This is a genomic window from Serratia fonticola (assembly GCF_001006005.1).
Lineage (GTDB): Bacteria > Pseudomonadota > Gammaproteobacteria > Enterobacterales > Enterobacteriaceae > Chania > Chania fonticola.
In genome coordinates this window covers 5,240,706-5,296,950 of sequence record NZ_CP011254.1, presented here as the reverse complement: position 1 = coordinate 5,296,950, position 56,245 = coordinate 5,240,706, and the positions used below count along the sequence as shown (strand labels likewise).

Here is a 56,245-nt window from a genome sequence, read left to right as displayed (position 1 = left end):
GCCCCGGGTTGTCACCTTCGTGCCGGTTAAAGCGGGATCGTTTTGACCTTCGCCATCAGGCGACCTGCCAGACGGACAATCTCTGCCGGATCGTCAGGAATAAACCCCATGGTGATCGCCATCCCCAACAGGACGTTATCCTGGCTGAAAATCGGGCAGGCTATCGCACGTGCCCCGGGGATGCCTTCGGTAACATTGTAACGTACCGCATAGCCCTGCAGACGGATCTTTTCGAGCTCTTTAGCCTCGAGCAGTGGCGTAATAGAGCTATCAAACGCCTGATAGGCATAGCCTGCCGCACTGGCATTCATGGGGATGAGGGTGTTTTCGAGGTAATCGATATCGATATTTTTATGGCTGCGATTGTAGCGCGTCAGCAAGATATTACCCCCTTGGCGCACCGCCCAGCCGGTGGAGTAGTTCAACTCATCGCGCAGCTCACAGAGCGCATTATTGATGATTGTCGCCAACGTCTGCTGTTTGCCTGCCGCCGCGGCCAGCGCCAACAGCTTGCTGCCAAGCGAGTAGCGGCTGGTCTCCTGCTCCTGATACAGCATCTGGCTTCGGCACAGCGAAACCAGGTATTTATGCAGCCGGCTTTTCGAAAGCCCACTGTGTTTGGCGATATCCGAAGCGCGGGCGTTTCCCCCAAGAGCGGTGACACTCTCTAATACCGACACGGCAATTTCGACCGAATTTACGCCTTGAACTTCCGACATTCTCTTACCTTACTTGCTATTACCTCGATCCGATCACTTTACCAGTTTAAGGCGGTGAATGCCCCCGCTAACCTGAACCTGGCATCGGCAGCAGGAGAATTTTTAGCGTGCAATGACTAACTATTTTGAGGTGGATTGATCTGCTTCAATATACCATTGGTTAACTAGGTTTATTTATGGTGAACACCAGGAAGTGATCTAACCGAGAATAAAACTATGAACGACATTGCTTCACTCAGACTAAAACGGCGCACGTTGCTAAAAGGGCTGGGCGTTATTGGCCTGGCTTCACTTTCACCTTGCGCTTTTTCCTTATCAACGGGTCAACAAGAACCCTTACGCCGCATCCACCTAAAACTGACGGATTATCAAACCTTTCGCTCAACCTGTGCGATGGAGTGCCTGCACTGTAACCTGACCGCTTATGTCTATCAGAAGAAGCTGATGAAGATTGAAGCGACGGAAGGCTTTAATGTGAAATGTTGCCTGCGGGGCATCAGCCGTACTAAATGGGTTTATCACCAGCAGCGCGTCACGATGCCTCTGCTACGGGTTGGCAAGAAAGGTGAGGGCAAATTCGAGCCTATTACCTGGCAACAGGCACTGGATTTAATCGAAAAAAACATCCGTACCACCATCAAGGAACAGGGCAACGAAGGGCTGCTGTTGTCCACTCATGCTGGCAACATGGACTCGATAAAGAACGATATGGGCAAGGCGTTCTTCGACTATCTGGGCGGTTCGGTGAAACAGGCGGGGTCGCTCTGTTGCTCGGCAGTGACGGCGGCGATGATGCCAATGGTGGGGCTACGCTATGCCGATACCCGCGACACCATTGCCGACAGCCGTTTGATTATCTGTTGGGGTAACAACCCAGCGGTAACCATGCAGGCCTATTTTAAAAACTATCTGCGTGCGCAAGAGCAGGGCGCACGCATCGTGGTTATCGACCCACGTTTCAACGAAACGGCCGCCAAAGCGGACGAATGGATCCCGATTGTGCCGGGCACCGATACGGCGTTAGCGCTTGGGATGATGAAGATCATTATCGAAGAGCAGCATATTGACGCGGATTTCCTGCGCCGGCATACCGGCGCGGTGTATCTGGTGGATGCCAAAGATCAATTAGTGCGGGCCGATGCCAACGACAGTGAAAGCTATCTGGTTTATGACTGCACCAGCCAAAGCCTGGTACGGCATGATCAGGCGGATATCACCCCAGCGCTGTTCCAGCATCAACTGCCAGCCGACAGCGGCTACCGTACTGTGTTCGAAACCGTTTACCAACAGGCTGCACCATGGACGCTTGACCGGGTCGCGGCTGAAACCGACATTCCTGCCCACACCATTTTGCGTTTGGCCCGCGACTATGCCACCACCGCTCCGGCGATGATTGTGCAAAACATGTCTGGTGCCCAGCGCACCGAATTTGGTACCTACGTGGCCGCCAGCCAATTCTACCTGGCCTTGCTCACCGGCAACATCGGCAAACGGGGAGCAGGGATCTGTGATGCGGGCGGAGCACGCCAAATGGCGAAGTTCGGTCCGATCATTCCACCCGCGCCTGCGGTGAAGAAAATCACTCCGATACCGGTTTCCAAGGTGGGCGAGTGGGTGGTCAATGACCGACCTTATCCGATCAAATTCTGGTGGATTATGACCATGGGGGTCATGACTCAGTTGCCTAACACCAACATGGTCAGAAAGGCGTTGGAAAAGGTCCCCTTCGTGGTGGTGGCCGATAACCTGATGAGTTCTACCGCGCTGTATGCCGACCTGGTGCTGCCGGTGACGACCATTTTTGAAGATGTCAGCCTGATGGCGGGCGTGCGTAGCCACTATGTACAACTGATGGAACAAGCGGTCGAGCCACCGGGTGAAGCCAAGCCAGATTATTGGATCTTTGCGCGTCTGGCTGAGCGTTTTGGCTTTGGCGACGTGTTTAACCAGCCAATTGAGCATTACATCAATGCGTGCCTGCAAGGTTCCGGTATCACCCTGGAACAGCTGAAAAAAGGGCCGGTGCTACCGGTGAGCGGCGACTGGATCCCATTTGAAAATGGGGTGTTCCGCACGCCGACCCGTAAAGCCCACTTCTTTATTGAAGAGTGGCAGAAGAAGGCGTTCTCGCCGGTCGTTACTTATCTGCGAGTGAATGAATCGCCACAAGGCTCGCCGGAATTGGCCGCCAAGTACCCGCTGATGGCGGTACAACGCAAGCTGGCCCGCAGCATTCACTCAAGCCACGGTATGAACGAATGGATCCTTGAGGTGCAGCGCAATAAGCCTAACGTGATGATCCATCCGCAGGATGCACAACAGCGCCGGATCAAACACGGCGACTGGGCCATCGTATTTAACCAGCGGGGAGAGCATCGGGCGATTGCCGTGGTGACGACGCATATCAAACGAGGCGTGGTTTCCCTGGATAACGGCTGGTGGGAACAGCAGGGAGGTAGCAGCAGCCACGTCACCAATGACGCCGTAGAGGCGTTGGGTACCGGGCATTGCTGTAACAGTACGCTGGTTGATGTACGGGCGGAGGGATAACCCATGACCAAACAATATGGCTTTCTGATTGATATTAAACGTTGTTACGGCTGTAAAACCTGTTCCATGGCCTGTAAGTCAGAGAATCAGACGCCACCCGGCGTGCTTTGGCGGCGGGTGCGGGAGTATGAAACCGATGGCCCGAATTCTGAAGGGTTTATTTCGATGTCCTGCAACCATTGTGACGACCCGCAGTGCATGAAGGTATGCCCGGCGGATACTTACCATAAGCGCCCGGACGGCATTGTGGTGCAGGATCATGAGAAATGCATCGGTTGCCGCATGTGCATTATGGCTTGTCCGTACAACGCCCCAGTCTTCGATCCGCAGGAAGGTAAAACCAGCAAGTGCAATATGTGTGCCGAGCGTCTGGATGAAGGATTGCCGCCGCGTTGCGTGGCGTCTTGCCCGGCGGGCGTATTGAAGTTTGGGGATATCGAGGAATTAAGGAAGATCCACTCAACGGATTGGGCGGTACTGGAGGCTCGGTATCACATGCCTGACCATCGCATCAGCGGCCCGAACGTGGTCATTATTCCGGCGGATAAATAATAGGGTGCTACCATGAACGAATATGAACTGCCGTTGGTGTTTTTTACCGTGCTCTGCCAATGGGGCATTGGCGGTATTATCGCCTTGACGCTCTATCGGTTGCGACCAAACTCCCAGATGTCCGTTGGGCAACTGAAATATCTGGTTCTGGGATTGTGGCTGGTGGAGGTCGTTGGCTCCAGCTTGTCACTGCTGCACCTGGGGAGCCCGTTTGGGGCTTACCGCGCGGTGCTGGGCCTGCCGCACTCCTGGTTAAGCCGTGAGGTGATCGCCTTTATTCTGGTGAATATCAGCCTGTTCCTGATGTTGGCAGTTTGCTGGCTGCGGCCGCAGAAGTCGGCCTTGATCACCACATTGGGAATGGTGACCTCGCTATTGGGGATTGCCGCCATTCTGGTCTCGGCACAAATCTACTACCAAATGGCCAGCCATCCGCTGTGGCATACGCCACTGACCCAATTGGCGTTTCTGAGTACCGCGTTACTCTTGGGGTTCGCTACCTTGGGGATCTATTTGAACTGCTGCGGCCTGGCCGCTCCGCGTACGGTTCGCTACGGTTTGCTGGTGGGCTGCCTGTTACTGCTGGCCACGCTGGTGGGGCGTTACCAGATTGCCGGGGCCAGCGCTCAAGGGATCATGCTTTGGTGGCAGCTGGTTGGCAGCATGCTGGTGGGTGGTGTGCTGTTCGCGGTGCTTAGCCAGCGCACACGTTTGGTCCCATCGATGGCCGTGATAGCCGGGGTGGCACTGGTGTCGGGGGAAATTGTCGGACGTATGCTGTTTTATCATAACGTCATGGGCCAATTCCCCTGGTTCTGATGCAATAAACAGAGGTCGGTCCAGCCCGTGCAACCGCCGAGCGGCGGGCCGACCCAACATCCTGCAGAAAAAAGCCTCAATACAGGGCTTGCCAGCATTCGGAAAAACCAGCTAATCTGAACTTGCCCGCTACCGCAAATGCCAAGTAGTCCAGGCCAGCAATGTAATTAACCAAAACAGAGAGTCAGCCGTAACAACGCCACGTTGATGGGGTGATCGCATGTTAATGACAGTGATTATTACTCTTTTTGTGATCGTGGGCGTCGCCGCTTTTCTGGCAATGCCAGTGATGATGGTCAATAACACGCAAGGCGTGGGAGGTGAAGAACCGTGAAACTGGCTAGCAACCGGAACCTGCAATGTTAACTCGAAATTCACTCGCAACCTGTTGACCGGCTCAGATATGGGCCGAGTCATCAACACTTTGTCAGCACCGCAATTCCCGCACGTTCCACAACAAATCAGCCCGAAACGCTAAATCACCGCGTGAAGTGATGCGCATACTGCACTAAATGCTTGATGGCGCTACAATGAGCCTATCTCCTCAACTTGCTCACGCATCAACGCGCTATCCACTTTTCCGGCCACAGTAAAGAGACCATAGCATTATGGAAATCAAGGATTACTACGCCATTCTAGAGGTTAAACCCTCAGATGATATCAAGGCTATCAAAACCGCCTACCGCCGCCTGGCACGCAAATATCACCCCGATGTCAGTACCGAGCCCGATGCCGAAACGCGCTTTAAAGAAGTCGCAGAAGCCTATGAAGTGCTGAAAGACAGCGAACGCCGGGCTGAATATGACCAAATGCGGCTGCATCGAAACGAACCCAACTTCGGCCGCCAGACCCGGCGTGAAGAGTATGGTGGTGCCGAGGATTTCTCCGACATCTTCTCCTCTATGTTTGGCCAACGTGCGCGTGGCCGCCAGCAGGGCCAACCGCGTGCTGCCCGTGGGCAGGATGTTGAGATCGGCGTGGCGCTGTTCCTGGAGGAAACCCTCACTGAACAAACCCGCACCCTGAGCTATAAGGTGCCGGTGTACAACGCATTTGGTCAGACAGAGAAAGAGATCGCTAAAACCCTGAACGTGAAAATCCCGGCGGGCGTGGCAGACGGGGAGCGTATCCGCGTGAAAGGCCAAGGTGTGCCGGGTATGGCAGGCGGAGCCAATGGCGATTTGTACCTGATCATTCAGCTGGCACCGCATCCGTTGTTTGAGGTGATCGGGCACGATCTGGAAATCGTTCTGCCGTTGGCACCTTGGGAGGCTGCGTTAGGCACCAAGGTTTCTGTCCCCACGCTGGCGGACAATATCCTGTTGACCATCCCTGCGGGGAGCCAGACCGGGCAGCGGTTACGCGTTAAAGGGAAAGGGCTGGTCAGCAAAAAAGAGACCGGCAACTTGTATGCAGTGATCAAGATTGTCATGCCTGCCAAACCCGATGCAGACAGCGCCGCACTCTGGCAACGACTGGCCGAGGCGAATCAGGCCTTCGATCCTCGTACGCAATGGAGTAAAGCATAATGGCCAAGCTACAGATAACCCTCACCATTACCGAGTTTTGCCTGCATACCGGCGTAACGGAAAGTGAACTGGCCGAGGTGGTCGGGTTGGGAGTGATCCAGCCCCGCGATCTGACGGTGGATGATTGGCTGTTTGATGATGGGGCGGTGGCGGCGTTTAATCGCGCCCAGCGTCTGCAACGTGAACTGGCTCTGGATTGGCCCGGCATTGCGGTGGCACTGACGCTGCTCGATGAGATTGAACAGTTGCGCAGGGAGAACGCTCAGCTACGTCATCGTCTTGAGCGCTTTATCGCCGAGTGAAAGTGTAGTTATTCATCACACGGCATTGAATCAGCGCTTTTTATGGAGTGAAACGGATCGAACACGGTACCTGACTACATCGCTGTACTAACTCCCTCTCCCTGTGGGAGAGGGTTGGGGTGAGGGGCCTCAGACGTTTTTACGCTCGATGGTTTCTTCGCCCCAGTACAGTTGGTCGGCTTCGGTTTTACTGAACGCCAGCGGTAACACCTCGTCGCTGCCTTCTTCCCAAATTTTTTGCGCCAAAACCTCGTCATTACCGGCCAACTCAAAGATCGCTTCGGCAATTTCTACCGAGGTTTCACGCACTGTTGCCCAAGATTTCACATTATGATTTGCCATGATTGCTCTCCTGTTGAGTGTGGGGCACAGCCTAGTATAGGCCACAATTCTGCCGCTGGTTTTTGCAAGGCATGCGTATTATTGCTGAAAATTCAGGGCGGAACGCCTGCGGCAAAATGCAAAACGGCGTGGTATTCTTTGCCGCGTTTAAATCAACAGAGGAAAAATTATGTCTAGCGCACTGAGCAACGATCAAGAACTGGTTTCCGATCTGGTTGCCTGCCAACTGGTTATCAAGCAAATCCTGGATGTGATCGACGTGATCGCGCCGACCGAAGTACGGGACAAGATGGCCAGCCAGCTCAAGAGTATCGATTTTAGCAGCCACCCGGCCGGGGCCGATCCAATCACCAAGCGGGCGATTGAAAAAGCGATTGCGCTGATTGAGATGAAGTTTAACCGCGAGTAACCGGGTTATCTTCTACCCCTGATGGGCAGGGAAATCTAAACGGCCGGTTAAACTTCGTTTAAGTTGCCTATGCTAGCATTGATGATTAGGTTAACAACATAATCATAAGGCTGCTAAGGTTTGGGGCGTAAAAAACTGCTGGTGCTAGCGGCAACGCTGGTTGCCTGTTTGCTTTTCTATCTGCTGGCTCTGGATAGCTATTGCGATCAAGGTGGGAAGTTTGCACTGGGCATTTGCTCTATCACGCGTATTGTTCCCTGGTAACATGGCGAAATAACAATTTTTCGCAAACTTGTCCCTAGCCTTGGTGAGAATGTTACTATATCGGCTTGGTTGAGGCAGTAGAGTAGATAGGGTTGTCCATGTTTGATTTAGCTTCTGGCCCGTCCGGCCTGATTTCCATCGCCGTTATGGTGTTGGCTGTATTGCTTGGCCTGTGGGTCTGGTTCATCGTGAATCGCGCCAGCGTACGTGCCAACGAACAGATCCAGCTGTTGCAGGAAATCGCCGAGCAGCAGCGCCAGCAAACTGCACTGTTAAAAACGTTGGTGCAAACCGCCCGAGGGGACAAGGCATCGGTTGACGATTATGATGATGACCTTAGCCCGGCACTGAGTTATAAAGGGTTTATCCCAGAGCGTTAATCGCGCACCTCATTTGGTGAGAAGGTTAAGGACACGTCGGTTATCTCAGTTTCAGTTTTAACCGGATCGCCTTCTCACCATTCCGTTTCAGTAAAACACCATCCCCTGATAGGGTTTCTCCCGGCAGGCTGCCAACCGGCTTGCCAGATCGCCACAGTGAATTTCCAGCGCGTGCCGATCGGGATCGAGAAAGTAGCAAGATTCGCCCTCACTGTGATTACTCTTCCACTCCTGTACACCTGATTTGCGCAAACGCTCCACAATGAGGGCAAAACTCACCGGCGCCACGCTAAACGCGTAATGTGTATAGTCACTCGACGTCCGATCTCTTCGGGCATCATCCAGTGACAGGCATAGCCACAGCTCACCCAATGTAAGATAGGCACCTTGATGCCAGCGGGCTTTGGGGGTAAACCCCAGCACCTCCACATAAAAGCGAAAGCTGCGTTCTACCTCACTTACCGCAAGCGTCAGGTGGTTAAGACCCAGCAACATAATCAATTCATCCGTTAGTAAAAATAATGTTTACGGCACGCGAGCTGTCATAAATCTGTCGTACTGGCGTCGTAATGTAGCGCCAACTCTACGAAAGATGGATATCAGCAATGATTAGATGGTACGAAGAAAGCGACGCCGAAGTAAACCGCAGTATTGCGTTAATCACCGGGGAAAATCCGGACAAATGGTACCCTTACGGCGGCGTGAAAGGGAAAGATTACTGCAAGAACCCCTCCGATGCCTGGCCGATTATCTGCGCCAACAAAATAAGCCTCAATGCCCCCGAACAAAGTGACCAGCCACAGTGGCAAGCCAGTATGATCACCCAGCAAGGGGAGTGGCAGGCTGGCAGTCATAGTCCGTTGCGTGCCGCAATGATCTGTTTTTTATTGAGTCAGCAAGCGCAATAAATCAAATGTTAGTCGATAATGTAGATGACCCGTAATGATGAGACACCGCCTTATTCTGACAATGGACCTGTCGCTGACGGAGACTGTTTTATGAAGCGCATTATCAAAGGTGACACCACTCTCTCTCATTTAGTGATTGCCCATGCGGCGATCGATTGTCATGCCAAAAGCTATGGGCTGCACCGACAGGGCTGGCCCTCAACCTACCTGATAAAGTATCAAAACGATCGCGTGGCGGTGGAGGTCATCACCCGCCGTCAATCCTATGTGGCGACGCTGATGATCGGCGCACGTAACCTCAGCAAACTGTGCGGTATGCCAAGCTAGCTGGCGTAGCAAACCTCCTGAAACCCTCTGGCCCGGTTAACGATCGCCGGGCTCTAATCCTTGATGCCTGAAAGGTTAAGTGTTAAAACGCCCGCAGGTTTATTTATTGGTTGGCGATATCTTGCGCAATGCAGCCTGGATACTCAGCCGGACGAGGATAAGATGGGCGGTCAGCTTCAGGATACCCCGCTAAAACGCGGTTTAAAAAACAGACATATACAACTTATTGCCCTGGGAGGTGCCATCGGTACCGGCCTATTCCTGGGTATTGCACAAACCATTCAGATGGCCGGGCCTTCCGTGCTGCTGGGCTATGCGATTGGCGGTTTTATTGCCTTTTTGATCATGCGCCAGCTAGGGGAGATGGTAGTGGAAGAGCCGGTGGCCGGTTCCTTTAGCCATTTTGCCTATAAATATTGGGGGGACTTTGCCGGTTTCTTATCCGGTTGGAACTACTGGGCGATGTTTATTCTGGTCGGTATGGCGGAACTGACCGCGGTAGGGATTTATATTCAATACTGGTGGCCAGAAATCCCAACCTGGGCATCGGCGGCGGTTTTCTTCGTCGTGATTAACCTGGTCAATCTGGTGAACGTACGCCTGTATGGGGAAACCGAGTTCTGGTTTGCCATCATCAAGGTGGCGGCGATCCTGGGGATGATCGTATTTGGCGCCTACCTGTTGGCCAGCGGCAACGGTGGCCCGGAAGCCAGCATCAGCAACCTGTGGGATCAGGGCGGCTTTATGCCGCACGGCATCAGCGGCCTGGTGATGGCGATGGCGGTGATCATGTTCTCGTTTGGTGGGCTGGAAATGGTGGGCATCACCGCAGCAGAAGCCGCCGATCCACGCCGTAGCATTCCTAAAGCCACCAATCAGGTGGTGTATCGCATCCTGATTTTCTATATCGGCTCGTTGACGGTGCTGCTGTCGCTTTATCCGTGGGGCAAGGTTGTGGAAGGGGGCAGTCCGTTTGTGATGATCTTCCATGCGCTCAACAGCAACCTGGTGGCGACCATGCTCAACGTGGTGGTCCTGACGGCGGCGCTGTCGGTCTACAACAGCGGCGTGTATTGCAATAGCCGGATGCTGTTTGGCCTGGCGACACAGGGCAATGCACCCAAGGCGCTGACCAAGGTCAACAAACGTGGCGTACCGGTGCTGTCTATCGCGTTATCGGCGTTGGCCACCTCGGTAGGCGTATTGATTAACTACGTCATGCCCGGCGAGGCGTTTGGCTTGCTGATGGCGCTGGTGGTCTCTACGTTGGTGATTAACTGGGTGATGATTTGCCTGGCGCACCTGAAATTCCGCGCGGCCAAGGATCGCCAAGGGGTGATCACCAGCTTTAGGTCGCTATGGTATCCGTTTGGCAACTATCTGTGCTTGGTGTTCCTGTCGTTGATCCTGGTGATCATGTACTTCAGCCCGGGGATCCGCATCTCAGTACTGTTGATGCCGGTTTGGGTACTGTTGTTGTGGGTTGGATTTTTGCTGACCCGGCGTAAAAAGGCGGGTGGTAACAAGAGGTAGTTTTCACGTAGGAGGCGCCGCAGCGCCTCCAAACGGTTAGCGGGCGACGGCATTGCCCTGATGGTGGCGCCCCAGCCGCAGCAGCTTTCTGCACAGCAGGAACAGGGTGCTGATCACATCAATCACCACTACGCTAAGCATCAGCAGGCCCAGCATAAAAAAGCCTGCCAGGGTGCTTGCCAGTAACAGCAGCGGTGACGGTACGCGTAGCCGGCGCAGCTTCATTGCCAGATACATTTTCCAGTATTGCCCTCGCGTAGTCAGCGCTCGGCGATAGCGGCCCATACGAACGCGTGACTTGCCTGATGCAGTCCGGCTCATAACTCCTCCTTTTTCAGAATGTCCTAGTAAGTAAATCACAAGGTTCTTAAGAAAGGCTTAACAGGTTCTTGGCGACCTTGGCCTTCTTACTCTGGCTATGACAACAACATCCACAAAAAGGTCAGTTGTTTGTCATTGCGATACTATAAGCTATTGGGTAGGCAATCTTGTAACGATTGCGGCACCACTATGGTACTACAGGGAGAGAATGGGTTGAAAATAACCAACAAATATTACGACGCCAGCAAAGCGCATCATACGCCACAGGGATTCTGCAACCCGGAGCCGTCGCTACACCAGGCCGGGGATCTGAAGCGCTGGCAAGACGAACGCAAGAAGCTCGGCCTGCCCAAACCTCCTCAGGCAGGCTACGAGCAGTTTATCGCCAACTGGTGGCAAGCTGCCGATCTGAGCGGCGAACAGGACCGCGTCTGGTGGTTGGGCCATGCTTCTCTGCTGTTGCGCCTGGGGGGCCGCCATGTGCTGATCGATCCGGTACTGTCGCCAAGGGCATCACCTGTGAGTTTCTACGGCCCACATCGCAAGACACCGCCTCCGCTAACGGTAAAACAGCTGCCGGCGGTAGATGTGGTGCTGATTTCCCATAATCACTACGACCATCTGGATCGTCAAACCATCAGGGAACTGACCAAACGCTTTCGCAATGCCACCTTCGTTGTACCGCTGGGCCTCAAACGCTGGTTCAGCCATTACCCGGCCAAACGGGTGGTCGAACTGGATTGGTGGGAGAGCCTGACGCTGGACGAAATGACGGTCTACTCCACACCAGCACGCCATTGGAGCATGCGTACACCGTGGGATCGCAATCGTTCTCTATGGTGTGGCTGGGTGATCCATCACCCGGCGCTGCGTTTTTATTTCTCTGGTGACAGCGGTTACAGCGAGCGGTTGGTCGATATCGGCACCCGCCTTGGGCCGTTCGATATTGCGGCGCTGCCCATTGGTGCTTACGCCCCAAGATGGTTCATGCAAGAGCAGCATATGGACCCGCAGCAGTCGGTGAGGCTGTATCAGCAATTGAATGAACCCAGAGTGATCCCTATCCATTGGGGCGTGTTTGAATTGGCCGATGAATCGTTGGATGAACCACCTGCGCAACTCAGCCTGGCACTACGCGAGGCCGGGGTTGAACAGCACCGCTTTTATCCGCTGAAGATTGGTGAACATCTAGAGGTTAGCCCTAACTCCTAATGAGTATCATGGGGTTGCGGCGTACCCCGCATCGGATGGCGCTTGGCGTGGTGCGGCTTTGCGGGGTTTACGGCGGGTAATGGATAAAACAGTCACGCCAAGATGAGTGAAAAAAATGCCTTGGCGATTTCGTTAATCTTCGGCGGAAATAGCCGCAGAGTGGGTAGGTGGTATTTTTATTATTTGTTTTTATCCTTACTAACTTAGCTACGGATATAAACTTGCAGGATGGGGTGGCTATTTCGTCCGCTTGCACTTTCTTGGTGCAAAATTTGGCTCGCTGCATGATTATGCACTGGCCTACGTGAGCTTTTTGGCCTGAGTGAACGATTCTGTTGTGGCTGGCCAAAGCAGAACTATCCTGCTATGACAGGCTTTGCTAGCTAAAGGTCGGATCAGTTGGCCGTTTGGTCCCCGGTCATCGATATTCAATAGTTGCATATAAAATTCCATAAAGATTCAAATTTTTTTACGTTCTTTAGCCTGTCCGCGGCTTATATGTGGTGAAAATCGCTCGCTGCCGAGTTGAAAGAATTGTTAAAACTGAGGCGCCACGCGGAGTACAGCGCGGCTTCTTTACAAAGCAGAAAATAGCCAAGGCTTCAACCTCTTTTGCCCTATTTAAGCTATTCTTGCGGCTGACCGTTTCAAATATGTGCGACACGTCCATGAGTGATTAAAAATGGCTTGCCATCGATTCCAGAGTATGTGATAACGCACTTGGGTAAAACGAGGTACAGTTCTGTATATGTGTGGCATTTTCAGTAAAGAAGTTCTGAGTAAAGACGTTAGCGTTGAATACCGCTTCTCTGCCGATCCTTATCTTAGTGCCTCAAGCAGTAACGACTCTAGTTTGTCTATGTAACGCCTACGGGCGGTTTAAACAATCCAAAGGAAATACTCAAGATGGCAAAGATCAAAGGTCAAGTTAAGTGGTTCAACGAGTCTAAAGGTTTCGGTTTCATCACCCCAGCTGACGGCAGCAAAGACGTGTTCGTACACTTCTCTGCAATCCAGGGTAACGGTTTCAAAACCCTGGCTGAAGGCCAGAACGTTGAGTTCGAAATCCAAGATGGCCAGAAAGGCCCATCTGCAGTAAACGTTACTGCAATCTAATCAGCGTCAGCTGAACAAAAAACCCGCCTTAGTGCGGGTTTTTTCGTTTCTGGCGTCGGTGAATGTCACCCGGTGATGATGATGCCGGAATACTGATTACGGCCTTTAATCCCCGGATGATTGGGATCTTGCGCGCGGCGATGGCTGTTGCGGCGATAGCTGGTGTATTTAAAGCGCTGGGGCTGCCGTGGGTCGCTGTTGAGTGTGCAGATGGTGCAAGAGCCTGCGTGATCGACTGCGGCGAATCCCAGGGCATTGAGCTTGTTTACGGCGATGGCGGCCAGATCCAGATGGCGGTGGGTCGGGCTGATCAGCTCTGCTGGCAAGGGCAGCGCCTGCTGAAACTGTTCGACCAGCTCCTGGTTAACCTGATAGCAGCAAGCGCCCGCAGCGGGACCGATGGAGGCCACCCAATTGGCGGTATCGTCATCCTGGCCGATGCGTTTGGCCATTTGCTCCAGAATGCCATCCAGCAGGCCGCGCCAGCCTGCATGTACCGCAGCAATGGCGCTACCGTCTTTACGGCTGAAAATCACCGGCAGGCAGTCTGCGGTTAATACGCTAATCAGGATCCCTGGCTCGCGGGTAAAAAAGCCATCGGCTTCGCCGCATTGCTGGCCCGCCTGATGGATATCGACTATGCGAGTACCGTGTACCTGTTTTTTCTCAGGCAGCGTATTGCGAAAGGGCTGTAACGGCGTTGGCAGAAGGGCACCTTTATTGCCAAAGCCATGAGCGATGCCAGGAACGCCGCTGAGCAGCGGGGAATAGTCGGTCATAGAACGTCTTTGCCTGTGGCTGAGAAGAGACATTCAGTGTAGCCAGCTTTTGGATTACTTGGCTAGTGGCAGATGGGCATCCACCTTGCATCGTACACCAGCCTTCTTTAGACTACCCGCGCCATCTCTCTCTGGGATCTCTTCCATGTCTTATCAGTGCCCCCTGTGTTTCCAACCGCTTGATTTCGCAAACCAACAGTGGCGTTGCGAGAATAACCATCAATTCGACCGTGCTAAAGAAGGGTACGTCAACTTAATGCCGGTGCAACACAAGCGTTCTAAACAGCCGGGTGACAGTGCCGAGATGATGCAGGCCCGCCGCGCATTTCTTGACGGAGGCTACTACCAGCCGTTGCAACAGCGGGTGGCTGAACTGTTAGCCAGCACTTTGCCTATTGAGCCACAGGCACTGCTGGATATTGGCTGTGGTGAAGGCTATTACACGGCCGCCGTGGCGGCACGCTTGTCTCAGGAGCGGACCGTAGCGGTGTATGGCCTGGATGTCGCCAAGGTGGCTATCCGCTCGGCGGCCAAACGCTACCCGACGGTCTCTTTCTGCGTGGCTTCCAGCCATCGCCTACCGTTTGCCGACGCGTCGCTAGATGCTGTGTTACGTATCTATGCACCCTGTAAAGCCGAGGAATTGGCGCGGGTCGTCAAGCCGGGTGGGGTGGTTGTGACGGTGTCACCGGGGCCGCGGCACCTTTATCAGCTAAAACAGCAGGTTTATCAGGAGGTTCAATTGCATGCGGAGCATGATGAGCAGCTTGAGGGCTTCAGCTGTGAATTGGCCGAGTCATTGGTTTATCCGATGGCGCTGCCGGGTGAGCAGGCTGCCAATCTGTTGCAGATGACGCCGTTTGCCTGGCGCGCTTCGCCGGAAGTGCAGCAAGGTTTGCTCGACATGGCTACCTTTGCCTGCGAGACGGATTTCGCCATCCGCTTGTACCGCCGGGGCTGAGTGGCATCAATGTTAACTGGTTGCCCCTCACTCCAACCCTCTCCCACAGGGCGAGGGAGCTGATAGCCCCTGCTTTTTTGGAGGTAAAGAGATCACCTGAGCAACTCGAACACCCACCTTATCCAAGGTGAGGGAACTGCCCGGAGTGGGTAATTGGCCCGTGTAGCTTCGGAAAGTAGGGAGTAAAAGCAAGAAAGTTGAGGTATTACGCCGAAAAATCACGAACTCGATCGGTTCCCTCTTCTTGGGGGAGAGGGCGAGGGAGGTGCCCGGAGTAGGTAATTGGCCCGTGTAGCTTCGGAAAGTAGGGAATAGAAAGCAAGAAAGTTGAGGTATTACGCCGAAAGATCAACGAACTCGGTCGGTTCCCTCTCCTTGGGGAGAGGGTTAGGGTGAGGGAGTATTCTTTGCTGCCAAGGATTAAGCCAGGTAGCCCAAGTGCTCCAGCAGGATATTAAAGCCAATCCCGATCAGCACCACGCCGCCAAGAATTTCTGCGCGTTTGCCCAGCAGCGGGCCGATAAACCGGCCAACCATCATCCCCAGCGTAGCCATGATCATGGTCGCCATACCTATCGCCATCGCGGTATGCAGGATATTAACCTGCAGGAATGCCAGACCCACACCGATTGCCATCGCATCCAGACTGGTGGCAATGGCCGTAGCAACCAGCACCCAGAAACCATGACGATTGACTTTCTCTTCTTCCGGCTTGTTTTTCACCCCTTCAACGATCATGCGTGCGCCAAGGATAAACAGCAGGCTAAAGGCGACCCAGTGGTCCCATTCCATGATGTATTGGCTGGCAAACAGACCGATGCCCCAGCCGATAAGCGGGGTAATGGCTTCAATGATGCCAAAGATCAGACCAGTACGGATAGCTTCGCGAAAACGCGGTTGATGCAGAGTGGCGCCTTTGCCGATCGACGCGGCAAACGCGTCCATAGACATGCCAAAAGCCAGGATAAGAGTTGCGGAAAGGTTCATTGAAATAGTCTCGGCCGGGTGGCTCCATATACACGTAACCCACCCCCAACCATACGACGGAGTTACGTGCCTATGGTCTCGCCAACCTACCTGGCTGCCCGCACCACGTTTCGCTGACGAAACGAGTATGTTGATACGGGCGTTTCTGGTTATGACTCCCCAGAAACCGGCTACTCCCCAATGACGGCGCAACCATACCATAATATTTTTGCTGCGGACAACGTTTAATTTCACCGGGGTATTGGGTGAAATTGAGACTTATTTTCATTAACGCGTTTGTTGAGGGTAATAATGGCGATAGTTGCATCAATGGTGTGGAAATAATAAGCAGAAAAAACACCAGCCATGCTGATTAATTACCCATAAAAAATCATTGTTAATTAATCAGGATGGGGTGGCAGGGTTTTAACTCATTTATTTTCAAGGAAAAAATGATAGATTTTTTCCAGGTCATCCAGGTGTGTAACCTGGATTAATAACCGGCGCTTTTCTAAGTCGATAACAAGAATGCCGTCTTCGGATAAATTCATGGCTTTGATGCGTCGATAGTCAATAAACGCATTGGCATAGAAGAAACCGGTGGTTTTAAACAACATTTTGGGCTTGCGGATATAGGAGATATATACTGCAATTATGGCCAGGGAAATTAGCAGGTAGGTAGTTATCGGCGCTCCCTGCTCGACCAGGTTGCGGTAGATCAGGATAGCGATCAGACCGACGAAGATCAGGCAGTCCAACCGGTTACCCCGCTTGAGCTGCACCTTTAACAGCGTTTTTCCTTTCAGCAGGTTCATGCCGAACTCGTCATACAGCGCATACGTCAGCATCAGCAGAATAAAAATCAGTATTACGCCATCGGTCAGCGACATCTTACCACTCCATAAATAAAAAAACCGGGGGTTGCCCCCCGGCTATCAATTGCTATTACAGACCTAACAGACCAATCCAGTAACCGAAGATACCAATGGCGAAGAAGCCGATGATGATCCACAGCGCGTTGACCTTCCTGCGCAGCAGCCACATACAACCGAATGTCAGCAGTAGCGGTACCAAGCCAGGCATCAACTGGTCAAGGATGGTTTGTACCGTAGTGACGTGGGTTTGCCCGGTCTGGTCAGTGATTTTCGACACTACCAGCGGGATATTGACGTGCGTCCACTTGTTAACCAAGGCCCCCATGACAAACAGGCCGAGGATGGACGCCCCTTCCGTCAGTTTTTGCAGGAAACCACCGCCCATATCGCTAACGATATCGACCCCTTTTTGGTAGCCGTAGGCGACACCGTAGTAACGAACCAACAGGCGAACCAGGTTAAACAGGACGAAGAACAACAGCGGGCCGAGCAGGCTGCCACTCATGGCAATACCGGCACCCAATGCGGCAAACACCGGGCGAACGGTACCCCAGAATATCGGGTCACCTACGCCGGCCAGTGGCCCCATCAGACCTACTTTGATGCCGTTGATGGCCGCATCGTCGATCGGTGCGCCGTTGGCACGCTGTTCTTCCATCGCCATGGTGACGCCAAGGATTGGCGCTGCGACGAACGGTTGTGTATTGAAGAACTCAAGGTGGCGTTTAATGGCCTGTTTGCGTTCGTCGTTATTGTCCGGGTACAGGCGACGGATCACCGGCACCATCGAGAAGCAAAAACCTAGCGCCTGCATACGTTCGAAGTTCCATGAACCCTGGAACAGGTTGGAGCGTACGAATACGCCTCGAATATCGGCAGGTGTCAGTTTCTTTTGAGTCGTTGTATCAACCATTTCTTTCACCTATTCCTAGTCCAATTCGTTATCGAGGTCGTTGGCACCGGCAGGGTTGGCCTGAACCACCTGAGACTTGTTGTATTTAGGGCTGAGCTGGATGTAGAGCACCGCCATCACCACACCGATCACACCGAGTGCGACCAGGTTAAAGTTGGTGAAGGCTGCGGTAACGAAGCCCAGGTAGAAGAATGGCATCAGATAACCGGCACGCATCATGTTGATGACCATCGCGTAACCGACTACCACGATCATGCCACCGGCGATGTTCAGACCGCCTGTGACCACTTCCGGAATTGAGTTAAGCAGGGCGTGGACGCCAGCTGTCCCGACAGAGACCGCAACGATCACCGCAGGAATTGCGACACGCATTGCCTGTACCAGCAGGGCCGCGATGTGGATCACGGTAATGCCGTTCAGGTTACCCCGTTCTGCCGCTTTGTCCGCCGCATGCTGGAAGGCCACGGTGATGGTACGAACGATAATGGTCAGTACCTGGCCTGCTGCTGCCAGTGGGATCGCCAGGGCAATACCGGCACCGATGTTTTGCCCACCGGCGATAACCAGAATGGTGGAAATAATCGACGCTAACGCCGCATCGGGTGCAACCGCAGCCCCGATGTTCATCCAACCCAGTGCGATCATCTCCAGCGTACCGCCGATGATGATACCGGTTTTGATGTCACCGAGAACGAAGCCAATCAGCGTACAGGCCACTAACGGGCGGTGGAATTGAAACTCATCCAGGACGGAACCCATCCCGGCGATACAGGCAACGATAAATATCAGTACAATCTGAAGAGTGGTGATCTCCATTGCACTTCTCCTATATGACCAAACAGCTCTGAGTAAAAAATTAACGACGTTGCCGTTAATTGAGTTTGTTAATCAGGTCCATCATTTTTAGCTGACTGTCGGAAGAGACCTTACGGACTTCAAGTTCAATCCCGCGCTCGTTTAACTTCTTAAACGCCTCGATGTCTTTCTCATCGACGGACACCGCGTTATTCACCTGGGTTTTACCCTGGCGGAACGCCATACCACCGATATTCACCGAGGTGATATTCACCCCTTCCTCAACCAGACGCCAAACGTCGGTTGGGTTGGTGAACAGCAGCATCACGCGCTCACCTGCATATTTCGGGTTGTTCCAGACGCGGATCGCCTTCGCCACGTCAACAACGTGAGCGGTAACGCCTGGGGGGGCAACCTGAGTCAGCAAGGTTTTACGGACGTGGTCGGCGGCCACTTCATCACTGACTACGATGATGCGGCTGACGTTAGTCTCTTTGGTCCAGCGGGTAGCAACCTGGCCGTGGATCAGACGATCGTCGATACGCGCCAGGCAGATTTTCATATGGTCATTGGGGCCGAGAGGCGCTTGGGGCGCAGCGGCTTTTGGAGCTGGGGCACTTTGTGGCGCGACGGGCTTAACACTCTCTTCCACCGGTTTCTTCAGCGCTTTCACGCCTTCACGACCGGTTTCCAACGCCAGCGCGACCAGTTCGTCAAAGCTTGGGTTGTCATCACGGGCCATGAATGTTTCCACCAGCATGGGAATGTTAACCCCGGTGATAACCTCATAGTGTGGTTTGTCTACTGCGATGCGGCTGGCCGCGTTAAACGGGCTGCCGCCCCAGGTATCAACCAGAAACAGGACGCCATCGCTGGTATCGAGCTCACTGATTTTCCCATTGTATTTCTCAATTAACGTTTCAGCATTTTCACCGGGAACGAAATCTATGTAGGCGACGTTGGCTTGCTCACCCAATAGCATTTCTGCTGTTTTCAGCAATTGTTCCGCTGCAGTCCCGTGTGTGCCGATGATAATAGCTATTGCCACTCGCTACCTCCTCGTTGAACTTAAGGCACGGATCGTGTCTTGACTCATCACCATCCTGGCAGTCACTTCCGCGGTTCAGATACGTTGGTTCAAATACATTATGGTAGAAAAAAAGAAACTCACACTTAACATTTATCACGCAGTTTCAAAAACCTGTGGCCGTTAATTCCCGTTAACGCCATTTATTTTAGTGCGTGAAAAAATAAATTTTGTGACATTGCTCTGCTATTAGTGGATCGATTAAGCCGAATAGTTAGTTTGCGGAATTAAACAGCAAAGCTGTTACAAAATGAGACGTAAACTGAACAAAGCCACTTTTCTGACGAAAAATTTCCTGTTAGAGTGCATTCTTCTTTCATAACCAAGGAGTGAAGGGCCTCAGCCCTCCCTATGGACTGTCACCGAAGTTACTGTTTTACAAGGTTTCACCCGCCACCTGTTGGCGCAACAACGTTCGCTCGGCCTTATGGCTGCTTCCTGTTAGTGCCATCCTGTTTTCTCTCTGTCATCGCCAACGCCACGTCTGCGTTTGCCTCCCTACGTCTGAGCGCAGCTCTGCCAACCTGTCTTTCTTCTGGAGTCTGATATGGAAATATTAATGGACCCCTCGATTTGGGCCGGGTTATTGACCCTGGTGGTCTTGGAAATCGTGCTGGGTATCGACAACCTGGTATTCATCGCCATTCTGGCCGACAAACTACCGCCCAAGCAGCGTGATAAAGCGCGCATTATCGGCCTTTCATTAGCCTTGGTGATGCGTCTTGGGTTGCTGTCGGTGATTTCATGGATGGTGACGCTGACCAAACCGCTGTTCAGCGTGGGGGAATTCGCTTTCTCTGGCCGCGACCTGATCCTGCTGTTTGGTGGGGTATTCCTGTTGTTCAAAGCCACGATGGAGTTGCATGAACGGCTGGAGGGCAGCACCCATCAGGAAGGTGCTAACCGTGGCTACGCCAAATTCTGGGCGGTGGTGGTGCAGATTGTCATCCTTGATGCGGTGTTCTCGCTCGACGCGGTGATCACGGCAGTGGGGATGGTCAACGATCTGCCGGTCATGATGGCAGCGGTAGTGATTGCGATGGCGGTGATGTTGCTGGCCTCGAAACCTTTGACCAACTTCGTGAACGCCCATCCGACCATCGTGGTGCTCTGTTTGAGCTTCCTGCTGATGATCGGCCTGAGTCTGATTGCCGAAGGCCTTGGCGTGCACATTCCGAAAGGCTATCTGTATGCAGCGATTGGCTTCTCGATCCTGATCGAGATGTTTAACCAGATTGCACGGCGCAACTTCATCAAGCACGAGTCTCGCCGCCCGATGCGCGAACGCACGGCTGAAGCGATTATGCGCCTGATGGGGCAACAGCGTACCCAGCAACAGGTGGATGAAGACAGCCTGCGTAAGGTGAAAGAAACCTTTGCGCAGGAGGAACGCTACATGATCAGCGGCGTGCTGACATTGGCTTCCCGTACCTTGCGCAGCGTGATGACACCACGCACCGAGATTTCGTGGGTAGATTGCGAACGTTCCCGCGACGAGGTGCGCGAACAGTTGCTGGATACCCCGCATAGCCTGTTCCCGGTTTGCCGCTATGAGCTGGACGAGTTTATCGGCGTGGTGCGTGCCAAGGATCTGCTGGTCGCGTTGGATCAGGGCGTGGATATCGCCGAGTTTGCCGCGCGCACACCGCCGATCGTCGTACCGGAAACCATGGACGTGATCAAGCTGCTGGCGGTATTGCGCCGGGCCAAGGGCCGTCTGGTGATGGTGACCAATGAGTTTGGCGTGGTGCAGGGGTTGGTCACGCCGCTAGACGTGCTGGAAGCGATTGCCGGTGAGTTCCCGGACGAAGATGAAACGCCGGATATTATCGAGGATGGCGACCGCTGGCTGGTGAAAGGCGGTGCGGACCTCCACTCGTTGGAGCAGGCGTTGGACTGTGACGATTTGGTTAGCCCCACCGAGGATTACGCCTCGCTGGCGGGCTTCCTGCTCTCATATTCTGGCCAGATGCCAACGGTGGGCGACGTGGTCGAACTCCACGACCTGCGTTTTGAAATCCTTGAGATCTCGGATTATCGCATCGAACTGGTCAGCATCACCAAGGTGAAACCGCTGCACGAGCAAGACGAGTAATGCCCCTCACCCTAACCCTCTCCCACAGGGAGAGGGGACCGAATGTGCCACAACTAAACTACGGTTTTCGTCCTTTACATCACCCTGTTCCAGATTAACTCTTACACCTAATTACAGCTCCGGACTGCTCCCTCTCCCTGTGGGAGAGGGTTGGGGTGAGGGCCCTGGTTTTTTTTCTGCCTGTTTCTGCTGATGTAATACACGTTGGCGGGTTTCATACTGTTGCAGCCACAGTGGAAACACGTTGATCGGCATCGGCTTGGCAAAATAATACCCCTGTAAGGCATTTACCCCCTGCGAGCGTAGATACTCTGCCTGCTCCTCTGTCTCAACCCCTTCGGCCACCAGTTTTAATTTCAGGCGCTGTGCCAACGTAATGATGGTATCGGTCACGGTGGCATTGACCGCGTCGGTGCCAATGGCGGCGGTAAAACCACGATCGATCTTTAACACGTCCGGGCTGAGCTTTTTCAGATAGCTGAGCGAGCTGTGGCCGGTGCCAAAGTCGTCTATCGCCAGCATGATGCCCATCTCTTTGAGCGTTTTAATCTGTTCATGCTGAATCTCCGACAGGGCGGTTCGCTCCGTCAGCTCCAGCATCAGTGACGGCATCGGATGGGCGGGCAGCCAGATGCGGCGGATATCATCAATAATGCTGACGGTATTGAAATGCTCTGCTGCGACGTTGATGCTGATATAGAAAGAGGGGCGAGGGGGGAACAGGTTGAGGTTTTCTACCACCGTGGTCATCAGATAACGCGTTAGCGGAATGATCAGGGCGTGCTGTTCGGCCAGCGGGATAAACACGTCTGGCGAAATCCAGCCTTGTCGCTTGTTCTTCCAGCGCATCAAGGTTTCGACGCCGACACAGCGCCCATTATCGCTGTTGATAATCGGCTGGCAATAAACGCGAAATTCGCGATGCGCAATGGCGTGGCCAATATGGTAAGACAGGCTCATGCGGTTGGCGGTGATCAGATAGACCACGTAGGCCGCCAGCAGGCTCAGCATCAACGCCAGAGGAATATGGCGCGGTAGTGCGGCCAGCGCCAGAGTACGGGCATCGGGGCCAAACAGGGAGATGGAGAAAGGATACTTGGCGGATTTGGCGGTGTATTGCAGGCCTTCGGCTTTGCCATCGCTCAGGGTAATTTCCTGTTGACCATATTCCAGTCTGTAGGCACCCACGTTCAGGGCTACCCGATGAGCAAAAGGCTCTTGCGGTTCCAGCAGGAAATTGGACAACAGATCGATATTGAAAACGTGCAACACTCCGCTGGTACTTTGATCGGGCAACGGAGTCCACAGCACCAGCGTTGGCGTTCCTTTGGCTACCGTGATGGAAGGGCGCAGTGCCAGCTGCATGCCGCCTTTGGTCATGGTTGGGAAAATGGTGGTAAACACATAGTGGCGTTGGCCAAACAGGCTGGAGCAATAAATCGTACCGTCCTTGACCAGCAGCAACGAGCGCAGTGCCTGATTCTGTGCGGCACGAAAGCGTAACGTTGGTATCACCGAATCGCAGGGTTGCCCGACCAGCGACATGGTGCTGAGAGCCTGTTGCTCTGCGGGTAGCAGCAACGCATTGAGTTTGGTGATCACCCGGCTGGCCAGCATGCGCTGGTTCTGCTCGGTATTACGGACTTCCTGATAGTAGCGGGTATAGAGCGAAATCAACAAAATAGCCAACCCAACCGCGCCGGCGAGAAGCCAACGGTAATAGCGGTATTTCGATGCGGCAAGTTGGGTCATCAACATCCGGTAAGTCCTTGTTCAGTCTAGCTGCCTGACGCCACTTCCAGGCGCAATTTCAGTAATACTATGCTTGGCTAATTCTAGCCTGTTCGCATGGAAAATTGATGGTAACTCAACAAATTATTTCGGTTGGCGCGATCAAAGGGGAAATTTGGGGGTTAACCGGCGGATGGGCGAGGTGGTCAGATTAGCAGTATTGCTGAGTTTGTACGGGACAACGAGGTTAACCTATTGATTCTCTAAGCAGGTGCCGCATGAGGCACCCTACGTGTTGCGTAGCCAGTTCAGGTTTTTTCAGCCGTTCCCCCTCGCCGGTGACGACGAGGGGGACAGACTTAATCAGTCACACTGAACCTTGATCGCCAGACCGCCACGGGAGGTCTCACGATACTTGGCGTTCATGTCTTTACCGGTTTCGTACATGGTTTCGATCACCTTATCCAGCGACACACGCGGCTCGCTGGTGCGGCGCAATGCCATACGCGCCGAGTTGATCGCTTTCACCGAGGCAATGGCGTTGCGCTCGATGCAAGGGACCTGTACCTGGCCGGCAACGGGATCGCAGGTCAAGCCCAGGTTATGCTCCATGCCGATTTCGGCGGCGATGCAAACCTGCTCAGGGCTGCCGCCAAGCAACTCGGCCAGGCCCGCAGCGGCCATCGAACAGGCCACACCCACTTCGCCCTGGCAGCCCACTTCGGCACCGGAAATCGAGGCGTTCATTTTATACAGAGTGCCAATCGCGCCCGACGCCATAAAGTAGCGGACATAGGTTTCCGGGCTGACGGACTCGATGAAATGATCGTAGTAAGCCAGCACCGCAGGGACGATCCCGCAGGCTCCGTTGGTTGGGGCGGTCACCACGCGGCCACCGGCGGCGTTCTCTTCGTTTACCGCCAGCGCAAACATGTTGACCCAGTCGATCACGTTCATTGGGTCGCTGGACAGTTTGTCTGAGGAAACCAGCAAGCGGCGCAGGGCGGAGGCGCGGCGTGGAACCCGCAGCGGGCCAGGCAGTACGCCTTCGGTGTTCAGACCGCGATCGATACAGGCGCGCATGGTTTGCCAAACGTTGCCGAAATAGGCTTCGATCTCCTGCTTGCTATGCAGTGCCAGTTCGTTTTGCATGACCATCCCGGAGAGGGACAGACCGGTAGCGTGGCAGTGGGCCAACATTTCGCTTGCCGAGTGGAACGGATAGGGAACCGAGATTTCGTTACTTTCGGCTTTGCCGAAATGTTCTTCGTCAACGATAAACCCGCCACCGATGGAGTAATAGGTTTTGCTGTAAATCTGCTTGTCGCCTGCGAAGGCATGGATCTGCATGGCGTTTTCGTGCAGCGGCATATTGTCGCTACGGAAGACCATGCCGCCATCGCGGGGGAAATCGACTTCGTGCAGGCCGCTGGCCAGCATCAGGCGTTGACGTTGCTCAACATCGCGAATAAAGCCCGGGATGCCATCGATATCGACGGTATCAGGCATATTGCCCGCCAGGCCGAGAATGATGGCGATATCGGTATGGTGACCTTTACCGGTCAATGAGAGTGAGCCGTAAACATCGACGGCAACACGCGTGACGGAAGGCATCAAGCCTTCGTTTACCAGATCGTCGACAAACTGTTTGCCGGCTTTCATCGGTCCAACCGTATGAGAGCTGGACGGGCCGATGCCGATCTTAAACATGTCGAAAACGCTAATCACGCTAAAACTCCTTAAAGAGGCATATTGTTATGGCTGCTGCGGTTAAAAACCGCGCAGGGAACGGCGATAGTGTAAAAGGGCCGTACGGGTTTTGCGGCCCTTTTCGCATGAAATAAAGTAATCCTTGGTATTGCTGTTAACGCCTTAAAAAACTGCCGGGGTAATCCTTATAATATTAGTGGTTTATTCCGGTCGTGGCTATTTTACAGGTATTTCGTAAGGTTGAAGAGAGAGTTTACAGTTTTTTTAAAACATCGATAGCGGTAACGGTAGTTGATAAAACAGGCTGCTGGAGTGATAGCGATCGCTTTATACTCAAAACGACAGGTAATCCCGGCTTTAACGTGACGTATGTCACGAAAAATACCAAATTCAGATGCTGACTTGCTGTGCCAGGCGGCGAATAATCGCGGCCGTCAGACCCCAGACGAACTGGCTCTGATACCAGGAAAGATAGACTCGATGTGCGTGGCCACCACGATGAATGTCCAACGGATAATAGCGTGAGAGCCGCAGCGCTTCGTGCAGCGGGATTTCGAACACCTCGGCGACCTCATCTTCGTTGGCATGAAACGCCACATCTGCCGGGATCAGGCCCACCACCGGCGTCACCTGAAAACCGGTGCTGCTGTCGAGCGGGGCCAACTGGCCGAGGACATGCACCCGCTGCGGTGGGATCGCCACTTCTTCCTGCGCTTCACGCAGTGCGGTAATGATGGGAGAACCGTCTTCAGCATCGGTTTTACCACCGGGGAAGGCCACTTGACCCGCATGTTTACGCAATGAGTCGGCGCGGCGGGTGAGCAGCAGAGTCGGTTCTGGCCGACAAACGATGGGGATCAGCACGGCGGCTGGGCGCGAGTTGTGGGAGACCTGCGTCGCCTGCGGCTGTTGCAGCTGAAAGCGGCTGATAAAATCGGCCAATGAGGCCGGATAGTCCTGATGGCTCACGAAACGGTAAACTCCCCCAGCTGTGGCAAGATGCGGCCTACCTTATCAAAGGTTTCCTGATACTCCGCCTGTTCCTGACTATCTGCAACGATGCCACCACCGGCAGAACAGCTGATGCGCCCGTTTTCGGCAATCAGGGTGCGGATGGTGATATTGGTGTCCATGGTACCGCAAACGCTGAGATAGCCAATGCTGCCACAATAGGCATTACGGCGCTGCGGCTCCAGTTCTTCGATGATTTCCATTGCCCGCACTTTGGGCGCGCCGGTAATCGATCCGCCGGGAAAACAGGCGCGCAACAGCTCGCTAGCCGAGCGGTTGGCGGGCAGAGTGGCAGTAATGGTACTGACCAGATGATGTACCGCCGGGAACGGCTCAACCACGAACAGTTCCGGCACCTTCACGCTGCCAGGCTCTGCCACACGGCCAATGTCATTACGCAGCAGATCGACAATCATCAGATTTTCGGCCCGGTCCTTGGGCGAATTGGCCAATTTTTGCGCCTGTTTTGCATCCAGCGCGGCATCGGCAAGGCGGGGTAGCGTACCTTTGATTGGCCTGGTCTGGATTTGCCGATCGGCCAACCACAGGAAACGTTCTGGTGAAACGCTCAATACCGCGTTGGCGGGCAGGCGCAGGAAAGCGGAGAACGGCGCACGGTTGCTGGCGCTTAACTGCTGGAATGCCTGCCATTCGTCCCCTTGGTACGGGGCGGAAAAACGCTGAGCCAAATTGATCTGATAGCAATCGCCGCTGCGCAGATAGCCCTGGATACGCCGGAATTTTTCGCCATATTGTTGGCGCGTCATGTTGGCCTGCCAGTTGCCAGTCAGGGTAAAGGGAGGCTGTGGCACAACCCGCTGTTGGTTAAGCCATTGCCAGCGCTGTTCTACATCCCCATAGCTGAGCAGGGTCAGTTTTTGTTGATGATGATCGGCGATCAGAGCCCAGTCATAAATACCCACCGCCATATCCGGCAGCTTGATATCGGCCTGTGCCAACTGCGGCAACGCTTCGATACGTCGCCCCAAATCATAGCCAAATAGCCCCAGAGCTCCCCCTTGAAAGGGCAGTTCGCCGTTCAGTGGCGGATGCAGGTTGAGAGCATCTAGCTGTTGCTGCAACAGCACAAAGGGATCTTCAGGTGAGTTACTGCGAGTCTCTCCCTGCTGGATCTCGGTGCTGGCACTGTAAGTCGTCAGCGTGGTGCGCGGTTCTGCCACCAGAATGTCAAACCGGTTATGCGGGTGCTCGGCAAAGCCTGAATGCAGCAGCATAGCCCATGGCCGTTGTGCCAATGGAGCGAACAGCGTTAGTACGGCTTCGCGCGTATAGGGTAACGATTTAAGGTTTGGGGCGGTGACATTCATAGGATCAATCAACCTGACTCACGTAAACAGCGGTGTTGGCAGCCATTCTGCCACATTACGCTATAGGGTGCTGCTTACAGATTAGCCGGATGAAAAGTAAACCATGCGTAAATGGAGCATTTTTTGCAACGTCTGCCATATTATAAAATGTAAAATGCCATTATATATTCGCCGAAAGAAATTCCCTCAGTGAATATTTCAATAAGTAAAATAATAATAAATGTATCTTGCTTTACCCGACGATTATTCTAATTTACCCCGCAGGTGAGGGCAGCAATGTCATTAAAATTAAGCGTTATTGTTCCTTTGCATAATGTGGGGGAGCTATTTATTCCTTTCTTGAATTCATTGCTGGCGCAACATGAGCAGCAGTTGGAGGTGATCATCGTTAACGATGGCTCCACCGACGGCTCAGGAGAGATCGCGCACCGCTACGCCGCGCAGCATCCACATATCAAGGTCATCGATCAGCCCAACTCAGGGGTCTCCAATGCTCGCAATGCTGGGCTGGCCGTGGCCCGTGGTAAATATGTCGCCTTCCCTGACGCCGATGATTTATTGGATCCCAAAATGTATTCAACGCTGCTTACATTAGCCGAAGAACATCAATTAGACGTGATGCAATGTAACGGCGAACGCTATTTTGCAAGCAATGGTGATTTGCACCCCATTATTCCTGCTGCGCGCCTGAAAGATACGGCGGTTATTTCTGGTGCGCAGTGGTTGGAAAAAGCGTTGAAATCAAGACGCTTTATTCATGTGGTGTGGTTAGCCGTGTATCGTCTGGATTTTCTCAAGCAGCACCAACTTTATTTCGAACCTGGTTTACATCACCAGGATATCCCGTGGACCACCGAGGTGATGTTCAATGCTCAACGAGTTAAATACCTGAGCAAACCGCTATATCGCCAACGGGTACACGACCGCTCGATCAGCAACCGTCGGCGTACCGGGCAGGCGAACGTCGAGTATCAGCGCCACTATATGAAAATCGTGGAGATGCTGGTGGCACTGAATCAGCGTTACAGCAGCAAGATCTCGATTTGTGCGGCCTTCCACTGGCAAATCGCGCGTGAGGCGCTGGGGATTTGCCATAGTATTCGCCGTGAGCCCGAACTGCAGGCGCAACAACAGATTGCTGAAGATTTCTACCGGCGTGGCATTCAGCGGAAGATGATCGACAATATGCGGGGGATCAAGCAGACATGGCATGTGATGTTGTGGCTGCATCGCTTAAAACAGTGGCACATTGATAACGCGACTCCCTTGCAGGCCAGCGAATAACAGGTGTAGGGATCTGCGTCGTTAGCGCGTATAATTCACGCCTATTTTACCGGGGAGAAATACATGCTTGCAGGTATGCCGTCACTGAGTCACCAAGAACAGCAGGAAGCTGCTGAACGTATCCATTTGCTGATGGGGCAGGGCATGAGCAGCGGAGAGGCCATCGCGACTGTGGCACAGGAAATCCGCGAAAAACATCAGGGCGATCAGGTTAGCGTGATGTTCGACGATGAAGAAGAAGAACAGCAGCAGGAAGAACCGACCGAGTATCTGGACGAAGATAGCGAAGACGACGAAAACTACTGACGTTAGCGGGGGTCGGCATCCCGAACCCCCAACCGGTTTACCCTTGCACCGTCACCGCAGCAGCGGCCTGTTTGGCCAGCTCTACCGCTTGCTCTACTTCTGGCGCAACGGCCAGTGCAACGCCCATCCGGCGTTTGCCCTCAATGTTTGGTTTACCGAATAACCGCACCTGATTATAGCCACTTAGTGCCGTCTCCAACCCACTGAAACGCACGTTGTCGCTGCTTAGCTCCGGCAGGATCACCGCAGAGGCGGCCGGCCCGAACTGGCGTATCGCGTTAATCGGTAGCCCAAGGAAAGCGCGCACGTGCAGCGCAAACTCGGACAGATCCTGCGAAATCAGCGTGACCATGCCGGTGTCATGCGGGCGTGGGGAGACCTCGCTGAAAATCACTTCATCGCCGCAGACGAACAGCTCCACGCCGAACAGACCAAATCCACCCAGTGCATTAACCACCTTTGCGGCGATCGCCTGAGCACGGCTTAATGCCAGCTCTGACATCCGCTGCGGCTGCCAGGACTCGCGGTAATCCCCATCTTCCTGACGGTGGCCGATAGGCTCACAGAAATGTACGCCATCGACGGCGTTGATGGTCAGCAGAGTGATCTCGAAATCAAATTTGACCAGCCCTTCAACAATGACCCGGCCTCCACCAGCGCGCCCACCAAGCTGTGCGTAATCCCAGGCGGCGCCCAGTTGCTGCTCTTCACGGATCAGGCTTTGCCCTTTGCCGGATGAGCTCATCACCGGCTTGACGATGCACGGGTAACCAATTTCGGCCACCGCTTGGCAGAAGCTTTGCTCGTTATCGGCAAAGCGGTAGCTGGAGGTTGGCAGCTCCAGCGTTTCAGCGGCCAGACGGCGAATACCTTCGCGGTTCATGGTCAGACGTGTGGCTTCGGCGCAGGGGACGACGTTATGGCCCTGTTGCTCCAACTCAACCAGCATGCTGGTGGCGATAGCCTCTATTTCCGGCACGATAAAATCGGGGCGTTCCTGTTCGATCAACGCTTTGAGCGCCGCACCATCCAGCATATTGATGACGTGGCTGCGGTGTGCCACATGCATGGCTGGGGCATCGGCGTAACGGTCAACGGCAATGACTTCCAAGCCTAAACGCTGGCATTCGATGGCCACTTCTTTGCCCAGCTCGCCTGAGCCGAGTAGCATAACGCGGGTGGCGGCAGGACGCAGGGCGGTTCCAATAGTTAACATAGTCTGATACCTGGATCTGAATGAATTCACGGGTCTGACACTGAGTGCGCAGTATATACGAAAACGATTGCGTACGACCAGCAGTGCCTATTAACCGCTTTTTTTAACGCCGAAATCCGGAAACCCCACCAACTCTGTTATCATCTGCGCCTGATCCGGTGCCAGCCAAGCGCAGCGCCGCCTTTCCACTTGCTATATAAGAGTTATTGCCGTGAGCACAGTTTCTTTTTCTTCCCTGCCGCTGCCAGCTGAACAGTTGGCCAACCTCAACGAACTGGGGTATGCCGAAATGACGCCGGTACAGGCCGCAGCGCTGCCTGCCATCCTGAACGGGCAGGACGTACGTGCCAAAGCGAAAACCGGTAGCGGTAAAACGGCGGCATTTGGCATCGGCCTGCTGGATAAAATCAACGTTGCCAAAGTGGCAACCCAGGCGCTTATTCTGTGCCCGACGCGTGAGCTGGCCGACCAAGTGAGCAAAGAGCTGCGTCGCCTGGCCCGCTTTACCCAGAACATCAAGATACTGACCCTGTGCGGTGGCCAGCCGGTGGGGCCACAGCTTGACTCCCTGGTGCATGCACCGCACATTGTGGTGGGTACGCCGGGCCGGGTGCAGGAGCATCTGCGCAAGAAAACTTTGGTGCTGGACGAGATGACCGTGCTGGTGCTAGATGAGGCCGACCGCATGTTGGATATGGGCTTTGCCGATGATATCGATGATGTGATCAGCTATACGCCGCCGCAGCGCCAGACCTTGCTATTTTCTGCCACCTATCCGGCGGGCATCGAGCGCATTAGCGCCCGTGTGCAACGCCAGCCACTGAATGTGGAAGTCGAAGATGGCGATGAGCAAGCCTCTATCGAACAACGTTTCTATGAAACCACCCGCGATCAACGCCCTGCGGTGCTAGTGAGCGCCATCCGTCATTATCAGCCAGCGTCCTGCGTGGTGTTCTGTAACACCAAGCGTGATTGCCAGAGCGTGTATGAAGCGTTGGAGGCTCGTGGTATCAGCTGCATGGCCCTGCATGGCGATCTTGAACAACGCGATCGGGACCAGGTGCTGGTTCGCTTTGCCAACCGCAGCTGCCGTGTACTGGTGGCGACCGACGTGGCCGCGCGTGGCCTGGATATCAAAGAATTGGAACTGGTGGTCAACTACGAACTGTCGTTTGACCCTGAGGTTCACGTCCACCGCATTGGCCGTACTGGCCGTGCCGGTCTGAGTGGGTTGGCCATCAGCCTGTGTACGCCGCAGGAAATGGTGCGTGTTCATGCTCTCGAAGAGTATCTGTCCATGCGCGCAAAATGGTCACCCGTGTCTGAGCTGAGCGGGGCGCCTAACACGCCGCTGGAAGCAGAAATGGTCACCCTGTGCATTGACGGTGGCCGCAAGGCGAAAATCCGCCCTGGCGATATTCTTGGTGCGTTGACCGGTGACGCCGGGCTAACGGCGGCAGAAGTCGGCAAGATCGACATGTTCCCGGTGCATGCCTATGTGGCTATCCGTAAGGCCAGCGCCCGTAAGGCACTGCAACAGCTTCAGCAAGGTAAGATCAAAGGCAAGAGCTGCAAAGTGCGGCTGTTGAAATAATAAACGGCAGGGCGCTTGCAGCCCTGCCCGAAATCACTCTATACTGTATAAAAATACAGTATCATAACCTTTGAGGAAGATGCTCATGGCTGTTGAAGTGAAATATGTAGTAGTGAGAAACGGTGAGGAAAAAATGACTTTCGCAAATAAGAAAGAAGCCGATGCCTACGACAAAATGTTGGATCTGGCCGATAGCCTCGGTGAATGGTTGCAGCAAGCGCCAGTCATGCTGGAAGAAGAACAGCGTGAAGGGTTGAGTTTCTTCCTGGCGGAACACAAAGATGTGCTGGCGCAGATCCTGCGTGGTGGTGCTCCGCAAGAAGCGGCCAAAAAACCAGCCAAAACCAAAGGTGAGAAACCTGCCGCCGCCCCGGAAGAAGGCGCCGCGTCAGAAGAGCAGCAGGCCGCTTAAGCAGTGGTGCAGCAACATGACCATAACCAAGGATCCAGCATGTCCCGTGAGATAACCTTCTTCAGCCGTTTTGAGCAAGATATTCTGGCCGGGCGCAAAACCATCACCATTCGGGACGCCAGCGAAGCTGACTTCCAACCGAATGAGGTGCTGCGCGTCAGCCGCAACGAAGACGGCGTATTTTTCTGTTATATCGAGGTAAAGTCGGTAACGCCGGTGCGCCTGAATGAGCTAACGCATGAACATGCGCAGCAGGAGAATATGACCCTCAGCGAACTGAAGCAGGTGATCCAGGATATCTACCCGGGGCTGGATGAACTGTTTGTCATCGCGTTTACCAAGCGCTGATGCCGTATGCCATCTCACATTGCGATGAGATGCTGACAAAACCTAACCGGTTCACTGCGTAGGGGCGCTGCATGCTGCGCCCATTTACTTACGCGGCTTGTTAACGTTGTGAAATTCGTGTCATTCTTGCCTTAATCAAAGTAAGCGGATGATTTAGCAATGATGACACCTCCTAAGGCAGAAAAACGTCCTTATCCCATCACTATCCATGGCGACACGCGTGTGGATGACTACTACTGGCTGCGCGATGACGAACGTACCGATCCTCAGGTATTGGAGTATTTGCGGGCTGAAAATGCCTACACCGACGCTCAGCTAAAGCCGCAACAGGCGCTGCGTGAAACTCTGTATCAGGAGATGGTCGCGCGTATCCCACAGCAGGAACATTCCGTGCCTTACGTCAGGCGTGGTTTCCGCTATCAGACCCGCTATGAGCCGGGTAATGAATATGCGCTGTATGTGCGACAGCCAGCAGCGGCTACCGAGCTTTGGGACAACTTGCTCGATGGCAACCAGCGTGCGGAAGGGCATGAGTTCTATACGTTGGGCGGGTTGGACGTCAGCCCGGATAACCAGCGCCTGGCCGTGGCGGAAGACTTCCTGTCGCGCCGCCAATACGATATCCGTTTCAAGGATCTACACGACGATAGCTGGGCCGATGAGGTGCTGGAAAACACCTCTGGCAACTTCGAGTGGGCGAATGATTCCGCCACTGTTTACTACGTGCGTAAACATGCCAAGACATTGCTGCCGTATCAGGTCTATCGCCACGTGGTGGGTAGCGATCCGCAGCAGGACGTGCTGATCTACGAGGAACAGGATGACACTTTCTACGTCAGCCTGGAAAAAACCACCTCCGAGCGCTTTATCCTGATCCACCTCAGCAGCACCACCACCTCAGAGATCCTGTTGCTGGATGCGAATAGTACAGACAGTAAGCCGCAGATGTTTGCGCCGCGCCGTAAAGATCACGAATATGCCATCGATCACTACCGTGAGCATTTCTACATTCGCTCTAACAGAAACGGCAAGAACTTTGGCCTGTACCAGAGCGAGCAGGCTGACGAAAGCCAATGGCAGGAACTGATTGCCCCGCGCACCGATGTCATGCTCGAAGGGTTCAGCCTGTTCCGTGACTGGCTGGTAGTGGAGGAGCGCATCGCCGGGCTGACCCAGCTGCGCCAAATCCACTGGCAGAGCGGTGAAGACAAGAGCATCGCTTTTGACGATCCGACCTATGTCACCTGGCTGGCCTACAATCCAGACCCAGAAACCGAACTGCTGCGTTACGGCTATTCCTCCATGACCACGCCAACTACGCTGTATGAGCTGAATCTGGACAGCGGCGAGCGGGAGTTGCTCAAGCAGCAGGAAGTGAAAAACTTCACGGCGGAAGATTATCGTAGCGAGCGCGTGTGGGTGAAAGCCCGTGACGGCGTCGAGGTGCCGGTATCTTTGGTTTACCGTGCTGACCGCTTTGCGCATGGGGCGAACCCGCTGATGGTGTACGCCTACGGCTCCTACGGCAGCAGCATGGATCCGGCATTCAGTGCCAGCCGCCTCAGCCTGTTGGATCGCGGTTTTGTCTTCGCGCTGGCGCATATTCGCGGCGGTGCCGAGCTGGGGCAACTCTGGTATGAAGACGGCAAGCTGTTCAACAAACAAAATACCTTTAACGACTTTATCGACGTCACCAAAACGCTGGTAGAGCAGGGTTATGGCGATGCTGACCGAGTGTTCGCCATGGGCGGCAGTGCCGGTGGCTTACTGATGGGCGCGGTAGTCAACCAGGCTCCTGAGCTGTTCAATGGCGTAGTGGCCCAGGTGCCGTTTGTGGACGTGGTCACCACCATGCTAGATGAGTCCATCCCGCTCACCACCGGTGAATATGACGAGTGGGGCAACCCAAACGACAAGGCGTATTACGATTACATCTTGCAGTACAGCCCATACGATCAGGTGAAAGCGCAGGATTATCCGCATATGCTGGTCACCACCGGGCTGCATGATTCGCAGGTGCAATACTGGGAGCCTGCCAAGTGGGTAGCGAAACTGCGTGAGTTGAAAACCGACGATCGCCAACTGCTGCTGTATACCGATATGGATGCCGGCCACGGCGGCAAGTCTGGGCGCTTTAAGGCTTACGAAGATATTGCGCTGGAATATGCGTTTATTCTGGCGCTGGCAGAATAAATCATCGCGGGCAGGAGACTGCCCGCTTGATTAACCCAACAGATAGTATTTCAACGTGTGTTTCATATCTGGGCTGAGATCGTTGATGGATTTCAGCATCCAACGCAGATAGCCAGGATCTTCCAGCGCTACCTGCTCAATAGATTGCCCACGATATTTGCCGAACTTGAATTTTTTCAACAATACCGGCTGCTCGGTGATTTCCAGCATCTGTTCTGGCGTCCAACCGGAGTCCTGCACAATGCGTTGCAGCAGTGCGGCGGTGACGTAACAGTCGTACAGTGCGCGGTGTGGATAAAGCGCGGTATCCTGCGGCAGTTGCACATCCAGATTCAGTGCATAGCGCAGGTATTGATTACCATATTTAATGTCTGGATACAGCGTACGTGCCAGTTTGAGGGTACAAATCCAGGCACCGTTCATTTCCGGCAGCATGGCCCGATCAAAGGCAGCGTTATGCGCGACATAATATTGGCTGCCCTGATAACGCCCAATGGCGACGGCGATACGCGGCTTGCCCTCAACCATCTGCTCGGTGATGTGGTGAATGGCCATGGCGTCCAGGCCGATAGGCCGGTCTGGGCTGATCAGGTCGCTCATCGGATTAGTGATTTGCCCGTCGATCACGTCAACGGAAGCGACTTCCACTACGCCGCCGTCTAGCCCACAGGTTTCAGTATCGATTACACGTAACATCATGATGTTCCCAGCTAAAGTCTACTCCCTAGCTTAACGATATGGGGTTGCGATGCCAACCTGTCTTTTCGCAGGCAACAAAAAACCCGCCTCGGCGGGTTTAACTACGGTCAGAAACTGATTTACTCACCAGATGCAGACGCCTGTCCTTTTTTGGAACGTTTCTCCGCTTTTTTCTCGGCTGGGGTTTTCAACGGCTTCTTCTTCGCATTTTTCTTGCTGTCCATTCCCTTACTCATGATGGCCTCTTGGTTAACCTATGGTTGGGTGGCTTGCTGAACCATTAACCCCCTAGCGGCCATCATATGCAAGCAGCAAAGGGTATGGAAACGTCAACGCCTTGTTTATCCAATGATTATTTATTATTAACCTTTATGTGTTAAAAATGTTATAATGTAACAAACTTATGTACACGGAGTGTGCCATGACAGTCATGACATTATTAAGCGAGCAACAACTGCTGGCGATGCCAGAATCTGATTACATGAATACGGAGCAGCGGGCGTTTTTCCGCCAACGCCTTTTGGACGAGCAACAAAAACTCTGGCAGCACATCGACGTGTTGAAACGTGATATCGACAGCGGCGATATTAGCGGTGACGAAGCGGATAAAGCCGCGCGCGAAGAAGATCTGCGCCTACTGTTCCGCCAATTGGATCGGGAAACCCGCCTGTTACCCAAGATGGCCGCCGCCCTGCAGCGCCTGGAAACCGGTGATTTCGGATATTGTCTTGAAACGGGTGAGCCTATCGGCCTGCCACGCCTGTTATTGCGCCCCACGGCAGAGTTGAGTATTGAAGCCAAAACCGCACAAGAAATGCGCGAACCCCATATGCGTAAAAGCAAGTCGACTTCATTTTGAGCAAACGCACACTAACATGTTGGTATAGGTGGAGGTTTTAGCGTTTTACCGTTGACCTGATGAGCGGCTTCGGCTTTGATGAAGGTATCACTCACAGAGAGACGCACGCGCCATGGAACAATTACGAGGTTTGTACCCGCCATTATCCGCCTATGACAGCGGTTGGCTGGATACTGGAGATGGGCACCGGATCTACTGGGAGCTGAGCGGCAATCCAAACGGTAAGCCTGCGGTATTTATCCACGGCGGGCCTGGCGGTGGTAGCGCACCTTATCATCGCCAGCTGTTCGACCCGCAGCGCTATAAGGTTTTGCTGTTCGATCAACGCGGCTGTGGCCGTTCCAAACCGCATGCGAGCCTGGACAATAACACTACCTGGCACCTGGTCGACGATCTCGAAAGACTGCGTGTCATGGCGGGAGTGGACCAGTGGCTGGTCTTTGGTGGCTCCTGGGGTTCCACGCTGGCGCTGGCCTATGCACAGACCCATCCGCAACGCGTCAGCGAGATGGTGCTGCGGGGGATCTTCACGCTGCGTAAGCAGGAACTGAGTTGGTATTATCAAGACGGCGCTTCTCGCTTCTTCCCGGATAAATGGGAGCGGGTGCTGTCTATTCTTTCGGAGGAAGAACGCAAGGACGTGATTGCGGCCTACCGTCAACGCCTGACGTCACCGGATCTGCAAGTGCAGCTTGAGGCTGCCAAACTGTGGAGCGTGTGGGAAGGGGAAACGGTAACGCTGTTGCCAAGCGATGCTTCCGCCTCTTTTGGCGAAGATGATTTCGCGCTGGCCTTTGCCCGCATTGAGAACCACTACTTTAGCCATCAGGGCTTTCTCGACAGCGATGACCAACTGCTGAGCAACGTCCCGCTGATCCGCCATATTCCGGCGGTGATTGTCCATGGCCGTTACGATATGGCTTGCCAGGTACAAAACGCCTGGGATCTGGCCAAGGCCTGGCCAGAGGCTGAACTGCATATTGTTGAAGGGGCAGGGCACTCCACGGATGAACCGGGTATTTTGCACCAGCTGATGCTGGCTACCGACCGTTTCGCGGGCCCCTCACCCCAACCCTCTCCCACAGGGAGAGGGAGCTGTTAACCCCTGCTCATTTGGAAGTAAATCGGTAACTTTAGCAAAATCGATCGCCTCCTCATCCAAGGTGAGTCGCGAGAAATTTCAAACACACTCGATCGGTTCCCTCTCCCTGTGGGAGAGGGTTAGAGCGTGGGGCCATTACTTCATTTTAGGTTCGTAAGGCAGGCGAGAGAATTTGTGTGATTCGACGCGATAGTGCATCACACGCTCGCGAAAGTAGTCCTGCAGATGCTTTGGCTGCTCACGTTCCACCATCTCAGGGATCACCGGCATATTGTAGCGTTCCTTGAATGCCACTCCAGACGCGGCCAGATCAACGTTCACCTTGTCCATATCGTCTTTGGAAAGCTCTGCCAGATTGTAACCCATGGGATCCTCCTTCTATTGTGTAACGGCAACTCAGCGCAGAAGGTAATCTACCGTGCCGCACTTGGCAAGCTTCTCAAACCAACATATCCCTATGATCTTCAGACTTTGGGCTTAGAGTCATTACAAAAAACAGGGTGATATAATATTTAAGCGTAATGCCATTGGTTTATTTTGTTAAATAAGAATGATTCGTCTTACTGTAAATATAAAGATGAAAATGATTATCATAATAATTTGATGTTAAATTTCGTTGATTTCTTAATCTGTTGATTTTAATGGTTAATTGTCATTTAAATAAATGAATGTAAATCAAGTGTTTTTATTTTGTGTTAATCAAGGCATAATGCGGTCAATTAAGTTTATGACCTGCAAAAATAATAGGGATCCTCATGCTAACGCAAGCAATGACCACGAAACTGAATGAGCAACTGAATCTGGAATTCTATTCCGCCAATTTGTATTTGCAAATGAGCGCCTGGTGCAGCGATAAAGGCTTCGAAGGGGCTGCCGCATTCCTTAAAGAACATTCACGCGAAGAGATGCAGCACATGCAGCGTCTGTTCGACTACCTCAGTGATACCGGGGCGTTGCCACTGATCGGCAGCATTTCTGCACCGCCGGTAGAGTTTGAATCACTGGCGGACGTTTTCCAGCAGACTTACGAGCATGAGCAACTGATCACTCGTCAAATCAATGAACTGGCGCACGTGGCAATGACCACACAAGACTACTCAACCTTCAACTTCCTGCAATGGTATGTTGCCGAGCAGCACGAAGAAGAGAAGCTGTTCAAATCCGTATTGGACAAGTTGGCGCTGGTAGGCAGCAGCGGCAAGGCACTGTTCTTCATTGATAAAGATCTGAAGAGAATGGGTGCTGAGGCAGTAAGCGGTAACGGCCAGGCCTGATAACCCGCTTTTGTCATCAATCTGAAAACCGCGTACTTTTCACCGTACGCGGTTTTTTTTGCTCTAAATTTACGGCGATATTATAGCGATAGCCAAGCCTGATACGTAGGGGCGCTGCATGCTGCGCCCGTTCAGCGAATCAATTAGCCGTGTACTTTTCACCGTATGCGGTTTTTTTGCCCTGCGTTTATCGAACTGCTATAGCGATACGTGCTGCCAGATCGCAAAATATCAGTGATGTGCTCGACTTGCCGATTCACCGTCGTTATGATTTAACGCGATACGCTACCGGGAGGTAGAGAGTTATAACAGTGAGTTACCCACTCCTTCTGCTGTTTACCCGTGGCGCAATCACAGTGGTGGGTTGAGGCTGCGGAAACATCGCTCCGCGTAACCGGTCTTGGCCCTTATCACCTACATAATTGATAAAGGACTCCTCCGTGATCGCTAAAATTCGTTCATCCTATCGCCTGCTTTCCACCATTTTCGTGCTGTTTGTCGGCTTGTCTTCTCAGCAGGCGTTGGCGCATGCCCACCTGAAAGTACAGACTCCGGCGGCAGACGCCACCGTCAGCTCTGCGCCAAAAGTGCTGACGCTGAATTTCTCCGAAGGCATTGAGCCTAACTTCAGCGGTGTCAAAGTGACCGGCCCAGATAACGCCGTGGTTAAAACCGGCAAGCTGGATCTGGATCCAAGCAACAACACCCAGATTAACGTACCGATTGAAAGTGAACTGGCTGCGGGGAAATACCAGGTTAGCTGGCACGTGGTTTCCGTTGACGGTCATAAAACCAAAGGTCAGTACAGCTTTACCGTTAACTAAGCCATGACTCTGGCGACCCTGTTTGTGCTGTGTCGCTTTGTGCACTTTACGGCGGTGATGCTGATGTTTGGTGTCAGCCTGTTCACCGCCGTCCTGTCGCCACAGCGCCTCTCCCCGATAATCACCCGCGATTTGCGCCCGCTGCTGCTCGCCTCGACCTGGATCTCCGCATTAACCGCTTTGCTGATGCTGGCCATTCAGGCCGGATTGATGGGCGATGGCTGGGCGGATACCTGGCAATTGAGCATTTGGTGGGCGGTGTTGGGCACCACCTTTGGTGAGGCCTGGCGCTGGCATCTGGGTTTTTCCCTGCTGGCCTTGTTAGCCTTGCTGTTGCCTGCGGCAAAGCGGGGGCAAGCGCTGGCTCTGTGCTCGGCACTGCTACTGATCAACATGGCGTTTATCGGCCATGCGGCGATGCATGCGGGCATATTGGGAATTGCACACCGAGTTAACCACGCCTTGCACCTGTTAGCGGCAGGCTACTGGTTCGGCAGCCTATTACCGTTGTTGCTTTGCCTGCGCTACTTGCCACAACCGCAGTGGCGTAGTGATGCTATCGCCACCCTGATCCGTTTCTCTCGCTGGGGCCATGTTGCCGTGGTGCTAGTGATCGTCACGGGCATAATCAACAGCCTGATTATCCTTGGACGCTGGCCAGTCGATCTCGGCTCCGCCTATCAGCGTTTGCTGTTAGTCAAAGTCGGGCTGGTGGCACTGATGGTGATGGTGGCATTGGCCAACCGTTACGTTATCGTCCCTGCGATGCGTACCCCCCCCAATCTGGCACAGCGCGGGGTGGTAATCGCCTGCTGGCTTGAGGTGGCGTTGGGCGCAGCGGTGCTGCTGTTGGTGAGTTTATTTGCAACCTATGCACCGGTATGACATTGCGCCTTGCCGGATGCCCCCAAACTGCGGGAAAATCGATTTAAATCGCAACTTAAGGCCAAAAACATGAAATCTGTAATTCTTGGTATTGCGCTGCTGGCAACGGCGTCGAGCGCGCTGGCGGCAGATAAGCTGGTTAATGTCACTAAGCTGGAGTACGGCAAACAGTGGGCGTTCACCAAAGAGGAGGTCACGCTGCAATGCCGCAAAGGGGCCGCCTTGTTCGTGCTCAACAACAGCACCCTGATGCAGTATCCGCTCAATGAAGCAGCTGAAGCACAGGTGAAAGCGGGGCAGCAGCGTGCCCAATCGTTGGATGTGATCCTGCTGGATGATGCCAACCATCCCGGCCAGAAAATGAGCGTGCAACCTTTCCGCGAAAGAGCAGAAAAACTGTGTGCTGACTAATCAGCTAACCACCCGATACTTATGCAAAAGTTTACGGGTGGTGACGAGATGTACGTAATTAATTTCTGTTTGTAACTATCACTTGTGTGCGCTGGGCTGGCAAAACTTGCACCTTAGACTATTCTTAGAATGCACGGTTGAACAAACCTTGCATAAATGCCAACTTTTAGCGCACGGCTCTCTCCCAAGAGCCCTTTCCCTAGACCGAGTATAGGAATCGTACTCGGTCTTTTTTTATCTTTTTGATTTGTAATGATAAAAAACGACATCCACGAAATTTCCACGAATTCCTATACTCGGCCTTTTACAGCATCACGTATTCTTTACCCCTCGTAATTGGTGCCTGCGGACGTGTGAGACGCGGATCGATGTCTGGCTGAAAACGGCAGAGTTCATGATGTATCTACCGATAAGCGATGCATTTAATTTTGATGCAGACAGATATAAGCGTTGATTTTGCGCGCAAATTGAGTAAATTCATATAAGCTTCGCGAAGTTATATCCGCAGCGACAAATCAAAAAGGAACCCGCCAATTGAGCGGGTTTTTGCATTTATGGCACTTCACCTTTCTGATGCCTAGCTCCCTCGGTCCGAAAAATATGTTGTAACGTGATGAGAGTGGTTACATAGTTGGTAGCTTAATCGACAAAAGGAACCTCTGTTGGGAGGTTCCTTTTAGGTTATAGAACAAAGGGGAAGGCGAGGATAAATCCCCTTTTGGATGCAAACGCGTCATTTAGCTTTGCCAATTATAATTTTATACAGGAAGGTTGAGTTACTATGCGCATTTTTATCTCAGCAATAAAAAGTATTCGAGATCTTTCTCGGGTGTTTTTATAGCGTTAATTATTTTACTTTTGATATACTGTGGTGGTAGCAAATTTCAAGTTGTGATAGCCGCTCTTATTGCATTGATAGCCGCTATGGTGGCGCATCATTCAGCTTTCGCTAATGTTAATGCTATAAAAGAAAAAGACGAAAAGTTGTCAATTAAAATTTCTGACAATGTGATTTTGAGAGCAAAGATATTATCAGCGGAGTTCCTTAGTTTTATCGAGCATAGAAATAATGATATTCTCGTTCAGTTAAGTAGCTTCAAAAAAAATAATCATGAGAAGGTTTCTTTAAATGTTATCATGCAATATAAGATAAAAATCCCTTCTGATTTTAATTTTGTTCTTGAAAATATAGATAAAATAAAATCCAAGGAAGTGATAGAGGCAATGGCTAAGATTTTATATTTATCTGGGCAGCTAAATCACTTTGTTGAAAACATAAGCTATGGGGTTGAGTTAAATATTAAAATTGGTCACCATGATTTATATATACCAATAAAAGATCTTGAAAGGATTTCTTATTGGGTTAACTTATTGGAGAAGGCGGCTCAAAGGATGCATGATGCAATGAAAGAAATTAAACCGGCTGCAGTGATTTTATAAAATTAAAATTGGGTTTTAGTGAATGTCTTTCATGGGGGAAACAGCCTCGGCATAGTCCGGGGCTGTTTCATATCAGGACTTCGCTAATGCGTTGCCCCCTTAACTGGATAAGTGCCTGAGGAAAAACATATGCAGAATGAACCGTACTTTTACAATCCTGGCATGACACCGGAACAGTTGGAAGATTGGCTAAATCAGCAAAAGTTGCACCTTAGCCATTACAACCGGTTGGTTTCAGAAAGAGCCGCTTTGATTAAGCGACTCACAGAGGTTGACACTGTCTTAGAACGTTATGCTACTTCATTGAAGCCAGAAAAATTGAGTTTTCCTTGGGAACCCAATCCTCATCAAGGAGATGCTCAAAAATAAAAGCAACAGCTGGTAGGTTAAGGCTCTCGATAAAGGGTGCGATATCAGCAGGTAGCTTATCAATTCTAAGTTCGTCCTGAATTATAAATAGTGAATCTGCTAACGAGAGCTGCCTGATTTCAGAAGGCTTCCACATGGTTTTGGTGAAGATGAGATGGTGTAGTGCTTTTTCATTTTTCAGCGGCTCAAAGGCAGTAGCGTACTGCTGGCGGTGTTTATGCAATATCATTTCCAGTATGAATATCTGGAGTGAGCGGTTTTTGATGCAACTAACTTGCTCACTTCCCTCGTGGAATGCTGAATGGCTGAGGCCGCGATTCTCGCAGACTCTTGATTTAATGACATGCCATAAAGTATGAATTGGACTCATTAATTTTCCCTTCTTGATTGATTAAGCACTATCAAGATACCACCACAGCCTGAGATAAAAAGTAATCAGGCTCTCAAGGCTGCCAGTTGGTGGCTTTTTTTATTTCTACCACCCGGCGATCGGGCTAAGCCCCGGCAGGGGGAGGTTATGAAGATGCCTGAAAAGGATCCAAGCTGGCTCGCAGCCGTTGCGGCCTTCTATTACCACTACTCGACAGGCATCAACGGTTTTTTCGTCGCGTTTGTCGTAGCGTTCCGGCGCGTTGTGTGGGGAGGCGGTAAAATCAGGGCCGGTATAGGTGAGGCTCTTGTGTGTGGGATTGTTGGGGTATCGATAAGCCCGGCGATCGCCCCAGTCATTATTTTTTTGGTTCACTCCATTCCTTGGCTTAACGGCTCCATGGCCACTATTGCCGCCGGTAAGGTTGAGATCGCTGTCAGCTGCATGGTCGGTATGTTCGGGCTGTCAGCAATCAAGGAATTCGTCCTACGGGTGGCCAATACAAAGCTAGGCCCGGCGAAAGAAAAGAAAGACCAGGATTCTCCCTCTCAGGAATAAAAAAATGACAAAAGATCAATTCCAACTGGCGGCCAACATCGGCGCCGGATTAGCTACGCGCTGGTTTCCGCATATCGACGCCACTTTTAAAGAGTTCGGCATCACCTCAGCAGTAGATCAGGCGATGTTTATCGCCCAGTTCGGCCATGAGTCAGCCGGATTCACCAGGGTAGTCGAATCGCTGAATTACGATGTAAATGGCCTAATGAAAACTTTCGGTCCTCTGTCAAAGGCCAAAAGGCTGACTGAATATCAGTGCAAAATGTTGGGGCGCACAGTTAAACAAAGCGCCCAGCAGGAAGCTATTGCCAATCTGGTATATGGCGGACGCATCGGGAATAAAGGGCCAAAAGACGGCTGGAAGTACCGCGGGCGCGGAATTCCGCAGATCACCGGGTTAGATAATTACCGCGCCTGCAGTGCCGCATTGAAAGCTGACTTTGTGCAGGTGCCCGAGTTGCTTGAGCGTGACGAATATGCAATGCGCGCCGCCGGATGGTTTTGGTCAGCGAATAAATGCGGCCGGTTTGGTGCTGACGTCGATAAAGTCACGAAGGTGATCAACGGCGGCCTGAACGGCATCGATGACCGGAAAGCGCGGTTCGCAATCGCCAGCAAGGCGTTGGCATGAGCTGGTTGGCTGGTTGGAAGAATGCGGCGCTGTTAGGCCTGCTGGTTACCGCCATTATTCTGGCATTCAACGGCGCGACATTATCCAGCCGGTTGGATTTAGCGCGGGAAACGGTAAGTAACCAGGGAAAGCTACTGGAACAGCAAACCGCATTGATTGGCGTAATGCAGGCAAGTGACGCCAGCAACCGCGCACTGATGGCCGCCCAGTTGCAGAATGAACAGCAGCTGCGCCAGCAGGCCACCGCCAACGAAAGGAAATTACGGGATGCGATTAAAGATGATGATTGCGCCAAGCGCGATATGCCTGGTGCTGTTGTTGAGCTCCTGCAGCCGGACACAAAATCCGGTACCGCAGCCGCTGGTCCTGCTACCCCCTGAATCTGTCTTCACCCCCTGCGAGAAACCCGTTCTGAACGGAACAACATGGGGGGATGCAGTCAGCTACTCACTGGCACTTCAAGCCGCATTGCAAATCTGCGCCGGGCAGGTGGGAACGCTGAACGCCTGGCGTTTCGGCTTAAAGAAAGAGCGAAATGTGAGGAGGGCAGCAACTGCGCAAGTAGATGCTTATTAAGTTAAAATTTAGTGTTAAAGTAAGATGTCACACATTTGTTGAGGGATTAAAATGGCATCTTGGACCTGCCCATTTTGTGGGCAAATAGCAAGCGCAAATGCAGTTATGTCAGAATATAATAGGCTATTTTTTAAGAGGGACACTAAGTATGGAGAGGTTCAATTGCGCTCCGTGATAACACTGTGCCCTAATGATGAATGTAAAGAGATCGTGATTAGCTCCGTTCTTTCAAAAATTGAGCTTCAAAACACTGGCTGGGTAGCAATAGAACAGTTGGAATCATGGAAACTGAGACCTCAAGCTGCCGTGAAGGTTTTTCCAGACTATGTACCCAAGGCAGTCATCGATGATTATGAAGAAGCAGCACTGATCTGTAGTTTATCCCCCAAAGCATCTGCAACACTTTCTAGACGGTGTTTGCAAGGGATGATTAGAGATTTCTGGGAGGTTAAGCCTGGCAGGTTAGTTGATGAAATAAATGCTATTGAGGGCAAAGTAGATCATGGGACATGGCGAGCGATAGACTCGATTCGAAGTATCGGTAACATCGGCGCGCACATGGAAAAAGACATCAACTTAATTGTTGAGGTTGAGCCCGAAGAAGCTGAGCTACTTATTGAACTAATTGAGGTACTGATCAAGGATTGGTACGTTGAACGAGAAGAAAGAAGCAGAAGAACAAGCAAAATATTCGAGTTAGCAGAAGCAAAGAAAGCAGAAAGAAAAGCCAAGCCAGAATAGCCGCCTCCGGGCGGTTTTTTATTGCCCATCACAGAGCGTCTACGGAACCGTACGTACGGTGGTGTGAGAGGACGGCGGGAGCAATCCCGCCTCCTACTCGATTCTTTTTTGATTTATAACATCTTTTAACTGCATCGCGAAAACCGCCACCCCTCACCCCGAACACATCTTAGGCAACATGAACGTTTCCACAGGGAGAGGGAGCTAGTCCGCAGCTGCGGTCTGGAACTGTATTAACATGTAGCACGTACTATCCCCGATCTGTAAAGGGAGAGGGCTAGGGGGAGGGGGACGATCATTGATGCTGTATTGACCACAACCCCCTTCAAACCCCCACCCAACCCCGCTATACTGTATAAAAAATCAGTATGGAGAGTACGATTGACCAGACGTTCTGCCGCACCAAGGCTCGAGTTTGAAGCAGAAGCCATTTACCAATACCCGGAACACCTACGCCAATGGCTGGAAGGCTTGCCTGCTTTACCTGGGGTGTACTTGTTCCACGGTGAGTGCGAAACCATGCCGCTCTACATCGGTAAAAGCGTGAACCTTCGCAGCCGGGTGCTTTCACATTTGCGCACCCCAGACGAAGCGGCCATGCTGCGCCAAGCCCGGCGTATCACCTTTATCAGAACGGCGGGTGAAATAGGGGCGTTGTTGCTGGAAGCGCAACTGATTAAACAACAACAACCGCTGTTCAATAAGCGCCTGCGCCGCAACAAGCAGCTCTGCGCATTGCAACTCAATGATGACAAACCCACGGTGGTGTATGCCAAAGAGGTGGATTTTGCTCGGCACGCTGGGTTGTTTGGCCTTTTTGCCAACCGGCGGGCGGCACTACAAGCGCTGCAGTCTATCGCCGATCAGCATCAGCTGTGTTATGGGCTGTTGGGGCTTGAACCATTAAGCAAAGGCCGCCCTTGTTTCCGTTCTGCACTGAAGCGTTGTGCCGGAGCTTGCGGTGGTAAAGAAAGCCTGGCCGATCATCGGCAGCGCTTGGTCTCTGCTCTCGAGCAAAGCCGAGTGGTGTGCTGGCCGTGGCGTGGTCCGATAGCCTTGCGAGAGCAGGGGGCTGATATGGCGCAGTACCATATTATTCACCACTGGTTATGGCTGGGTGCAGTAGATAGCCTGGATGAAGCGAGGGAGTTAATGATTGCTGCGCCGGGCTTTGATAGCGATGGCTATAAAATTTTATGCAAACCCGTGATCGGTGGAGAGTACGAGATTATCGATCTCTACGAAGAAACCTGAGTTAACGTCTTCGCACCGGCCAGAAGGACTGCGCGAGTGCCTGCATCAAAGGCGCACGCCAGAACCGATACCAATAGTGGCCGTTGAACGCCCCGAACTACCGCCAGAGCCAGAAACACTGACCGAAGTACACCCGGCCAGCAGGATGACTAAAAGGGTACCTGCAATAATTTTCATAAAGTCCGCCTGATTAGCCCTGCAACGCATGAATTAACTTAGCACAAAACCAACTATAAGATGAATCCATATTGCTCGGTAGTCAGGGGAGGGCTAGATTGATCGGGTATCCCCTCATTGAGGTTATTTAAAATGCTCAAGCATCGCTGCTCTGCCCTCGCACTTGCGTTGATCGTGTTCACATCCTCAGCCTCCGTTATGGCCAATCCAGGGAATGGTAATGGCAACGGAGGCGGTAACGGTAATGGAGGTGGGCATGGTAATTCTGCTAACCATGGAGACAATCATGGGAAGGGTAATTCAGGCAAAGACCATTCAGACAAAGGCAAAAAAGCCAAGGGTGGTCATGACGATCTGGTTACCGTGAATATCAATTATGACCGCGTGCGGCCCCTGGCGGTAAACTATGGATTAACCGGGTATCAATCTTTACCTCCCGGCATTGCCAAGAACCTGGCACGGGGCAAGCCATTGCCGCCGGGGATCGCCAAGAAAATGGTGCCAGCTTCAATGCTGGGACAACTGCCATCTTATCCTGGTTATGAATGGCGTATCGCCGGGAATGATTTAGTTCTGGTGGCCTTAAGCACGGCTATTGTTGCCTCTGTTATCAATGGGGTATTTGACTAGCTACCGGCCAGCCCTGGGTAATTATTTCAACAATAGTTACCCAATAAATCAATTAGTTCCATGTCAGCGGCCCCTATCTTAGCCGATGATGGGTATGGGAAAGAGAGGCCAACTTTCTTTCCTTACCGATCATAGCCATATCATTCACGGTGAAAATCTCTCTTCCTCCCACCATTCGGTATATCTATACTGTATAAAAACACAGTATAGAGACATGCCCCATGAAACACTTTGCTCCAACACCAACTCCAGAGAAATTGTACCTGCCACTGTTTTCCGATCGGGTGCCTGCTGGCTTCCCAAGTCCGGCGCAGGACTATGTCCATGCCAGGATCGATCTCAACGAATATTGCATCAGCCACCCGAACGCCACTTACTTTCTCTACGCCTCCGGTGAAAGCATGCTGGAGGCGGGCATTGTCGATGGCTCGATGCTGGTGGTCGATTGCAGCATTGGGGCCGAACATGGCGATATCGTGATCGCCAGCGTGGGTGGTGAGTTCACGGTAAAGCGGTTATGTCTGCGGCCAGTCGTGCAGCTCGAACCGATGAACCCCAACTACCAGCCAATCCCGCTACATGATGGCGCTGAAGATTTAGATATCGTCGGCGTCGTGGTGTCGACTATTACGAGGCTGAAGTAATGTACGCGCTGGCGGATGTGAACAACTTTTATGCCAGCTGTGAAATGTTGTGGCGGCCCGATCTGCGTGGCCGCCCGGTGGTGGTGTTATCAAACAATGATGGCTGCGTGGTGGCCCGTAACCAAGAGGCCAAAAAATTGGGGATGGCGATGACCGGGCCGTATTTCAAGGTCAAGCAGCAGTTGGAACGTGCGGGAGGCGTCGCTTTTAGCAGCAACTACGAGCTGTATGCCGATATGTCAGCTCGGGTGATGACGGCATTGGAAGAGTTGGTGCCCCGCGTTGAGATCTATTCTATCGATAAGAGTAAGTTGTATAGTATGGTCACACAAGCAGTGGAATCCGAACTATGGACATTTTTAAACGTTTGAGGGGTTTGCATGGCGACACTAGAACACATTCATTTCGCGCCCCACAATCTCGAATGTAAAGAAAACGGCGTAACTTATTCAGTCAGTAGCAGTCGGCCCTCTATCAAGGACTTGCCTCAGATTTTCTGGGTAGGGGGAATGCCATGGAGAGAGGCAAACCTGTGGGCAATGGAACGAGCAACGACAGGGGAAGCTTCTCTGAAGACCGTTGCCAGCAATATGAATGGTCTTTTGAATTACGCCAAGTTCCTTGAATCGCGTGGACTGCATTGGTTTGAGTTTCCCGCCAAAAAAGCCGACCGCTGTCTGGTGCTATACCGTGGAGCGTTGATCAAGATGCGCAATGTGGGTCAGATCAGCCCCTCCACGGCGTCTGAGTATATGCGCAATTGCATCATGTTCTACCGGTGGGTGAGGCATAGGGAGTTTATTGCTCCACACATCCCCCTATGGCGGGAAAAGCCCTACGTCGTCAAATTCTTTGACCAGGTAGGGTTTGAGCGAACGATAAACGGAGCCGCAACCGATCTTAGCATCCCTAATCGCAAACGACTTGGACAGACATTGGAAGATGGACTGTTACCTCTGTCGGAGACGGATCGCGATGCCATTTTGGATTTCGCTGCCGAGAATGCTACCCCTGAGCTTTATCTCATGTTGGCACTTGGATTTTTTACTGGGATGCGGCTTGGCAGCATTTGTGATCTTAAGGTTCAGACTCTTGAGCATGCCGTCCCCGATCCCTCCGCTGAAGGACTGCTACGGCTTGCAATTGGTCCGGGCGCAGCTCCGCCAGTACATACAAAGTTCGGCGTGACGGGCCAGGTTTGGATACCAGAAGCTTTGTGCGATAAGTTGCTGGAATATGCTAAAGGCTGGCGGCGAGTGGAGCGAACGACGAAAGCCCCGCTCGAGAATCGTGATCTGCTATTCTTGACCCGCTTTGGAAACGCCTACGGTAGGCGTGGCACCGATCAGTCATCAGCAGTAAATGTCGAGATGTCGGACTTTCGAAAGCGGGGAGTCAAGGCAGGAGTACAAATGCTCCGTAGGTTTCGCTTTCATCAGTCGCGCTGTACTTTCGGTACTGAGTTGGCGCGTTTGGCACTCTCCGCTTGTGCCGATGTTGCACTCGTAATTGCGATAGTCAGCGACGCGCTGCTCCATGCCCCTAACTCCGAAGCCACCACCTTCAGGTACATTCGATTCGTGCAGGCATTGCCGATCAAACAAGCCCTCTCTCATAACTTCATGGTGGCATTTAGCGGAATTGGATTGGAGGGACGGCAGAATGGGTAGTTCCAATATCGATCTCACTTTCCCGATGCTTGAGTATGGGACCACTGAAACGCCCTGGGACTTTCGGCCGCTACTGTTTCGCGGAGGCGCAGCGGCAAAGGTAAAGTATGTGGCTCGCCTTATCGCCCAAGGCGAGCTCGGCAGTCCCTTGACAGAGCGTATTGAGCTGGTGACGCGGTTACATGAACATATGGTCGGCGATCTTGCTGGCGGCGGAAGCCGCTTCTCGGCGCAGAATAAGATAGGTGCGTTGCGGAGTTTCTTTGCCTGGTGCGATTTGGAAGGTGGTAACCTCAGTCTCGAAACGATAGCCGATACCTTCATTCGTTGGACCGAGCATTTGCTACACCGTTATCGTGTCGAGCGCAGCATGAGTGAGGGGACGATATACGATCTCTCCAGGCTCACGGCGACGATGCTTGATCGAGTATTGGACCGCCAGGCGAGTCTGAGCAAGAGTACGCGTATTCGCAAGCCGCGCGCTAAAGGCAAGGTGCATACGAGCAACGCGGACAAACAGGATCTGCAAAATACCTTCGCATTCGGACATATCCTGGCTGACGTATGCAATGCACTGACCCTGGCGGCAACTATAGGGGCATTGCCGGTCTGCATCCGATTGCGCACGGGCCAGGTACTGAAGCTATGGTCCGGACTGCCCTACCCGGAGAAAGTAGCGGCACGACGTACCAGACCTCAGACACTGGCACAGATAGAAGCGTCGCGAGCAGCGCGTACTGCCTGGGAAGAGGATCGAACACTGCGAACCCGTTCCCCCCTTGTCAACTTACGCATCGAGAGTGAGTTGCTGATGTTCATTGCTCAGACAGGCCTGAACCTGCAACAAGCCCATACTTTGCGGGTCGAACAATTTCATTACGCCAGCCACCTGGACGGTTACCAGGTACGTGCCGACAAAAATCGACGGGAAGGAGAAGTATTGTTCGAGATCTTTGCCAGCTATCGAGAGTGGTTCAAGCGCTATCTCGAATGGCGTTCCGCATGGTTTCCCTATGAGCCGGATGGTCTGCTCTTTCCACTTATACGCTGCGGGGGGCGAATTTTGGAGGAGGCAACGCAGTTCACAAATGTTATGCGCATTTGCCGCGAGCTTGGCATGCCGATGGTGAGACCACGAAAACTGCGAGGGACGCGCATCAACTGGCTGCTTCGAGAGTCCCAGAACCCACATCAAGTTGCGGAGTTGGCCCAACACACGGTTGAAACTCTGATACGCGTATACGCCGACCCTCATCCGCAGATCGCTATGGTAGAGATTACGCGCTTCCATCAGCAGACCGATCCGTCCCTTTCACCTCCTGCACCAGGTAGGTGTGTTTCGGCCATACCTGAATCAGTGGCTGCGATGCCGAAGTATGCTCCGCTACCTGACTGTATAAATGCAGCCGGTTGCTTGTTCTGTACCCAGCACCGAGATATAGAAAGTGAAGATCATGTGTGGTCTCTCGATAGCTTGCGCCACCTCAAATCGCTTGAGTTGGCGCGCTACCGTCCCCCCACTGTGAGTCAGAATCTGACGACAAAACATCCGGCCCTCTTGGTTATTGAGCGACTGGCGGTCAAGCTGCGATTTTTCGAAGAAAGTAGTGAGGTTCGCAGGCTTTGGGTCGAAGAGGCGAGAGCTCGTATACGTGAGGGCAATTATCACCCGGCCTGGGATGGCTTCATCCGATTGGCCGAGCTGCGACAGAAATCATCATGACGAAAAATATTCTTTCCGAACTTTGCCTCGGTATCGACTCCCCCCTGGCAGTGCCTGATGCACCGAATTACCGTCCGCTGTGCTGGCCGCCCCAGTCTGATTGGCCGGTCATTCTTGACGCAACTGGTCAGGTGGTGAGTCGTTGGGGCGATGCCATTTGGCGGCTCGATCCGTGGGCGGGGAAAACGGTTACTCTTAATTTCGGCGATAGCCCGACAAAGAAATATGCCGCCGCGATTAATCATGCCAACGCCGATTTACTGCGGATCGTTATCGGTTGGTGGCTGTACGGCCCCAATGGCGCTCGTGGATACCGAGGACTGAAAACCCGCTTCGATCAGATGCGCCGGCTATTTGTTTTATGCACTCAAGAAGGCATCCTGGCATCCGAACTGAGTCAGTTTCCGCGCGTGGCGGATCTTCTCCCGAACATACTACAAGCTTCCCGGGCAGAGGAACTTTTGGCATTGCTACACGAGCTGTATGAGCGGCGGGATGCGCTGGGTTTTACCTTGTTGGATCGCGCAGGGCTGGCACGTCTTGCAGCGGCGATACCCGACCACCAAAAACGCCAAACCCCCCTAAATTTATTGAAATATTTCAACAACGTTGCGCCACCGAATCTGTCCGGGAAATACGCCGCCACCCCTCAACAGTACGCTACACAATGCTACGTTCTTGATCAGGTTATCATTGCCTTAATATGAAGTTTTGCAATATTTGCTGATACTTTCATGTCACTTTATTTCCATTTTAGATAAAAATCACGAAAGGAAATACTCAACCAAAACATTGCATGTGTATATCAAATTTCGCTCAAACTGATATTTAACATTAAAATACGGATGCGACAGAACCACTTTGGCTGGCCTGTGCCCGTTAATGCGATAGAGCCAATAATTCTCTATATCCAAACTGACCCCAGATATGCTATTAATTCATTTTTACATGGAACAGGACTTAATCATGCCAGTATCAGCGTTGCAGCACAGAGTTTCAGCCGGAGCTTATCAGAATAAGCTTCACAATAATATCAGGGAAAGCTATACAACACAGGCTCAAAGCCTAAACTCAGACCATTCTGCCATCCCGGATGAAATACACCATTTAGGAAGCTGCATTAATAGAGTAGTTAGTTCTAACGAAGAGCTGAGCAGACCATCGTACCAGATTACATCTCCGAGACAGGGCATAGGCGCACCGCTGTTGATGCTGTTGAGCCAGGTCAGACTTGATGGTATCCCGATTTCATCAACAACTGATATCTCCGCATTCACCTCTGAGAGAAGCGTGTTCCCTTCAGTTTCCCGAAATGCACCGCATTCAGATAACAGCGGTAGTGGCTTCAGTGCCATACTGAGTTCGGTTGAAAATACACTGTATGAAGCAGGTGAGTTTATAGCCCTGCATGACCCCCTGACGTTTCCGGCGGCGGATGCAGTGCCTGTACTTATTGTATCTACACCAGAAAAAAACGGTACGTATGAAATTCAGGATGACGTTGTAAGTCAAACACTGTCACCAACATCTGTTGGTGACAGTGTTGATTCAGACAAAAACTATTACAGCTTTACGGAAAAAACGAAATGGGCAAACTTTATAGATAACGGTCAAAAGGCACTAGGGGAATTTTATGATGATTATAAATCAAAAAATCCTGGATTGAAAGATCTCGCCAGAAACATCCTTAGAGAAAAAATAAAAGAACGATTCCATTTGGAAATTGACCCCGATGAATTTAAATTCATTCTTTTTAATGGAGTGATATATGAAAACGGAGAGAAAATACAAACCGACCCTAAAGTAAGCAACACATTAACTGGGTGGGTGTTTTCAAATTTTGACTCGAGTATACAAAATAATCTTGTTGATATGAATGCAATGTGTGGGATTTACAGTTCAGATCTTGAAAATAACATCGAATATAATTCGCGAGATGCAATAAGCATAAAACCAACTCAATTTATTAATCTGGTTTGGGATATGGATTTTTACAATTTCGCCAAAAAAAACATAACAGACACACTCAATAACAATAAAGGCATGCTAATAAAAAAATACTTTATTGATGTGGTCAATGATCTTGATATCAGCGGCATTGATAAAACATCCGTAAAAGATATTTTAAACGGCATTGGGGTACTAAATGACACCAATGTCAGTGTAACGCTTTTCGATATCGATGGATATAATTCTGCTAATGCCTTCGTCTTTAAGAATAATGACAGCAGATGTGTAACGCTTTATTTTCCTCAAAGTGATTTTAAATTTATGTCATTCCGATCATATTTTGATATGCAGTCATGGATAACGAATGCCTGTAATAGCAAACAACATCGAGATATGATTGCGTCTCATTTTACTATAGCTGAAAGACAGGACGGAATGTTTTACTATGGAGTGGATGAGTGGCTTAAATCAATTGATGAAAACAATGATTATTATGATAAGATAGCAATAAGATCTACGCCAGTATCTCCTGAGAATTTTTTTGATTATCTGCATAATCAAATAAAAGATAAAGCTCTTTCCGACCTTGATTCACTGGTGAAGTCAGATGCTGAGGTCACCCGAGATATGTGGGAGGATATGATCGATGCTTCAAATGTCATAGCTAATCCAGTGTCTCCATTTTTGTCATTAGCAATACATATTGAACATGCGATAGAGGCTGACACTTATGGAGAACAACAAAATGAATGGAGTAAAATAAAATCAGATTTGATTAATATTGCCTCAATGGTGGTAATGGATAGAGTGATGAAATTCCCTGATTTGGAGGGGCATCCTTTCATAGAAACAGTCAAGTCAGGTATTGATAGTGGAGATATGAAATATACAGAAATCTTAAACGAAGAAGGAATTGAAGTACAGGGTGAAGATTGGGAGGATACTGATAATATTGATGAAGACGATATGGTTTATGACCCGGAAAATGGATGCTACAGAGTTAAAAGGGGTGCGGGTTCAAGTAAAACATGCGCAGAGTGGCAGAATCCAGGCTTTAATGACAAACCAGATCTGAGTATATTTGATGAGTATACTAGCAGAGCTATTTCTGCTGAAGAAAGCAGTCTTCGTTTTTTAAAAATAAATGAACATATATACAGAGGGACAGAAAATGATTATTTATACTTAAAGCACAAGGAGTATTATTTTAGAATTATTGATAAAGATGAAACAACTCTATCTGTTTATATAACAAAACCTGAGGAAGCACCTGTTGATAGCAAAGGCACATACCTTGTGTGGCTTACTGATATTTCTCATTTAAATTATAAGCTTAAAGGAATATTTCCTTTAGAGGGAACGAAAGCGTACAAACGTTTTTTGGATGCAAAAAAATATCTTGGTAGTGATAAAGGCTTTGTGAATTCGCCACTAATTAATAACGTATTGGATGCGAATTTAGATAAAGGGCTTCAGGTTATTAATGAAAAGAATATACTCCCGGTAAAGGGATTGTATCGGGTGTTTTCAAAAGCTGGTTCTAGGGAGTATTATATTAGAAGGAAAGACCGTTTCTTTAGAATCAACCGTGAACACAATACTATCTCAATTTATTCAAAATCCATCAAAAAAGAAAACTTAATTTCAGAAGTAATTAGTAGTGAGAATGGAGTAATCTATCCAGCAACGGATGAGGGAAGGCATGATATGAAAACAAGAGATACCATGTTTGGTCTTCATATATCCAGAGCTGCTGCTGAATTTTATAATTATCAAGATGGCCGCTCTCTATATGATACCCTTGTTGGTGAGGAATGTGACGCTATCAGAGCTTATGGAAGAATGTACTCGGGTGATGTTAATGCGTTTTTACATGATGACATGCCGGATCCTTATGTCACAGTCAGTATTCGTGAGAGCTTGGTTGAAACCATTTCCTCTATTAGATCAGGATTGAAAAAAATACCCCCTTATGAAGGTTTGGTTTATCATGGAGGTTCTTTAGCAGAAAATATAAATGATTCATTGAGTCCTGGATGTGTAGTATCAAATAAACCATTTATGTCAACTACAGTAGATCGTGAAGTAGCTAAATTGTTTGCTCAGGGCAAGGATAGGGTTATTTTTGAAATAAACATAAAGGAGTCTGGTCACCCTATTTCCATGCTTACTGGAAAACATGATGAAGCCGAAGTGTTGATTGAAGACCATCAATACTTCAGGGTTAAAAATAAAGACAATAATTCACGCAAGATAGAATTGGAGGAGGTCTTGGAGTCCTCTTTAAGTCAGGCAGAAAAGGAAAGTGTGATTTACATTAAGTAAAACGGTTCATGGTTAGGAAACTCAATGGTTCTGTCACATTAACAGAGCAGAGTCAGCAAAAGTTGCGCTGCCGGTTTTTTAGGCAGCCAACAAATAAAATTGTTCCGACGGGGATAAATGCGCGCCAGTGGAATGCTGATATTGCCCTTTACGTATCATATGAACCAGCTCAATACCGGACAGAATTGCTTGTGCCCGCCGGAACGACTTAAATCCCAGCATCGGCCGTATTCGGCGTTTGATATT

At 51.8% G+C, this 56,245-nt stretch carries 61 protein-coding genes, 2 pseudogenes and 1 riboswitch (1 of these 64 running past the window's edge); of the genes and pseudogenes, 43 read left to right on the top strand and 20 right to left on the bottom strand.

Annotated elements, in window-relative coordinates; genetic code table 11:
- Positions 1-26: 26 nt before the first annotated feature.
- On the bottom strand, positions 27-719 hold the full coding sequence (locus WN53_RS23525; RefSeq protein WP_024486414.1) for an IclR family transcriptional regulator: 693 nt from the start codon (positions 717-719) through the stop codon (positions 27-29).
- A gap of 216 nt (positions 720-935) precedes the next feature.
- Between WN53_RS23525 and WN53_RS23520 the strand changes: the two genes are divergently transcribed.
- From WN53_RS23520 to cbpM, 5 genes are all read left to right on the top strand, one after another.
- The gene (locus WN53_RS23520) at positions 936-3,269 is read left to right on the top strand and encodes a molybdopterin-containing oxidoreductase family protein (protein WP_024486413.1); all 2,334 of its coding nucleotides are present in this window, start codon (positions 936-938) and stop codon (positions 3,267-3,269) included.
- Between the two features lie 3 nt (positions 3,270-3,272).
- Positions 3,273-3,821 carry a 4Fe-4S dicluster domain-containing protein gene (locus tag WN53_RS23515; RefSeq protein ID WP_024486412.1) on the top strand — a complete coding sequence of 183 codons (549 nt, stop codon included), beginning with the start codon at positions 3,273-3,275 and terminating at the stop codon, positions 3,819-3,821.
- Between the two features lie 12 nt (positions 3,822-3,833).
- Positions 3,834-4,640: a dimethyl sulfoxide reductase anchor subunit family protein gene (locus WN53_RS23510; RefSeq protein WP_024486411.1), complete on the top strand. Its 807-nt coding sequence runs from the start codon at positions 3,834-3,836 to the stop codon at positions 4,638-4,640.
- 608 nt (positions 4,641-5,248) lie between these two features.
- Positions 5,249-6,169: a curved DNA-binding protein gene (cbpA, locus tag WN53_RS23500; RefSeq protein ID WP_021805649.1), complete on the top strand. Its 921-nt coding sequence runs from the start codon at positions 5,249-5,251 to the stop codon at positions 6,167-6,169.
- Positions 6,169-6,471: a chaperone modulator CbpM gene (gene cbpM, locus WN53_RS23495; RefSeq protein ID WP_021181020.1), complete on the top strand. Its 303-nt coding sequence runs from the start codon at positions 6,169-6,171 to the stop codon at positions 6,469-6,471. The genes cbpA and cbpM overlap by 1 nt, the downstream gene beginning before the upstream one ends.
- Before the next feature lie 129 nt (positions 6,472-6,600).
- On the opposite strand, the gene WN53_RS23490 is transcribed toward cbpM, so the two are convergent.
- Positions 6,601-6,813, bottom strand: coding sequence for a YccJ family protein (locus WN53_RS23490; RefSeq protein ID WP_021181021.1), 213 nt, complete (start codon positions 6,811-6,813; stop codon positions 6,601-6,603).
- 169 nt (positions 6,814-6,982) lie between these two features.
- Between WN53_RS23490 and WN53_RS23485 the strand changes: the two genes are divergently transcribed.
- From WN53_RS23485 to WN53_RS23475, 3 genes are all read left to right on the top strand, one after another.
- Positions 6,983-7,222 carry a DUF2766 family protein gene (locus WN53_RS23485; protein WP_021181023.1) on the top strand — a complete coding sequence of 80 codons (240 nt, stop codon included), beginning with the start codon at positions 6,983-6,985 and terminating at the stop codon, positions 7,220-7,222.
- A 120-nt stretch (positions 7,223-7,342) separates the two neighbouring features.
- Complete coding sequence (mgrB, locus tag WN53_RS23480; RefSeq protein WP_037413251.1) at positions 7,343-7,486, top strand: PhoP/PhoQ regulatory lipoprotein MgrB; 144 nt, start codon at positions 7,343-7,345, stop codon at positions 7,484-7,486.
- A gap of 98 nt (positions 7,487-7,584) precedes the next feature.
- Positions 7,585-7,866, top strand: coding sequence for a YebO family protein (locus WN53_RS23475; protein WP_024486477.1), 282 nt, complete (start codon positions 7,585-7,587; stop codon positions 7,864-7,866).
- Between the two features lie 87 nt (positions 7,867-7,953).
- On the opposite strand, the gene fos is transcribed toward WN53_RS23475, so the two are convergent.
- Positions 7,954-8,361, bottom strand: a complete 408-nt coding sequence (gene fos / locus WN53_RS23470; protein ID WP_024486478.1) for a fosfomycin resistance glutathione transferase — start codon at positions 8,359-8,361, stop codon at positions 7,954-7,956.
- A 110-nt stretch (positions 8,362-8,471) separates the two neighbouring features.
- On the opposite strand from fos, the gene WN53_RS23465 reads away from it, so the two are divergent.
- The 3 genes from WN53_RS23465 (at position 8,472) to WN53_RS23455 (ending at position 10,634) form a co-directional block, all read left to right on the top strand.
- Positions 8,472-8,774 carry a phage protein NinX family protein gene (locus WN53_RS23465; protein ID WP_024486479.1) on the top strand — a complete coding sequence of 101 codons (303 nt, stop codon included), beginning with the start codon at positions 8,472-8,474 and terminating at the stop codon, positions 8,772-8,774.
- A gap of 90 nt (positions 8,775-8,864) precedes the next feature.
- Positions 8,865-9,101: a DUF4060 family protein gene (locus WN53_RS23460; RefSeq protein ID WP_021181027.1), complete on the top strand. Its 237-nt coding sequence runs from the start codon at positions 8,865-8,867 to the stop codon at positions 9,099-9,101.
- Positions 9,102-9,263: 162 nt separating this feature from the next.
- On the top strand, positions 9,264-10,634 hold the full coding sequence (locus tag WN53_RS23455; protein ID WP_024486480.1) for an amino acid permease: 1,371 nt from the start codon (positions 9,264-9,266) through the stop codon (positions 10,632-10,634).
- 36 nt (positions 10,635-10,670) lie between these two features.
- Here WN53_RS23455 and WN53_RS23450 read toward each other — a convergent pair whose 3' ends face one another.
- Positions 10,671-10,955: a hypothetical protein gene (locus tag WN53_RS23450; RefSeq protein ID WP_024486481.1), complete on the bottom strand. Its 285-nt coding sequence runs from the start codon at positions 10,953-10,955 to the stop codon at positions 10,671-10,673.
- A gap of 213 nt (positions 10,956-11,168) precedes the next feature.
- On the opposite strand from WN53_RS23450, the gene WN53_RS23445 reads away from it, so the two are divergent.
- The 3 genes from WN53_RS23445 (at position 11,169) to cspE (ending at position 13,283) form a co-directional block, all read left to right on the top strand.
- Positions 11,169-12,167, top strand: a complete 999-nt coding sequence (locus WN53_RS23445; RefSeq protein WP_024486482.1) for an MBL fold metallo-hydrolase — start codon at positions 11,169-11,171, stop codon at positions 12,165-12,167.
- 748 nt (positions 12,168-12,915) lie between these two features.
- Complete coding sequence (locus WN53_RS27755; RefSeq protein ID WP_002211058.1) at positions 12,916-13,032, top strand: DUF2627 domain-containing protein; 117 nt, start codon at positions 12,916-12,918, stop codon at positions 13,030-13,032.
- Positions 13,033-13,073: 41 nt separating this feature from the next.
- On the top strand, positions 13,074-13,283 hold the full coding sequence (gene cspE / locus WN53_RS23440; protein ID WP_002221949.1) for a transcription antiterminator/RNA stability regulator CspE: 210 nt from the start codon (positions 13,074-13,076) through the stop codon (positions 13,281-13,283).
- Between the two features lie 65 nt (positions 13,284-13,348).
- Here the strand turns inward: cspE and pgeF are convergent, their stop codons facing one another.
- Positions 13,349-14,062, bottom strand: coding sequence for a peptidoglycan editing factor PgeF (gene pgeF / locus WN53_RS23435; RefSeq protein ID WP_024486483.1), 714 nt, complete (start codon positions 14,060-14,062; stop codon positions 13,349-13,351).
- A gap of 145 nt (positions 14,063-14,207) precedes the next feature.
- On the opposite strand from pgeF, the gene rlmA reads away from it, so the two are divergent.
- Positions 14,208-15,023, top strand: a complete 816-nt coding sequence (gene rlmA, locus WN53_RS23430; RefSeq protein ID WP_024486484.1) for a 23S rRNA (guanine(745)-N(1))-methyltransferase — start codon at positions 14,208-14,210, stop codon at positions 15,021-15,023.
- Positions 15,024-15,443: 420 nt separating this feature from the next.
- On the opposite strand, the gene mntP is transcribed toward rlmA, so the two are convergent.
- The 5 genes from mntP to manX all read right to left on the bottom strand — a co-directional run bounded on the left by mntP (position 15,444) and on the right by manX (position 19,620).
- A complete protein-coding gene (gene mntP / locus WN53_RS23425) occupies positions 15,444-16,010 on the bottom strand; it encodes a manganese efflux pump MntP (RefSeq protein ID WP_024487163.1) in 567 nt (188 codons plus the stop codon).
- 10 nt (positions 16,011-16,020) lie between these two features.
- Positions 16,021-16,201: riboswitch (yybP-ykoY riboswitch) on the bottom strand.
- A 219-nt stretch (positions 16,202-16,420) separates the two neighbouring features.
- On the bottom strand, positions 16,421-16,879 hold the full coding sequence (locus tag WN53_RS23420) for a DUF986 family protein (protein ID WP_024486723.1): 459 nt from the start codon (positions 16,877-16,879) through the stop codon (positions 16,421-16,423).
- Between the two features lie 55 nt (positions 16,880-16,934).
- A complete protein-coding gene (locus tag WN53_RS23415) occupies positions 16,935-17,777 on the bottom strand; it encodes a PTS mannose transporter subunit IID (RefSeq protein ID WP_046808324.1) in 843 nt (280 codons plus the stop codon).
- A 15-nt stretch (positions 17,778-17,792) separates the two neighbouring features.
- Positions 17,793-18,593 (bottom strand): PTS mannose/fructose/sorbose transporter subunit IIC, encoded by an 801-nt coding sequence (locus WN53_RS23410; RefSeq protein WP_021181036.1) that lies wholly within the window; start codon positions 18,591-18,593, stop codon positions 17,793-17,795.
- Positions 18,594-18,648: 55 nt separating this feature from the next.
- A complete protein-coding gene (gene manX / locus WN53_RS23405; RefSeq protein ID WP_024486722.1) occupies positions 18,649-19,620 on the bottom strand; it encodes a PTS mannose transporter subunit IIAB in 972 nt (323 codons plus the stop codon).
- 586 nt (positions 19,621-20,206) lie between these two features.
- Here manX and WN53_RS23400 point away from each other — a divergent pair.
- Positions 20,207-21,754 carry a TerC family protein gene (locus tag WN53_RS23400; RefSeq protein WP_024486721.1) on the top strand — a complete coding sequence of 516 codons (1,548 nt, stop codon included), beginning with the start codon at positions 20,207-20,209 and terminating at the stop codon, positions 21,752-21,754.
- A gap of 111 nt (positions 21,755-21,865) precedes the next feature.
- Here WN53_RS23400 and WN53_RS23395 read toward each other — a convergent pair whose 3' ends face one another.
- The 4 genes from WN53_RS23395 to pabB all read right to left on the bottom strand — a co-directional run bounded on the left by WN53_RS23395 (position 21,866) and on the right by pabB (position 27,534).
- Positions 21,866-23,512 carry an EAL domain-containing protein gene (locus WN53_RS23395; protein WP_046808323.1) on the bottom strand — a complete coding sequence of 549 codons (1,647 nt, stop codon included), beginning with the start codon at positions 23,510-23,512 and terminating at the stop codon, positions 21,866-21,868.
- Positions 23,513-23,848: 336 nt separating this feature from the next.
- Positions 23,849-25,213, bottom strand: a complete 1,365-nt coding sequence (sdaA, locus tag WN53_RS23390; protein WP_024486973.1) for an L-serine ammonia-lyase — start codon at positions 25,211-25,213, stop codon at positions 23,849-23,851.
- Positions 25,214-25,585: 372 nt separating this feature from the next.
- The gene (locus WN53_RS23385; RefSeq protein ID WP_024486974.1) at positions 25,586-26,164 is read right to left on the bottom strand and encodes a CoA pyrophosphatase; all 579 of its coding nucleotides are present in this window, start codon (positions 26,162-26,164) and stop codon (positions 25,586-25,588) included.
- A complete protein-coding gene (gene pabB, locus WN53_RS23380; RefSeq protein ID WP_046808322.1) occupies positions 26,161-27,534 on the bottom strand; it encodes an aminodeoxychorismate synthase component 1 in 1,374 nt (457 codons plus the stop codon). The genes WN53_RS23385 and pabB overlap by 4 nt, the downstream gene beginning before the upstream one ends.
- Positions 27,535-27,810: 276 nt before the next feature.
- On the opposite strand from pabB, the gene WN53_RS23375 reads away from it, so the two are divergent.
- Together WN53_RS23375 and WN53_RS23370 are read left to right on the top strand one after the other, a co-directional pair.
- Positions 27,811-28,818, top strand: a complete 1,008-nt coding sequence (locus WN53_RS23375) for a glycosyltransferase (protein WP_024486897.1) — start codon at positions 27,811-27,813, stop codon at positions 28,816-28,818.
- A 63-nt stretch (positions 28,819-28,881) separates the two neighbouring features.
- Positions 28,882-29,124, top strand: a complete 243-nt coding sequence (locus WN53_RS23370; protein WP_021806766.1) for a YoaH family protein — start codon at positions 28,882-28,884, stop codon at positions 29,122-29,124.
- 37 nt (positions 29,125-29,161) lie between these two features.
- On the opposite strand, the gene purT is transcribed toward WN53_RS23370, so the two are convergent.
- Positions 29,162-30,340 carry a formate-dependent phosphoribosylglycinamide formyltransferase gene (gene purT, locus WN53_RS23365; RefSeq protein ID WP_024486896.1) on the bottom strand — a complete coding sequence of 393 codons (1,179 nt, stop codon included), beginning with the start codon at positions 30,338-30,340 and terminating at the stop codon, positions 29,162-29,164.
- Between the two features lie 211 nt (positions 30,341-30,551).
- Here purT and dbpA point away from each other — a divergent pair, with 211 nt between their 5' ends.
- The 4 genes from dbpA (at position 30,552) to WN53_RS23345 (ending at position 34,887) form a co-directional block, all read left to right on the top strand.
- Positions 30,552-31,934, top strand: coding sequence for an ATP-dependent RNA helicase DbpA (dbpA, locus tag WN53_RS23360; RefSeq protein WP_024530215.1), 1,383 nt, complete (start codon positions 30,552-30,554; stop codon positions 31,932-31,934).
- An 85-nt stretch (positions 31,935-32,019) separates the two neighbouring features.
- A complete protein-coding gene (locus tag WN53_RS23355) occupies positions 32,020-32,346 on the top strand; it encodes a YebG family protein (RefSeq protein WP_024486854.1) in 327 nt (108 codons plus the stop codon).
- 39 nt (positions 32,347-32,385) lie between these two features.
- The gene (gene yqfB, locus WN53_RS23350; protein WP_024486853.1) at positions 32,386-32,694 is read left to right on the top strand and encodes a N(4)-acetylcytidine aminohydrolase; all 309 of its coding nucleotides are present in this window, start codon (positions 32,386-32,388) and stop codon (positions 32,692-32,694) included.
- Positions 32,695-32,853: 159 nt separating this feature from the next.
- A complete protein-coding gene (locus tag WN53_RS23345) occupies positions 32,854-34,887 on the top strand; it encodes a S9 family peptidase (RefSeq protein ID WP_024486852.1) in 2,034 nt (677 codons plus the stop codon).
- 30 nt (positions 34,888-34,917) lie between these two features.
- Here WN53_RS23345 and exoX read toward each other — a convergent pair whose 3' ends face one another.
- Positions 34,918-35,586 (bottom strand): exodeoxyribonuclease X, encoded by a 669-nt coding sequence (gene exoX, locus WN53_RS23340; protein WP_024486851.1) that lies wholly within the window; start codon positions 35,584-35,586, stop codon positions 34,918-34,920.
- A 421-nt stretch (positions 35,587-36,007) separates the two neighbouring features.
- Between exoX and WN53_RS23335 the strand changes: the two genes are divergently transcribed.
- Positions 36,008-36,445 carry a TraR/DksA C4-type zinc finger protein gene (locus WN53_RS23335; RefSeq protein ID WP_021806760.1) on the top strand — a complete coding sequence of 146 codons (438 nt, stop codon included), beginning with the start codon at positions 36,008-36,010 and terminating at the stop codon, positions 36,443-36,445.
- A 112-nt stretch (positions 36,446-36,557) separates the two neighbouring features.
- A complete protein-coding gene (gene pip / locus WN53_RS23330) occupies positions 36,558-37,547 on the top strand; it encodes a prolyl aminopeptidase (RefSeq protein WP_046808321.1) in 990 nt (329 codons plus the stop codon).
- Positions 37,548-37,682: 135 nt separating this feature from the next.
- On the opposite strand, the gene WN53_RS23325 is transcribed toward pip, so the two are convergent.
- Entirely contained in the window at positions 37,683-37,913 is a 231-nt protein-coding gene (locus WN53_RS23325) for a DNA polymerase III subunit theta (protein ID WP_024485863.1), read from the bottom strand.
- 389 nt (positions 37,914-38,302) lie between these two features.
- Here WN53_RS23325 and ftnA point away from each other — a divergent pair, with 389 nt between their 5' ends.
- The 6 genes from ftnA (at position 38,303) to WN53_RS23300 (ending at position 42,381) form a co-directional block, all read left to right on the top strand.
- Positions 38,303-38,821, top strand: coding sequence for a non-heme ferritin (gene ftnA / locus WN53_RS23320; protein WP_024485864.1), 519 nt, complete (start codon positions 38,303-38,305; stop codon positions 38,819-38,821).
- Positions 38,822-39,261: 440 nt separating this feature from the next.
- Entirely contained in the window at positions 39,262-39,645 is a 384-nt protein-coding gene (gene yobA / locus WN53_RS23315; RefSeq protein ID WP_024485865.1) for a CopC domain-containing protein YobA, read from the top strand.
- Positions 39,646-39,648: 3 nt separating this feature from the next.
- Complete coding sequence (copD, locus tag WN53_RS23310; RefSeq protein WP_024485866.1) at positions 39,649-40,530, top strand: copper homeostasis membrane protein CopD; 882 nt, start codon at positions 39,649-39,651, stop codon at positions 40,528-40,530.
- 69 nt (positions 40,531-40,599) lie between these two features.
- Positions 40,600-40,941, top strand: coding sequence for a YebY family protein (locus WN53_RS23305; RefSeq protein WP_021806756.1), 342 nt, complete (start codon positions 40,600-40,602; stop codon positions 40,939-40,941).
- Between the two features lie 286 nt (positions 40,942-41,227).
- Positions 41,228-41,395, top strand: a complete 168-nt coding sequence (locus tag WN53_RS29195) for a DUF1133 family protein (protein WP_167669108.1) — start codon at positions 41,228-41,230, stop codon at positions 41,393-41,395.
- A 317-nt stretch (positions 41,396-41,712) separates the two neighbouring features.
- Positions 41,713-42,381 carry a hypothetical protein gene (locus WN53_RS23300; RefSeq protein WP_024485867.1) on the top strand — a complete coding sequence of 223 codons (669 nt, stop codon included), beginning with the start codon at positions 41,713-41,715 and terminating at the stop codon, positions 42,379-42,381.
- 295 nt (positions 42,382-42,676) lie between these two features.
- On the opposite strand, the gene WN53_RS28285 is transcribed toward WN53_RS23300, so the two are convergent.
- A complete protein-coding gene (locus tag WN53_RS28285) occupies positions 42,677-43,120 on the bottom strand; it encodes an ECs1072 family phage-associated protein (RefSeq protein ID WP_024485868.1) in 444 nt (147 codons plus the stop codon).
- 147 nt (positions 43,121-43,267) lie between these two features.
- Here WN53_RS28285 and WN53_RS26950 point away from each other — a divergent pair, with 147 nt between their 5' ends.
- The 6 genes from WN53_RS26950 (at position 43,268) to cho (ending at position 46,880) form a co-directional block, all read left to right on the top strand.
- Positions 43,268-43,678: a phage holin family protein gene (locus WN53_RS26950; RefSeq protein WP_052754330.1), complete on the top strand. Its 411-nt coding sequence runs from the start codon at positions 43,268-43,270 to the stop codon at positions 43,676-43,678.
- 4 nt (positions 43,679-43,682) lie between these two features.
- A complete protein-coding gene (locus WN53_RS23285; protein WP_024485870.1) occupies positions 43,683-44,309 on the top strand; it encodes a glycoside hydrolase family 19 protein in 627 nt (208 codons plus the stop codon).
- On the top strand, positions 44,306-44,689 hold the full coding sequence (locus tag WN53_RS23280) for a DUF2570 family protein (RefSeq protein ID WP_024485871.1): 384 nt from the start codon (positions 44,306-44,308) through the stop codon (positions 44,687-44,689). The genes WN53_RS23285 and WN53_RS23280 overlap by 4 nt, the downstream gene beginning before the upstream one ends.
- Complete coding sequence (lysC, locus tag WN53_RS29190; protein WP_071784994.1) at positions 44,577-44,885, top strand: Rz1-like lysis system protein LysC; 309 nt, start codon at positions 44,577-44,579, stop codon at positions 44,883-44,885. The genes WN53_RS23280 and lysC overlap by 113 nt, the downstream gene beginning before the upstream one ends.
- Positions 44,886-44,936: 51 nt before the next feature.
- Positions 44,937-45,626, top strand: coding sequence for a DUF4145 domain-containing protein (locus tag WN53_RS23275; protein WP_024485872.1), 690 nt, complete (start codon positions 44,937-44,939; stop codon positions 45,624-45,626).
- A gap of 381 nt (positions 45,627-46,007) precedes the next feature.
- A complete protein-coding gene (gene cho, locus WN53_RS23270; protein WP_024485873.1) occupies positions 46,008-46,880 on the top strand; it encodes an excinuclease Cho in 873 nt (290 codons plus the stop codon).
- Positions 46,881-46,925: 45 nt separating this feature from the next.
- Here cho and WN53_RS29065 read toward each other — a convergent pair whose 3' ends face one another.
- Entirely contained in the window at positions 46,926-47,057 is a 132-nt protein-coding gene (locus WN53_RS29065; RefSeq protein WP_021181060.1) for a hypothetical protein, read from the bottom strand.
- A 132-nt stretch (positions 47,058-47,189) separates the two neighbouring features.
- Between WN53_RS29065 and WN53_RS23265 the strand changes: the two genes are divergently transcribed.
- The 7 genes and pseudogenes from WN53_RS23265 to WN53_RS26945 all read left to right on the top strand — a co-directional run bounded on the left by WN53_RS23265 (position 47,190) and on the right by WN53_RS26945 (position 55,999).
- On the top strand, positions 47,190-47,687 hold the full coding sequence (locus WN53_RS23265) for an anti-virulence regulator CigR family protein (protein WP_046808320.1): 498 nt from the start codon (positions 47,190-47,192) through the stop codon (positions 47,685-47,687).
- 221 nt (positions 47,688-47,908) lie between these two features.
- Complete coding sequence (gene umuD / locus WN53_RS23260) at positions 47,909-48,331, top strand: translesion error-prone DNA polymerase V autoproteolytic subunit (RefSeq protein WP_024485874.1); 423 nt, start codon at positions 47,909-47,911, stop codon at positions 48,329-48,331.
- Positions 48,331-48,639, top strand: a pseudogene (locus WN53_RS23255) (Y-family DNA polymerase); the annotation flags it as partial. The gene umuD and the pseudogene WN53_RS23255, both read left to right, overlap by 1 nt.
- A 72-nt stretch (positions 48,640-48,711) precedes the next feature.
- Positions 48,712-50,001, top strand: coding sequence for a site-specific integrase (locus WN53_RS23250; protein ID WP_024485876.1), 1,290 nt, complete (start codon positions 48,712-48,714; stop codon positions 49,999-50,001).
- Entirely contained in the window at positions 49,994-51,724 is a 1,731-nt protein-coding gene (locus tag WN53_RS23245) for an integrase (RefSeq protein WP_024485877.1), read from the top strand. Before WN53_RS23250 ends, WN53_RS23245 begins: the two co-directional genes overlap by 8 nt.
- Positions 51,721-52,431: a hypothetical protein gene (locus tag WN53_RS23240; RefSeq protein ID WP_046808319.1), complete on the top strand. Its 711-nt coding sequence runs from the start codon at positions 51,721-51,723 to the stop codon at positions 52,429-52,431. Before WN53_RS23245 ends, WN53_RS23240 begins: the two co-directional genes overlap by 4 nt.
- A 259-nt stretch (positions 52,432-52,690) precedes the next feature.
- Complete coding sequence (locus tag WN53_RS26945) at positions 52,691-55,999, top strand: dermonecrotic toxin domain-containing protein (RefSeq protein ID WP_158645294.1); 3,309 nt, start codon at positions 52,691-52,693, stop codon at positions 55,997-55,999.
- Between the two features lie 78 nt (positions 56,000-56,077).
- Here WN53_RS26945 and WN53_RS27735 read toward each other — a convergent pair.
- Positions 56,078-56,245 (bottom strand): annotated as a pseudogene (locus WN53_RS27735) (DDE-type integrase/transposase/recombinase); its annotated part runs 227 nt beyond the window's last position; the annotation flags it as partial.

Bases quoted from the DNA above. Each gene is read 5' to 3' on its own strand.
- ftnA (WP_024485864.1), top strand. From the start codon at position 38,303: ATGCTAACGCAAGCAATGACCACGAAACTGAATGAGCAACTGAATCTG.
- yqfB (WP_024486853.1), top strand. From the start codon at position 32,386: ATGTCCCGTGAGATAACCTTCTTCAGCCGTTTTGAGCAAGATATTCTG.
- WN53_RS23490 (WP_021181021.1), bottom strand. From the start codon at position 6,813: ATGGCAAATCATAATGTGAAATCTTGGGCAACAGTGCGTGAAACCTCG.
- pgeF (WP_024486483.1), bottom strand. From the start codon at position 14,062: ATGACCGACTATTCCCCGCTGCTCAGCGGCGTTCCTGGCATCGCTCAT.
- cbpA (WP_021805649.1), top strand. From the start codon at position 5,249: ATGGAAATCAAGGATTACTACGCCATTCTAGAGGTTAAACCCTCAGAT.
- WN53_RS23240 (WP_046808319.1), top strand. From the start codon at position 51,721: ATGACGAAAAATATTCTTTCCGAACTTTGCCTCGGTATCGACTCCCCC.
- WN53_RS23450 (WP_024486481.1), bottom strand. From the start codon at position 10,955: ATGAGCCGGACTGCATCAGGCAAGTCACGCGTTCGTATGGGCCGCTAT.
- pabB (WP_046808322.1), bottom strand. From the start codon at position 27,534: ATGAATGTCACCGCCCCAAACCTTAAATCGTTACCCTATACGCGCGAA.
- WN53_RS23275 (WP_024485872.1), top strand. From the start codon at position 44,937: ATGGCATCTTGGACCTGCCCATTTTGTGGGCAAATAGCAAGCGCAAAT.
- fos (WP_024486478.1), bottom strand. From the start codon at position 8,361: ATGTTGCTGGGTCTTAACCACCTGACGCTTGCGGTAAGTGAGGTAGAA.
- WN53_RS23420 (WP_024486723.1), bottom strand. From the start codon at position 16,879: ATGTCGCTGACCGATGGCGTAATACTGATTTTTATTCTGCTGATGCTG.
- WN53_RS23370 (WP_021806766.1), top strand. From the start codon at position 28,882: ATGCTTGCAGGTATGCCGTCACTGAGTCACCAAGAACAGCAGGAAGCT.
- copD (WP_024485866.1), top strand. From the start codon at position 39,649: ATGACTCTGGCGACCCTGTTTGTGCTGTGTCGCTTTGTGCACTTTACG.
- cbpM (WP_021181020.1), top strand. From the start codon at position 6,169: ATGGCCAAGCTACAGATAACCCTCACCATTACCGAGTTTTGCCTGCAT.
- WN53_RS23325 (WP_024485863.1), bottom strand. From the start codon at position 37,913: ATGGGTTACAATCTGGCAGAGCTTTCCAAAGACGATATGGACAAGGTG.
- WN53_RS23510 (WP_024486411.1), top strand. From the start codon at position 3,834: ATGAACGAATATGAACTGCCGTTGGTGTTTTTTACCGTGCTCTGCCAA.
- pip (WP_046808321.1), top strand. From the start codon at position 36,558: ATGGAACAATTACGAGGTTTGTACCCGCCATTATCCGCCTATGACAGC.
- WN53_RS23400 (WP_024486721.1), top strand. From the start codon at position 20,207: ATGGAAATATTAATGGACCCCTCGATTTGGGCCGGGTTATTGACCCTG.
- WN53_RS23475 (WP_024486477.1), top strand. From the start codon at position 7,585: ATGTTTGATTTAGCTTCTGGCCCGTCCGGCCTGATTTCCATCGCCGTT.
- WN53_RS23485 (WP_021181023.1), top strand. From the start codon at position 6,983: ATGTCTAGCGCACTGAGCAACGATCAAGAACTGGTTTCCGATCTGGTT.
- WN53_RS23415 (WP_046808324.1), bottom strand. From the start codon at position 17,777: ATGGTTGATACAACGACTCAAAAGAAACTGACACCTGCCGATATTCGA.
- rlmA (WP_024486484.1), top strand. From the start codon at position 14,208: ATGTCTTATCAGTGCCCCCTGTGTTTCCAACCGCTTGATTTCGCAAAC.
- WN53_RS29065 (WP_021181060.1), bottom strand. From the start codon at position 47,057: ATGAAAATTATTGCAGGTACCCTTTTAGTCATCCTGCTGGCCGGGTGT.
- WN53_RS23245 (WP_024485877.1), top strand. From the start codon at position 49,994: ATGGGTAGTTCCAATATCGATCTCACTTTCCCGATGCTTGAGTATGGG.
- WN53_RS23355 (WP_024486854.1), top strand. From the start codon at position 32,020: ATGGCTGTTGAAGTGAAATATGTAGTAGTGAGAAACGGTGAGGAAAAA.
- lysC (WP_071784994.1), top strand. From the start codon at position 44,577: ATGCGATTAAAGATGATGATTGCGCCAAGCGCGATATGCCTGGTGCTG.
- WN53_RS23520 (WP_024486413.1), top strand. From the start codon at position 936: ATGAACGACATTGCTTCACTCAGACTAAAACGGCGCACGTTGCTAAAA.
- WN53_RS23345 (WP_024486852.1), top strand. From the start codon at position 32,854: ATGATGACACCTCCTAAGGCAGAAAAACGTCCTTATCCCATCACTATC.
- umuD (WP_024485874.1), top strand. From the start codon at position 47,909: ATGAAACACTTTGCTCCAACACCAACTCCAGAGAAATTGTACCTGCCA.
- WN53_RS23460 (WP_021181027.1), top strand. From the start codon at position 8,865: ATGAAGCGCATTATCAAAGGTGACACCACTCTCTCTCATTTAGTGATT.
- mntP (WP_024487163.1), bottom strand. From the start codon at position 16,010: ATGAACCTTTCCGCAACTCTTATCCTGGCTTTTGGCATGTCTATGGAC.
- WN53_RS23395 (WP_046808323.1), bottom strand. From the start codon at position 23,512: ATGTTGATGACCCAACTTGCCGCATCGAAATACCGCTATTACCGTTGG.
- exoX (WP_024486851.1), bottom strand. From the start codon at position 35,586: ATGATGTTACGTGTAATCGATACTGAAACCTGTGGGCTAGACGGCGGC.
- purT (WP_024486896.1), bottom strand. From the start codon at position 30,340: ATGTTAACTATTGGAACCGCCCTGCGTCCTGCCGCCACCCGCGTTATG.
- WN53_RS26950 (WP_052754330.1), top strand. From the start codon at position 43,268: ATGAAGATGCCTGAAAAGGATCCAAGCTGGCTCGCAGCCGTTGCGGCC.
- WN53_RS23515 (WP_024486412.1), top strand. From the start codon at position 3,273: ATGACCAAACAATATGGCTTTCTGATTGATATTAAACGTTGTTACGGC.
- WN53_RS26945 (WP_158645294.1), top strand. From the start codon at position 52,691: ATGCCAGTATCAGCGTTGCAGCACAGAGTTTCAGCCGGAGCTTATCAG.
- WN53_RS28285 (WP_024485868.1), bottom strand. From the start codon at position 43,120: ATGAGTCCAATTCATACTTTATGGCATGTCATTAAATCAAGAGTCTGC.
- WN53_RS27755 (WP_002211058.1), top strand. From the start codon at position 12,916: ATGTGTGGCATTTTCAGTAAAGAAGTTCTGAGTAAAGACGTTAGCGTT.
- WN53_RS23410 (WP_021181036.1), bottom strand. From the start codon at position 18,593: ATGGAGATCACCACTCTTCAGATTGTACTGATATTTATCGTTGCCTGT.
- WN53_RS23465 (WP_024486479.1), top strand. From the start codon at position 8,472: ATGATTAGATGGTACGAAGAAAGCGACGCCGAAGTAAACCGCAGTATT.
- WN53_RS23525 (WP_024486414.1), bottom strand. From the start codon at position 719: ATGTCGGAAGTTCAAGGCGTAAATTCGGTCGAAATTGCCGTGTCGGTA.
- WN53_RS23250 (WP_024485876.1), top strand. From the start codon at position 48,712: ATGGCGACACTAGAACACATTCATTTCGCGCCCCACAATCTCGAATGT.
- WN53_RS23335 (WP_021806760.1), top strand. From the start codon at position 36,008: ATGACAGTCATGACATTATTAAGCGAGCAACAACTGCTGGCGATGCCA.
- WN53_RS23280 (WP_024485871.1), top strand. From the start codon at position 44,306: ATGAGCTGGTTGGCTGGTTGGAAGAATGCGGCGCTGTTAGGCCTGCTG.
- WN53_RS23375 (WP_024486897.1), top strand. From the start codon at position 27,811: ATGTCATTAAAATTAAGCGTTATTGTTCCTTTGCATAATGTGGGGGAG.
- WN53_RS23455 (WP_024486480.1), top strand. From the start codon at position 9,264: ATGGGCGGTCAGCTTCAGGATACCCCGCTAAAACGCGGTTTAAAAAAC.
- WN53_RS23265 (WP_046808320.1), top strand. From the start codon at position 47,190: ATGCTCAAGCATCGCTGCTCTGCCCTCGCACTTGCGTTGATCGTGTTC.
- cspE (WP_002221949.1), top strand. From the start codon at position 13,074: ATGGCAAAGATCAAAGGTCAAGTTAAGTGGTTCAACGAGTCTAAAGGT.
- WN53_RS23305 (WP_021806756.1), top strand. From the start codon at position 40,600: ATGAAATCTGTAATTCTTGGTATTGCGCTGCTGGCAACGGCGTCGAGC.
- WN53_RS23285 (WP_024485870.1), top strand. From the start codon at position 43,683: ATGACAAAAGATCAATTCCAACTGGCGGCCAACATCGGCGCCGGATTA.